Origin of the sequence: Methanospirillum stamsii (genome assembly GCF_003173335.1) — an archaeon.
Classification (GTDB): Archaea; Halobacteriota; Methanomicrobia; order Methanomicrobiales; family Methanospirillaceae; genus Methanospirillum; species Methanospirillum stamsii.
Genome location: NZ_QGMZ01000012.1, coordinates 1 through 57671, shown reverse-complemented (window position 1 = coordinate 57671; position 57671 = coordinate 1). Strand labels below are relative to the sequence as shown.

Sequence of the window (57671 nt, the reverse complement as noted above, 5' to 3'; positions counted from 1 at the left end):
CTGCTGGTAATTTTCAAGGATGGCACGCATAGCACGTGATGTGGCAATTGCAGTTGAGTTCAGGGTGTGAACATATTGCTTGGTTTCGAAATCATGCTTGTCCCTGACTTTAATATTTAGTCTGACCGCCTGGTACGCCGTACAGTTTGAACATGAAACAACTTCCCGGTAAGCATTTTCTCGCGGCATCCATGCTTCAATGTCGTATTTTTTGGCTGCGACGGTTCCAATATCACCAGTACAGATATTCACAATTCTGTATGGAAGATTTAGTTCCCGGAATACCTGCTCGGCGTTATCCCGTAATTCCTCATGAATTGTCCAGGATTCATCCGGATGACAATAGACGAATTGTTCGACTTTATGAAACTGGTGAACGCGGAACAGTCCTTTTGTGTCAAGACCGTGTGATCCTATTTCCCTCCTGAAACAGGGTGAAAGTCCTGCGAACCTGATAGGGAGATCTTTTTCTTCGAATATCTCATCCTGGTACATTGCTGCGATCGGGTGCTCACTGGTTGCAATCAGGTACGCATCATCATCTTCAATTTTATACATGACCTTTTCAAAATCATCAAGATCTGTCACCTCCTCGTATGATTTCCGGTTTATCATGTAAGGTGGAATTACCGGTAAATATCCCTTTTTCATTAAAAGATCCAGGGTAAAGCGCTGGAGTGCCAGATCAAGAAGGACAAGACTCCCTTTTAGAAAATAAAATCCGGCACCTGAAGTTTTTGTAGCCCGTTCAAAATCGGCCCAGTTATTGTCTGATGCAAGCTGACCATGATTGATGAGTTCAAAATCAAAAGAACGAGGGGTTCCATATTTGTATATTTCAACATTCTCCGTATCGTCAGCACCAACAGGAACACTCTCGTGAAGAATATTCGGAAGACGCATGAGATAATAATGGATTTTATCTGAAACCTCTTCCAGGTAAGTTTCGTTCTCTTTTATTCGTTTTGGAAGGTTTGCAGCCTCGGTAATAAGTTCTCCCGCATCCTCGCCGGCCTTTTTTGCCCGGTTGATATCATATGATATGGAGTTTCTTCTTCTCCGGAGTTCATTCGTCTGCCCGATGAGTTCACGGTGCCTGATGTCCAGTTCCAGCAGGTCATCAACCCATGCTATCTTCTCGTCAGCATTTCTTTTCCTGAGATCGGCCTTAACTATTTCAGGTTGTTCCCGGACAAATCGTATATCGAGCATTCATTACACCTGGATCCCCGTGTCAGAATATCTCTGTCGGGATTCTCATAACGTTTGGTCTTCCCTCTACATCACCATGATCCATAATCAGGTGTGTAACTTATATCAAAATCTGAATGTAACCAGGAAGGTTTACAAAAAAAAAGATTAAGCAGAGCTTTTGGGAAGTTCTACTTTGGTTTTAATGACTTCAACACGGCGCACCGGGTGAAGTTCTTTCACTTTTTTAAAGAGTTCTTTAGCAAGATCCCCATTGATGATGTTGTTGACAAAAACACCGAGTTCATTTTCGGTTCCGAATGTCAGTACATCCTGTGTCAGGATTCTGCGTATTTCGTGCTGCTGGCTCTGATCTGCCCGGATAAGAGTGAAACAGGTAACGGTTGCCCGAACCTTACACCCATCCTTACTTACAAAGTTGACCACACAGTCAATCCGTGAAGTCCGGCGTTTTACGAGTGATCTGATAAAATCACGCGCAATTTCATGACCAATGAATGAAGTGTATGCTGAATCGCCAGCAACATTGGTTACGGCGAATTTCATCTTGACATTCTGCTTGGTATAATCATTTACCAGTTCGGAGAGAGGTGCATTGATCACCCGTCCGATAAGTTTTTCCGGGACGTCTGAAACAGTGTCACCAAGGTACACTTTCCCGACATTCTCAGGGCTGTATATCTTGTACCAGGATTTTGCTTTCCATCCGTCGACTCTTCTACCTGTTGGTTTTTTCGCTGCCATTATTCACACCTTTTTTACATGAATTTATGCTGATTGAGTTTTCTTACAGAGTTCTTCTGCAACGGTGATATTAGTAATATAATCGTCCATTGAAGCAATTACCGACCGTATTCTGGTACTTGTAATATGTGTAATAACATAGCCATTTTCAGCACGGGTATCCATTTCGGAGAGGTTGTCTGTTGCCACAGATTCTGCAATGCAAAAGGCCATGTTATGCCTAGTACGAATTATTCCTTCGATTTTCATGTATTGCATACCTCCGCAATCCCTGAAACAAATGCATCCAGCCGGTCACAGGATATTGTAGCTCCAGCCCGGTACTGATGACCCCCTCCGGATCCACCACATTCCCCGGCCAGTTCATGCACCACATCACCAAGAAATGCCCCGGTCTTTTGTCTTGTTCTGATTGAACACGAACAGGTTCCGTCATCATTTCTGAATGCTACAATAACCGGAAGGTAACCAGGAATATTTCTATGGATAACATCGGCCAAATCACTTGACAATGATTTTTTACTGCAAAAAACCGGAGTGACCTCATGGGTTTGCGGTAAGGTGAAGTACTGGTTCATCTCCCTGATAAGTTCAAGGCGGTGGTTTCTGGCAGTTTCATAGGCTAGATCTATCTTTTGTGGTGAACGCAGACAAAGGGATGCTGCAACACTTCCCTCACCTGCTTTTCCACATGCATCGACAATGAATGCCAGATCATGAGCATTTTCAACGACTTCCCGTTCAAGATGCCAGACATCACCCCACAGATTATGCAAAACTTCGGGACGGCAAATTTCTGAAGCATGGATTACCAGAAGTGAACAGAGGGTATCCATTGATAGTTCTTCACCATCTGAAGCCATTGATATCAGGTTGTCAGATTCTTCTTCTGATCCTGAGATCCCTTTAAAAAAGGGTTCAGTTGAAAGCATAACCTGTTCTTTGTATGTTCTGCCAGGTAGTATCATTCCTCGCTTTTTGGTAGTTATACCGTTTGCAAGTGCTTCAAAATAGATATCCTGGTTTTTTCCGGTTACTTTTTGTCCATCTCCAATAATTCCGAGAAGGACGAGACCTGCAAGGTCGCGGTTATCTCCAAGAGCATTTGCAACAAGGTATGCTGCGCCAGCTGCCGAGAGTTCAAGGTCACCGTCTATACCATCAAGTCTTGGATTCACATGATATGGTCCTTCAAAAAAGGGTACATGATGGTCAATGACCATGGTATCTTCAGGAAGTCCGGATAGTCCTGCCCCGAGATCGCAGAGAAGCAGCGGTTTTAATGCTGGGACATTCTCTTCGGTTAATCGGTTGGTTATCCGGAGCCGGAATGGGATGCGTGCCCTGTATAGTGCTGTTGCCATGATTGTTCCTGCTGCGATACCATCTGCATCATGATGACAGAGCACCTCAACGTATTCCTGTCTTAAGAGCTCGGATGCAAGATCTTTTGCAGCAGTATCAATGGACATATCTACCGTAATTATCTGGACAGAAGAATTTCTGCGGTTTCTGGTTTGTATACCCAGCCTGCGGGGAGTTTTTTGCTCTTCACGTAATATTTTACCAGTCTGCGCACCTTTGACTCAGTCAGCATTAACTGGCGTTTGTTGTGAATATCTCTCTTATTTTCAGAGAGATGTTTACGCATACCGAGTGCTGTTTCGATAAGGTTCCGCAGGTCTTCAGGAATTTCAGTTGCAAGACTGTTTTCCCTCAGGATCTGGTTGATTTTTTTGCCCGTTGCGAGCTTTACACTGGGAACTCCAAATTTGTCCCGCATGATAAGACCTATTTCAGCGGTGGAGAGTCCTTGTTTGCGCAGGTCGATTATCTGCTTTGTGATGGTTTCTTTATCCCTGTTAGACCATTCCGGTGCTTCTGTCCGGTAGGGTCTGACTGAGCGTGAGATACCTCTTCTGCGGGCATGCATTCGTGCCATTTCTATATCCTCCTGTAAAACAGTGCAAAATCCAGAGAGAGAAAAGAGTCAGATATGATAACCTGCCAACTCTCTGCAATCCCAAAGCCCGGATTAGGGGCAGTGACATAACTATCACGTCGGATTTGCATCTGCCAGCACTATAAAAAGTGCGGTAATATGTTACAATTCGCAGATAATAAGCATGCCGTCAGTTCCCCCATTGATTGATAAGATTAATGAGAGTCCGAAAGCCGTCCAGTTCAAGTTCCAGAACTTCATCCCTGGTCATTCCCATGGATGTTTCACCATCGGCTGTAAGCATGTCAGGTCCCCGGATTATGGTTCTTACATTTCCATCGCTGGACAATATTTCTTCGGCTTCCCTGATATGGACAAAAGATCTTCCTGGGATGATTAGAGTTTCAGGCAGGTCAGAGATGGGCAACCTCTTTAAATCATCAATGATTATCAGGTCGGCTATCTCTTTTTCTACCTGTATAACCTGGTTTTCTCCACCTCTTTGATCCAGGATTTTTTTGATGAAAGGGGCTGCGATACTTCCAGTGATAACGCCCGCTCTTTTAGTTATTGTGGGAAGTTTTCCCAGGATTTCTGCCTCATTTGCCAGTATAAAGGGAGACTGAAGGTCCGGATCACAAAGCGGTGTCCCTGAAACCCGCATGGTTGTTATGTCTCTGACTTTCCTGACTATTTCAGCAAATTCTTCAACGGAATGGATCGTCTGTCCCGGGATAACCGGTGCATTATTAAGAATGAGTCCCTGATTACTTGTATTTGCAAATCTCATAAGAATGAGTCCCTTCACCCCTACAGATTCAAGCCACATGACTGTTTCTGTCAGTTTCTCTCCGTCATTGATCCCGGGTAGGATAACAAGTGCGCTGTAGACATCTATCTTACTGGCCAGGCGTGCAAGGATCTCTAAGGAGGCTTCAGGTGTCGGGTCATGCATATACTTCCTTCTTAAAGAAGGATCACTGGAAAACACGGTGAATGAGATCTCCGTCATCCCTTTCTCTACCATAAATTCGGCGATATCCGGGTTATCGAATCCTTTACCACTGGTATATCCGATGTGGAGCGGGGCTTCGAGCGATGAGAGGAGTTCTACGAGTTCCATAAATTCCGGGTAGCAACTGGGATCTCCTCCTCCTGAAATAGTGATCCTGGTTAAATCCCCGGATAGTCTCTGAAGATCTGAAAGAACATTTTCAGCAACCTCGCGGAGCGGGAGAAATCCGGAGTACTTTTCCTGAACACTTCTTGAGCAGTAATCGCAGCCCTTTGTGAACTGCAGGCAGTATTTGCATCCAAATGGAGGGAGTTCCTGGGCGTGTTTAAAATAACAGTATGAGCAAAATCCCCGGCAATCAATCCCTGGTCTGCCTCCGATATCCACTGTGAGCTGTACCATTCCTGATTGGTCTGTACCAGAAGTGGAAAAAGAAACCGATCAAACACTATCTTTATGTGTTGATAGGTTCTACATGTTTCCGCGCCTCAGTGGCTTAGCTGGCAGAGCGGTTGACTTGTAATCAACAGGTCCCGAGTTCAAATCTCGGCTGAGGCTTAAGGACACCGTGTCCAAAGCCCTAAATTTTTTTCGAGAAATACTGCGGCACACGTACAAAACCCGCATACATTTTCAGGATAATCTGTTCCATTCATAAGGGAGTTTAATTCATGAATGGCAGCGTTATGACTTTTAACATGAAGTTATTTTGGAAAAACAGCGGTCAGGAAAAAAATATAGTTCCCATTCAGATTTTTGTGCGGCGCTGTATACAAAAGAAAAGCGGTATTAGTCTTAAGTTTTTTTACGATGTATTATATACTTTCTCCTCATATCATTATATGCCTCAATCTGTGTTATATTCTCAAAAAGAGGTTCAATTTTATTACATTTCCCCTTTCTCCAGAGGTCCGGGTTTTCAAACTCCGGTAATTCGGATCGCAAGAATATAAAGGATATCAGACAACTAAGTAATGATACTTCGGAGTTACTCTCGGAGTATTCCATACCGGAAGTCATCAGGATTAACATGCTGATGTCAGAAGTATGGGTCGTTTTCATTCGGAGGACATGTAATGAACGCACGATTTGCAGTTGTCATGATGGTGCTCGTTGCACTTGCAGTCATGGCATTCCCCGCTACTGCAGCAATCAACAAGATTCCCGCCGGAGGAGAAGTCTTCCTTGGTGAGAAGAGTCTTGATGTCTCTGCAGCAACCGGTGGCGTAAGCCAGATTGCATGGTGGCAGCCAGGTACCAACACTGAGACTGAGCAGCCTGCAGATATTCAGCAGGTAACCAACGCACAGTCCTTTTATGTCTCCCCAGATATCTTCGTCGGAAAAACCGGCAACTGGTATCAGTGGAATGGCAGCGTAAAAGGTCAGCTTGCATTTAACATCAAGGAACCTTCCCTTAACCTTAAGGTCTGGGATGGATCTGTTGATGAAGACGTAACTGGCAAGGCAATTCCAGTAGGAAACTACGGTAACTTTGTCGTTGAGACCAACATGCAGAGCATTATCACCCGTCCGGGTTACCAGCCTGCAGATGCACCTTTCAAGATCAAAGTAAAGAGTGCAGATGGTGGTGTTTACACCAACCTCGTTGGAAACAATGGTAAAGAAATTGCACTGACCCAGCTTGCAGTCAACCAGCAGCTTTGGTACTGGGTATCTCCAGATAACAAGCACACTGAGCCTGCAACTAATGACGGATGGAACACTGCAGCCGAGGACAAGTATGGAAACCGCATGTACAAGGCAGGTACCTACACCGTCTGGGCTGAGTGTAATGCCAACAGCATGAAGGATCAGTACACCGCACCTGATGGTTCTGACTACACCGGTAAGACTATCTCTGCAGTAAAGAGTGTTCAGATCGCCACCGACCAGGTGAAGATCGAAGCCAACAAGGACAATGTAGTCCGTGGCAACCCCTTCTCTGTCACCATCACTGGTGTCCCAAATGCTGAGTACTATGTCTGGGTAAAGGGAACCGGCTCAATGACCGGACAGCCCGATGACCAGCCACCGATGATCCTCGACACCCAGGCTGATGTCAAGCAGGACGCAGCCGCAGGTCCGTACGAAATCGGTAAGTACCAGTATGAAGGCGGAGCAGGGAAGAGCATCAAGCAGGATGTCCCCGATGATCCCGACTATCACGGAACCAAGTTCTACGCACTTGTAAAACTCAATTCCAGTGGTACCAGAACCGTTGAGTGGAAGAGTTCCAAAGACACCAAGGACAAGAAGTACACAATCCGTGTCGAACGCAAGTCCGGCAGCCAGTACAAGTCTGATGAGGTCGATGTCAAGGTAGAGAAGGGCGATGTAACCATCGTCGCATCTGGTGACCAGAGCTACTACCTTGGTGAGGAAGTCAAGCTCTCCGGTACTAACTCCGAGACTGATCTTACCTATCTCTTCATAACCGGTCCAAACCTCCCAACCAACGGAGGAATGCTGAAATCTCCACGTAAGGAAGTCAACAACGACCAGGCAGCATCCTTTGATCAGGCTGATGTCCAGGACGATGACAACTACGAATTCAAGTGGCAGACCGCCAACCTTGAGATGGATGCAGGAACCTACACTGTATACGCAGTCAGCGCCCCGCGCGACAAGGATCACCTCAGTGACGCTCAGTATGACACTGTCTCACTCGTGATCAAGAAACCATACATCCAGGCAACCGCATCTGCAAGTGTTGTTGCAAAGGGTGACAAGCTGTACGTCCGTGGAACCGCAGAAGGCGACCCGTCCAAGGGTATCGCATTGTGGATCCTTGGAAAGAACAAAGTCCTTTACGCAACTGAGTCCGTGAACGATGACATGTCATTCGAACACGAAATCAAGAGCGCTGAGACTGCATCACTCTATGCAGGACAGTACTTTGTAGTTGTTCAGCACCCGATGTACAACAACGAGTTTGATGTCTATCCAGACAACCCGCTCGAGCCACAGAAGGTCCTTGGTGCATACCCAACCCGTGACTCTGAACTCTTCAGAATTGGTGGAGCAGGTGCACTTCAGGGAACTGATGCAGCAGAAGCACTTGTCAAGGCAATCGACTCTGCAATGGTAGACGATATCTACACCAAGATGCAGTTCCTCGTTGAGGAGCCAAAGGTCACCATCAACCCGATCGGTGAGCAGTCTGTTGGTTCCAAGTTCGAGATTGCCGGTACCACCAACCTCATGTACGATGACAACGATCTGCTTGTCGAGGTAACTTCCTCTTCATTCAAGCCGACCGACAAGTCACAGAGTGGTGAGTTCAACGGTGCAACCGGAACTATCAAGGTCCAGCAGGGCACTGATGGTCTGAACAAGTGGAGCTTTACCGTCGATGCAAGCACCTTCAAGCCGGATGAGTACATCGTCCGTGTCGCAGGTGTTACCACCGATGTCGTTGAGACCGCTCTCTTCAATGTTGTTGAAGCAGGCGCAGCACCAGTCGCAGTTGCAACCCCGGTTGTAACTGAAGTACCTGTTGCAGAAGAACCTGTTGCAGAAGAACCTGTTGCAGAAGCAGCTGAAAACGCAACTGCAGCAGAAGAACCTGTAAACGCAACTGCATAAAATAATCAGATTTAATATCTGATTTCCCTGGTTTTTCACCAGGGTTCTTTTTTTTGGAAATATTTCTCTTCAGCCGCTGCTTTATTCTTCTACCTGGATATCGGTTTTTCATACAAAGACCAAAATGGGATTCAGGCTAACATATGAGATATCATGAGCAGCCTGTTTGCTGAACGTATGGGAAAAACTCCACGGTCTTTCATTCGTGAGACGTTAAAAGTAACTGAATGCCCGGATATTATTTCATTTGCCGGAGGGCTTCCAAATCCGACAGTATTTCCAGTCAGGGAACTTGCAGAGGTTGCAAAAGATGTTATCTCTGATGAGGGTGCTGCAGCTCTTCAGTATGCAACCACTGAAGGATACCTCCCTCTTCGTGAATGGGTAGCAGACCGTTATGCACACCGGTATGGTTTGTCTGTATCCCCGGATGAAATCCTTATAACTCATGGTTCACAGCAATGCCTGGATTTATGTGGAAAAGTATTCATTGATAAAGGAACACCTGTCGCAATTGAAGAACCAGGATATCTTGGAGCTATACAGGCTTTTTCTTTATATGAAGCAGATTTTGTTCCGATAAAACTGGAGTATGATGGTCCTGTTATCGATGATGTCAGAGATTCTATGGAGAAGAAATGCCGGTTCTTTTATGGAGTTCCAAACTCACAAAATCCCTCCGGAGTCACCTGGTCTGAAACAAAAAGAAGAGAAGTTGCAGGTATTATCGGGAGCAGTGACTCGATGTTTATCGAGGATGATGCATATGGTGAGATCAGGTTTGCCGGAGATATTCCAACACCGGTAAAGAAATATATCCCTGACCAGGTTGTCATGAATGGGTCTTTTTCAAAGATTATTACCCCGGGGATGAGAATGGGTTGGGTTTGTGCTCCGAAAGAAGTTATGACCCAGCTGGTTACTGCCAAACAGGCTACTGATCTTCATTCGAGTATTCTTGCCCAGAGAATCATTTCCCGGTATTTATCTGAATATCCTATTGATTCCTATATCCGGAAGATAACTGAAACTTACCAGAAACAATGTGAATGCATGCTGAATGCTATAAAAAAAGAATTTCCTGATTCTGTTTCTTATACAATCCCTGATGGAGGGATGTTTATATGGGTAACACTGCCGGATGGTTGTTCTTCACTTGAAGTATTTAATAAGGCATTGGAGAAAAAAATTGCAGTTCTCCCAGGTATACCCTTCTACACTCATGGAGGTGGAGAAAATACCATGAGGCTGAACTTTTCAAATTCTTCATTCGATCAGATTGAAGAAGGGATACGGCGTTTGTCCGAAGTTCTGAAGACTTTTACTTCAACATAACTTTTTCATGGAGAGTAAATAACTTTCAGTCATACAATCAGTCTCCGCTCAAAAAGTCGGATCGCAAGATATGAAAAGACGGTGATTCCAATGGCTATCCATGTCATATTGAGTGCCCACATGGTATCGGTTGTTCCGGTCAGGAGAGCCCGGGTAAGGCTGACTACATGGGTTAAAGGCAGGAAGGCCAGAGCAAGATATTGAACAACCTGGGGAAGAAGGTGCAAGGGAAAAAATGTTCCGGAAAAGAGAAACATTGGTGCAATAAAGAGTGTTGCCGGGTAAGAAATGGTGTCGATAGAGGGAGATAGAGCTGAGAAGCATGCGGCAATACTTGCAAATAAAATACCGGCAATGAATGAAAGTGGAATGGCAATAAGGAGTCCCCCAGGCGATGCAAGACCAAACAGGAAGAGGATGATACTTATAGAGAGTGCAGAAATCAATCCCCTCGTAGCTCCCCACACAATTTCGCCAAGAATTACTTCTTTGAGTGTTACGGGTGTTGCCAGAATTGCATCAAATGTTTTCTGGTAATACATCCTGACGTAGGTTCCGTAAGCACATTCAAAAAATGATGCGTTCATTACCGAAGCAGCAAGAATTGCCGGAGCTATGAATCTGACATACGGGAGTCCATCAATATCTGTGATATAAGTGCCTATACCAAATCCAATGGCTCCAAGGTACAGGAGTGGTTCTATAAACGGGGGAATGAGATTGACACGGATATTTTTCCGAAACACGAGAGCATTTCTCAGCCATACCCGGAACACTCCGTTGAGACAGGCTCGAAGATGCATATGTGTCTTCATTTTAGTCCCGGATCCTCCTCCCGGTTAATAGTAAGAAGACATCTTCGAGTGAACCTGGCCGGATGATGACCCGGATAGACTGAAAGGTATCCCGTAGGGCATCTGCAATTTTTCCCGGATCTGTGGTTCTTACCTGAATCATTTCTCCACCTTTTTCATATGGGATGCCTGCTTTTTCAAGAAATAATGCTACTTCAGGTGTGTTTTCAGTCTCTACAATATCCATGCCGATATAATGGCTGACAAGGAAATCCGGAGAACCCTCAACCAGAATGGATCCCACATCCATGATGACAAGCCGGTCACAGAGGCGGGCCGCTTCATCAAGATAATGGGTGGTGAGAACTATTGTGTGCCCGTCTGCCCGTAATTTTATCAATTTCTCCCAGATATGATGCCTGGCCTGGGGATCAAGGCCGATGGTCGGTTCATCAAGGATAAGGAGTTCTGGTCGGTTAATAAGAGCACGTGCCAGAAGAAGTCTTCTTTTCATCCCCCCGGATAATTTTTCAATAATGGTATCTCTCTTGGTCTCCAGTTCGAAAAATTCTAAAAGTTCCTGCGCCCGGAAATCAGCATCCTGGGATGATATATCAAAGAAGCGTGCATACATCGAAAGATTGTCAAAAACACTCAGGTCGGGATCCAGGTTTGTCTCCTGGGGTACAACACCAATTCGCTTGCGAATTTCCCTGCCACTGGTATCAGGGTCCATACCAAAAACCCGGAGCGTTCCATCTGTCCGGGGCGAGACACACTGAACCATTTTCATGGTTGTTGTTTTACCTGCACCATTCGGACCAAGAAACCCGAATAGTTCTCCTTTTGGGACTGAAAAATGAATAGAATTCACTGCAGTCAGGTCCCGGTATCGTTTTATCAGGCCGCTGGCTTCAATGACTGGTAAGTTCATTTATCTTTCTCCTGGAAGTTGATCAGGTAAAATTCATGAGCATCCATCCGATTAGAAAACCTAGTATCGCACCACCATTTAATGGAGGAAGTCCTGCCTGTGGTTTTCCAGACTGAACTGAGCGGAGCAGAATATAAAGTCCTGCAAGTGAGCCAATAAGAGCTCCTATTGATGGAATACTGAAAATACCAAGTCCTCCTCCGGGCATAAAAACTGCCGCCGAGGTCACCAGGATTGATGGCATGATGAGGTCTCCAAGACCCATAAGATATGCAGCCCGGTCATGTTTTGGTGAATCTGTCTCTAATTTCTCATCCGGAGATATCGTTCCGCCAATCCCGTCTCTGATGAAGGAGTATCCCTGTTTTTTTGGAACAACCACCATGATAGGCATCCGTCCCTCAATAACTCCATCAGCAAGGGTGAGCATGTGTTTTGTTTTATAGACTGATATTGCATCATAGAGTGCGAGGAGAATTAACAGGAGGATAACCGGGACCGGCTCTAATGATATCCCAAACATGGAAGCGACCCCTGCAGCCAGGAGAACCCCGAGAATATCCACAACGTACCACTCCGGGTATTTCCACAGGAGCAGGGTTGCACAGGCAGCTGCGATGATACCAAAAACCAGAGCTATATCCAAATTGGTGATAAGCCCGGCAAGTCCGGAAAAAACATAGATATATGCAATAAAGAGTGATATCCGGATTATCCAGTCAAGAAACCGTTTGAATTTATATCGGATAAGGACGAGAAGAAATCCTGTAAAGACAAGGAGCATGGCGATAAACCAGATCGGATTTGATAAAGATTCAGGATCCTCAAAAACAACGTACCCTGAAGCGGTCATGGGTACTGCAAGAAGAACTGATCCAATCCCGACAGCAAGGAGCATCACCGGCATTGCTAATAGGGCAAGTAACTCCCGGAATTGTTCCTTTGATCTCATATTAAACAGTACTTAAATCATGGGAGAACCACCTATCTGAATATATGGATGATCGGATCCTTCTGGCCGGTATTGTTCCTCTCCTGATGGTTACCTCTGGGTGTATACTAATAGGAACTGCATATTCATTCCCAATTGAAGCGATAATCGGACTTCTCCTGATGACGCTTCCCATCATCTTTCTTATCTGGTATATTTTCATCAGGCTGGAAAACCTGATCCTGGGAGTAAAAGTTCAAGGAAGAGGGATACATCGTGCAATTGATGACCAGGCTGTTTCTCTGAAACAGAAATATGAAGAAACATCCAGATTGGTTCTTGATACGCAAAATGACCTGACAAGAAGGATCTACCGGTAGGCTTACCATGGGTGTTGCACTAAAAGATATTCTCACTGAATTTAAACATCCGGCAGGTCAGGATGAACTGACCGGAGTAGCAGCGGTTGATACATTCAACGCGCTATACCAGTTTCTTTCCATCATCAGACAACCTGATGGGACTCCTCTCATGGATGATGAAGGAAGAGTCACATCTCACCTCTCTGGTCTCTTCTTTCGTACCGCAAATTTTTTGCAGCAGGGAATACGTCCGGTCTTTGTGTTTGATGGAAAACCACCGGAGATGAAAAGTTCCACAATACAGGATAGAAGAGATATCCGCGATGAGTCAAAAGAGAAGTGGGATGAAGCAAAGAGAAAAGGAGACCTTACCGGAGCATTCAGGTACGCCATGTCCAGTTCAGTTGTCGATGAGCATATCATCTCTTCTGCAAGGACTCTGCTTCAGTTCATGGGACTTCCGGTTGTGAATGCCCCTTCAGAAGGAGAAGCACAGGCTGCATACATGGCACGTAAGGGTGATGTGGATTATGTTATTTCACAGGATTATGACACGCTCCTTTTTGGAACCCCGGTACTGGTCCGGAATCTCACCATCTCCGGAAAACGCCGTATCCATGGAAGACAGGTAACAATCCAGCCTGAACGGATTACTCTATCCGATGTTCTGCAAACCCTTGAGATCAGCAGAGAAGATCTGGTGGATATTGCAATCCTCACCGGAACTGATTTTAATCCGGGTATAAAAGGTATCGGGGCAAAAACCGGACTAAAAAAGGTAAAGAATGGAGAGTTTGATGGTATTATCCGGGATAAATCACCAGGGTTTGACCCTGAACCTGTTCGCCTGTTTTTTCAGAAACCACCAGTAACTGATTCGTATAATCTGGAAACTTCTCCGGTTGACAGGGATGGAGTTTTCTCCTTTCTTTGTGATGAATACAGCTTTTCTCCAGACCGGGTAAACCCGGTTCTTGACAAAATTGCGAAAAAGGAGAAACAGAAAACTCTGGAGAGCTGGTTTTAACCTCTTTTTCATGACTTATTTTATAGTTTAATCACCATACGGTACCTGATTATAACTCGTTTACAGGAGTTTTTGTGTGATGCAGAGAAGCGGTCATGTTCTTATTGGAATTATCGTATTGTTCATGCTGGCTCTATTTAGCGTTTCATCTGTCTGTCTGGCAGAATCAGATGAGGATGAAACAAATCTTACGAATAATACCACCAACCTCTCTGCAGAATGGGTCGTTGACTTTACTGCATCTCCTTTTGAAGGATATCCTCCCCTTTGTGTACAATTCACCGTCTCCGGACCAAAAGGTGAATATTCTTGGGATTTTGGTGACGGGGCAACATCAAATGTTATGAATCCAGTTCATTGTTACCGTCAGAAAGGAATCTACTGGGTAAAACTCAAATATTATTATGGAACAATAGCCGGAGAAGTATCCAAGCCTGACTGCATAAAAGTGCTTGATCCTGAATTATTTGTGGATTTTAGTGCCAGTCCTACCAATGGTTCAGCACCTCTGACAACACAGTTTTCCATTACCGGTAATCCGACAAATATTATATGGCATTTTGGAGACGGGAGTGATGATGTCACTGAAATGAACCCTCGTCACCAGTTTGTCTACCCTGGTAACTATAGTCCCACCCTTACCTATTGCCTTGCTGGTTCATGTGACAAGATATCAAAATTCAACTATATTGAAGTTGAGCAGGGGAATGATATTGATTTCATTGCTGAAAGGACGAATGGAACTGCTCCGGTATGTACAAGGTTCGTAGTGACGGGAGAAGCAGACGATTTTAAATGGGATTTTGGTGACGGGGGAGAATCATACGAAGAGAGTCCGGTCCATTGTTATGCGGATTCCGGAGCATATACCGTCTCCATGACATATACCCGGGACGGGGCTCCTTATACTATAACAAAGAACAGGTATCTTGTATATACTCCGAAAATAATCCCTGAATTTTCAGTAACTCCTCTTGAAGGCATCGCTCCGCTCTGTGTTACGTATGGTATTACAAATCCCACACAGTCATGGACGTTTAATTTTGGAGATAATAGTACGGGAACCGGTGCATCCGCTACCCATTGTTTTGGGACCAGTGGGACGTATTTTCCTTCTCTTACCTACTGTTCAAACGATTTTTGTGACACCATTGAATATCCCTCTCCTGTCATGGTGCATCAGCCCAGAATCCTGGTTGCAGCAGGCAGTACACCGAATGAGTATTCATTTTCCACGGACGCTCCGGAAGGTCTGAAATACAGCTGGGTTTTTGGTGATGGAAGTGGAGCGGAAGGTGCTGCGGTAAAACATACATACAGTTCAGAAGGCACATACCAGGTTTCGCTTGTGGTGAACGGGGTATGCGGATGTAATGCTATAACGGTTAAGGAAATAACGGTAAAACCGAAGAAAAAACTTGATTTTACTGCAACACCACTTTCAGGGTGTGCACCTCACTGTGTACAGTTCAATGAACAGTCTCCTGAAATCCCTCTCTCAAGGTTATGGGAGTTTGGTGACGGGGATACCAGTGAAGACAAGAATCCGTTCCACTGTTACCAGTTCCCGGGGCCTTATACGGTTACTTTGACAGATGTTTTTACAAACCAGACTGAAGAGGTGGTGAAAGAGAATTATATCACCGCTCATGCTGTCCCAAAACCATCATTCACTGCTTACCCTCCAAGCGGATATGCACCACTTACGGTTCATTTCACTGATACCACTCTTGATTATACCGAGAAACGGTACTGGAATTTTGGTGATACGGTTACTGATACGGAAAAAATCGTAGATCATCGTTTTGACGAACCTGGTGAGTACAATGTGACCTTTACGGTCTGGGGGGCCGGGGACTGTCGGGGTACAAAGTCACAGGTTATTGAAGTTTTAAAACAAGAAGATATTTCGTACGATTTCTCAGGACTTCCAGTACGGGGAGTTGCCCCTCTTTATACTTCCTATAAACTAACCGGAAACATGCAGCAGTCTGAACTTGATTTCGGTGATGGTCAGAAGACGGTCGAGCGAAACCCTTTCCACTGTTATGATACGGCTGGTATCTATTCTCCTTCCCTTCATGCCTGTGAGTCTGATACCGGATGCGAAGATATCAAAAAGCCGGCATATGTTGTTGCGGTATCCCCGAATTATCTGAATATGACTCTGATTCCCGGGTGGAATCTCGTATCAGTTCCGGTTACCCTTGAACAGGGATATGATATCATGGAAATCCTGTCTGGTGTGAATACCGCCGGGCATTCGGTTTTTACCTGGAACAGCACGTCGGGATCATGGGCCCGGGTGGGCAGGGATTATCCTCTCTCACCCCTTTCTGCATTTTTCATGTATGTCCCTGAAATGGTCACCGTGCCACTTGTAATCTCTCAGGAAGGTCCTCAGCAAAACCTTACCCGGACTCTGGATACCGGATGGAACCTGGTCAGTTTCGCTGATGTAATGACCGTTTCAGCGGATGAAGCATTCCGATCAGTTGAAGAATTCTGGAGTTATGCAATCGGGTATGATGCAGTAAAACAGCGGTATCTGGCACCGGTGACAAAAGGAGTTGATAGCGTTGGATCAGAAATGGATCCGACGAAGGGGTACTGGCTCTTTATGAATGCCAGTGTGCAGATGATTGGAAAGAAATTATGAAAACCCTTTTAGGGTTCAGAGTTGTTTCCAGACATGCATAAACCGCTGTGCGGCGGTAATGTGTCCAAATACTCCAAAAATGAATAATACCCATGCAAAAAGGGATAATCCAAGTATCAGAATAGATGATATGAGTGACAGTATTCCTGCACCTATGAGCAGGATAAGCCGGTCAGCCCTTCCGAGAAATCCTCCATAAAATCTTCCTATCCCGACTGCCTGGGCTTGTGTCCCAAGGTATGATGCCATAAGGACGCCGGTCATGCCGAATACTCCGATCTGCCAGGGACAGAGCGGTCCGGCGAATATTCCACAGATCATGAAGATGTCAGCATACCTGTCCACGGTGTGGTCAAGGAAATCACCTCTGAGACTTTGTATTGACATAGCCCGGGCGATGGATCCGTCAAGTGCATCAAAAATTGCATTGAGAAGAATACAGAGCGTCCCTATCCCGATTTCATAAAAATAAAAACCAATCCCTGCTCCAGCAGCAGCAATGAGGGAGAGGACAGTACAGGTATCCGGAGTTATTCCTAGCCGCAGACATCCGGACACCACCGGGTCAATTATTGGTTTTACATGGTCACGATAAGAATCAAGCGTCATAGCATATCTCCACAGGCAATGAGCCAGTCAACGGTTCCTGATGCAGGTGTTGCGGTTCCCGTGATTACTTCTAAAACTTTTCTTGTAACAGATGTCATATCGTCTTTGGTTGTGTCAATTTCATAGATCTTTTCAGGCCCATGGATATCGACAGCTTCTGCAAGGATAACGTCAAGAAGTTCTGCCTCGACGTTCTCTCTGACTTTGTCTTCAGAATATCCTCTCCTTTCTAGCCGTTCTTTTAAAATATCAGGCCTGCATCTCAGTATGATTATCCGATCCGCACGAAGGAGATGTGAGAGATGTCCTTCCACGACCCCGTCTATGGGACGAAATTCTTTAGCCCACTGTTCATCATCGATGATATCGGTATCCCGGTCAGGATCAGCGCCCAGGCGATATGGATCAACAGTTTCAGTGGCTCTGATTACCGTGATCCCATTTTGAAGCAGCATATCAGCAACAGAACTTTTTCCGGTACCTGGAGTTCCGGATAAGGCGATCATCATAATGCGCGGAGTACCTCAAGGAAGCGTGAATTCTCCCATTCTTCTCCGGCACAAACCCTGATATAATGATCTGAAAGTCCGGGAAAACTTTTACATGAACGGACAAGAACTCCGTTCTTTGCGAAAAACTCTGATGCCTGGTCTCCGGTCAGAGGGGCAGTATCTATCATCAGAAAATTTGCGCCGCTTGGAAATACCGGTTTAGGGGATTCTCTCATCACTTTTTCACGCCAATCCCGGGTATATTGAATCGTTTTTATAATATATTCCTGGTCATGAAGGGCGCCGGTTGCAGCCGCTGCTGAAATGGTATTAAGGGTAAAAGGGGTTGCTGCTTTATCATATACCGGTTTAAACCAGTCCGGAACAAACGCATAACCAACCCTGCAGCCTGCAAGACCGAACACTTTTGACATGGTTCTGCCGATGAGAAGGTTATCATATTTTTTTAACAAGTATCTGTATTCTTCGTCTGAAAATTCAACATAGGCGTTGTCAAGAAAGAGCATCCCGGTTATATTCTGAAGGATTATTTCAATATCTCCGGCTGAAGTTACGGTTCCTGACGGATTATTCGGTGAACAAAGAAATGAGATCTTTGCATCCCTTGCTCCGGCGATAAATCCCTGTATGTCCACTGTGAAATCATCTGAGCGGGGTATATTTCTGATTTCTGCTCCCTGCGCCGCTGCAGCCAGCCCATAAAATGAGAATGTCGGGGTGGATATTGCAACAATATCTCCCGGGTTTATCAGTACTCTGATACAGGTTTCTATCACCCCGTCCATTCCGACTCCGGTAACAAAATCAAAGTCACCGTGATAGTCTTTGAGAGCCCTGATAAGTGATGCATGGACAGTGTCTGGGTACTGGTGCATTGATGAAAGGGCTGATGCAGCCTCTTCTAATGCTTTTTTCGAAGGGCCAAAGGGGTTTTCATTACTTGCAAGTCTGGCAACTTTTTCAAACCCGTATTCCTTTGCAATATCCCCTGGTTTTTTGGCAAAAACATAGGATGTACCCTGGCGGTACATGTCCCGGATTAATTTAGCAGGCTGTTTTGATTGCTGCATCAATGACTCCGCATCCCTTCTCTATCTCCTCTTCACGAATTACCAGGGGAGGGATAAGCCGGAGATTTCCATGAGCAGCACAGTTCACCAGAACTCCCTGCTCTTTGCAGTACTGTTGGACTGCCGGACATGCATCCCCGAGAGTTATTCCTGTCATCAGGCCCATTGACCGCGGGTTGTATGCTGAAAGTAAGCGCTTCAGATGTTCTCCTTTTCGTGAAATGGTGGGCAGGATTTCATCAATGACATCCAGAGTGGCGATTGCTGCCGCACAGGCGATGGGCCCTCCGGCAAAGGTGCTTCCATGTTCTGACCGGGAAAATTCAAGGCCCTCACGTGCTACGATAGCTCCCATCGGAAAACCACTTGCAATTCCTTTTGCAATGCTTACAATATCAGGCAGAATACCTTCGTGCTGGTATGCAAACCATTTCCCTGTTCGCCCCATTCCTGTCTGAACCTCATCAAGGATCATGAGGACATCTTTTTCGTCACAGATCTCACGGATCTCTTTAAGGTACCCCTTCGGAGGAATGATAACCCCTGCTTCTCCCTGGATTGGTTCTACAATGACTCCTGCGGTGTCCTTTGTTATTGCCTTTTTGATGGCCTCTGCATCTCCATACGGAACGAAAGAACACCGGGGGTTTAAGGGAAGAAATGGTTCCCTGATTGCGGGTTTGTGGGTACATGAGAGGGATGCCATGGTACGGCCATGAAACCCGTCTTCACAGGCGACAAACTCAGTTTTTCCTGTCCGGACCCGGGCCAGTTTGATTGCACCCTCATTTGCTTCTGCGCCGGAGTTAGAAAAAAAGGCCTTTTTAAGTCCGCTATACTCAACAAGACGTTTTGCCAGTGTTGCCTGGTGAGGAACATAATACAGGTTTGAGCAGTGGATGAGTTCTGCTGCCTGATCCTGTATGGCTTTTACTACCTTCGGGTGACAGTGTCCGGTGCTGCACACAGCAATTCCTGCAACAAAGTCCAGGTATGTTTTTCCATCCGCATCCGTAACAGTAGATCCTGATCCTTTGACCAGCATCATGTCCCGGCCGAAAGCGGGCATGTAGTATGATGAATCAAGTTCGCGATAATCTTTTTCGTAATTCACAATATCAACTCAAATTTTGTTTATTCGTATTCTATCGTTGCAGGAGGTTTGGGAGTGATGTCGTATACCACCCGGGCAACACTGGGTATAGTGGAAGTAATCCTGGACTCTATCTCCTGAAGGTCGGCAAATGCAATCTCAATAGGATCTGCGGTCATGCCGTCACGGGAGTTTACTGCCCGGACTGATACTATCCAGCCAAAAAGCCTGTTATCCCCTTTCACCCCTGTCCCACGTCCGACAAGGGCACCAAGACATTGCCATGGCCGGTACTTCTCTACGAGGACATCCTCGATGATGGCATTTGCCTCTCTGACTACCTCAATGGATTCACGGGTAACCTTTCCGACAACCCTGACCGAAAGTCCCGGACCGGGAAATGGCATCCGGTGGGCAATCTCCTTTGGGAGATCCAGAGCCTCTGCAACTTCCCTTACTTCGTCTTTATAGAGTTCCCGGAGTGGTTCAATTACCTTTTGAAACTCCATCGAAAGGGGAAGACCGCCGACATTGTGGTGACTTTTTATTCCTCCCTCACTTTCAATACAGTCCGGGTAAATTGTTCCCTGGAGAAGATATTTTGCACCGGTTGCTTTAGCTTCCCGTTCAAAGACACGAATGAATCGTTCCCCTACAATCTTTCGTTTCTTCTCCGGGTCCTCTTCTCCCTCAAGGGCATCGAGAAACTCGTCTGCTGCATGTACCACTTTTAATCCGAGGTGGCCGAATATCTCTGATATCCGTGCAGTTTCCCCTTTTCTCATAAGGCCTGTATCCACGTAGATGGGGATAAGGCGGTCACCAATGGCGCGGGAGGCAAGCTCAGCACATACTGAACTATCTACTCCCCCTGATAATGCGATGACTACTTTCTCATCTCCGGATTCAGCCTGAATCCTGCGAATTGCTTCAGCAATAAATTTCTCTGTTTTTACCATTATTCTCCCTTCCCTCTGTTTTTCATACATGCCTCAACAAATCCGAGGAATGGTGGAGACGGACGGGTTGGCCGTGACCTGAACTCCGGATGAAACTGTGTTGCAAAGAAGAACGGGTGATCCACTATCTCTGCTATTTCCATTCTGTTCTTATTTGTTCCTGAAAAAACCAGACCTGCCTCTTCAAGCTGGCTGATAAATGAAGGATCAACCTCATACCGGTGTCGGTGCCTTTCGGTTATTTCAGGTTTTTTATAGAGTTCAAAGGCACGGGTTCCTGGCTTTATTGTGACCTGCCAGTCACCAAGTCTCATGGTGCCACCAAGGTTTTCGACACCTTCCTGCTCTGGCAGTATGGTAATAACCGCAGTTCCATCTCCACATTCGCTGCTGCAGGCATCGGCGATTCCAAGGACATGTCGTGTGAACTCTACAACTGATAACTGGAATCCAAGACAGAGCCCCAGAAGTGGAATCTTTTCTTCACGACAGAGTTGTATTGCACTGATTTTTCCTTCAATTCCCCTGATTCCAAATCCGCCTGGGATAAGTATTCCATCACATTCCCGAAGATCAGCAGCGTCTACCCGCTCTGCATCCATCCACCTGATTGAGACTTCGGTTGAAAGTGCCCTTCCTGCGTGTTTGAGTGCTTCTTTAATGGAGAGATAAACATCTTCCTTTCCATATTTACTTACTATTCCAACGGTAATCCGGTGAGTATATTCCCTTGTAACCACCCGGTACCATTCACGGTCAGCCACTTCATTTACGAGCTGGAGCAGCTGGCAAAGCACGGTAGCAAGCCCTTCCTTCTCAAGTTCCATCGGACACTGATAAATATCAGACAGGGTGGCTGCACTAATTATTCCGTTTTGTGGAATATCACAAAGAGAAGCAAGTTTTTTCTTGGTATGAGTATTTAATGGCCGTTCACTTCTGCCGACGATGATATCCGTGAAGAGACCAAGTTCACGAAGTGCTTTTACGGAGTGCTGGGTGGGTTTTGTCTTGAGATCACCCATTGAATCCGAAGGCATCAGGGTAACATGAACAAGGGCCCGGTCCGATATCACAAGTTCACTTCTCATCTGCCTGACTGCTTCGAGAAATGGCATACTCTCTATATCTCCGACGGTTCCACCAACTTCAACAATACAGATATCCGCTGGTTTTCCATTAAAGACCGGTTCTTCTGCTGCCGACCTGATGCATTCCTTAATCTGGTCGGTGATATGCGGGATAATCTGGACTGTCTGACCTAAAAAGTCACCTTTCCGTTCCTTGTTGATGACAAGCCGATACACTTTGCCTGTTGTGATATTATGGGAAGAGTTGAGTTCTATGTCCAGGAACCGTTCATAGTTACCAAGGTCAAGATCCACTTCTCCTCCATCATGGAGGACAAATACTTCTCCATGCTGGGCCGGGTTCATTGTTCCTGCATCAATATTCAGGTACGGGTCAATTTTCACCGCTGTAACCTGATATCCCCGGTTTTTTAGTAAACGTCCGATGGATGCAGCGGTAATACCTTTTCCAAGCCCGCTCATCACACCCCCGGTAACAAATATATACTTCACTATGCTCCTCCCAAAACCTGCTCAAATGTTGATTGTAATACCACTTCTATTATGTGCCCGGGGAGGTCCGTACTATAAAAGATGCATAGCACCTTGCGAGGAGACTTTCATCCTTCGCATTGGTTATTGAAGCTTCCGCATAGATCATCTGTCTGCCTTTTCTGATAACTATCCCATCTGCGTGGATGGTTCCGTTCTGAATCCCCCTGATAAAATTTGTCGTACATGACACGGTCGCGATGGTCTCTCCCTCGGAAAGTAATGTGTAAATGGCAAGAGCGATTGCTTCATCCCCGATGGCGGTGAATATTCCGCCCTGGAGCCACCCTTCTCCGTTTTTCATGTCATCGCGGACATCCATGGCAAGCCGTGCCTTTCCCTCTCCAAATTCTATCGGTTTTATCCCCATAAGACAGAAAAATGGATTGGCCTCCTGTCCTCTTCCACGAATTTCATCAAGATAATTCATACCTATTATTTCACGTTAAGCAGGATTGATGATACCGTTCATAATGGGGAACACATATGAGGATATCCACTGAAACAGTTAAGGTAACGTATTAATTTGAAAACCATCAATGACAGAGCCATCTTTTAGCATCGTTATCCCTGCATATAATGAAGAAACCCGGATCTCACCCCTTCTTGAAGGATTGACCAATCCGGAAATTGAATATATTTTTATCTGCGATGGAGATGACAATACAGATTTTATAATCCGGAACTATGCCGAAACACACGATGAATTAAATATCCAATGTTACTCTTTTCCTCACCGGCTTGGAAAAGGAGGAGGGGTGTATACTGGTTTTAAAAAGGCATCAGCACCTCTGATTGGCTTTATGGATGCAGATAATTCCACGTCAGTTTCAGAATTAATAAGGCTATGCAGTCTCATCGGCCATCATGACGGCATCATCGGTTCACGTCATCTCCCCGGTCAGGTGATTCACCGGAAACAGCCACTATACAGGAGAATTCAGAGTCGGGCATTTAATGGCCTTATCCGCCTGATGTTCGGTCTTCCTTTCCACGATACCCAATGCGGGGCAAAATTATTCCGAAAAGAGGCAATTTATACAGTTCTTCCCCATCTCCACTGCAGAGGCTTCGAGTTTGATGTGGAACTGTTATGGCAGTTAAAAAAACGGGGATATTCACTCATTGAAGTTCCGGTTATATGGAATGACACGCTGGATTCACGGCTCAGACTATCTGATACCATCGCAATGTTGGCAACACTCCTACGGATAAGGACTCATACCCTGCCACATGATTCCTGAACAGATACACAAAAAAGCACTTGGTCTGTTTGAAAAGGGACATTATACTGAATGTCTTGGTTTTATTCATGGTCTTTCTCCAGGAGAGAGAGATGTTCCGATAAGGATTCTTGAAGCAGTCTCTCTTATCGAGACCGGATCCATTGATGATGCGGAGGTCTGCCTTCGTGATCTCCGGGTTACGGTTCCTGATTCTGCTGAAGTCTGTATCTATCTTGGCCGGATACTAAAAGAACGGGGTGACGATGAGGCGCGGGCAGTATTTTCAGATGCGGTCTGTCTTGACCCGGATAACCGGGACGGACTCTTATGGTATGCTGAATATGTAATGTCACAGGAAGATTATTCTGCAGCAATACCAGTTTTAAACCGGCTGTATACTCTTTCTGAAAACTCACGCGATCTATGCAGGTTAATGGATGCCCATCTTCGCAATGAAAACCCTGAAGAGGCTATCCAATTATATTTGCATAACAACCGTCCTTCCTGCTGCCGTCCTGAATACCTGCGGGCATTATCTGAAGCAGGAAGAGTTGAAGAGATCTTTTCTGAAATCAATCCGGAAAAAAATCCCTCTGATGATGAATTTGTTCTTCTCGTCAGAGCCATTACAGGCCTTTCACCGGAGAAGGCTGATTCTGTTATCCTTCCCCGGATTGCCAGGACCGGCACAATACCGGTTATTGTAGAGTATGTCCGGTTGTTACAGGTGCAAAAGCGGGATAGAGAAGCAGCAGGGGTCTGTTCAACATACCTGTCAGGGATAACTGATCCTGGTGTCCGGACTCTTATCTGCTCTTCACTGTTGAGGCTTGGTGAATTACCCCGTGCGGAAGAGATCTATAAGTCAGTGCTCTTTCCGGATCCTCCTGTAGCATCCGCAGATGACATTATGAGGTGGCTGAATGAATATTTAGAAATTGTCAGGTTAAATCATCAGTCAGAAGAGGATCTGATGGAAAAAGCCGGGCAGGTTCTTCATCCCTCCTATGCAGCCTTTGCAGGTCTTTGCGCAGAAAGAACAGGCAGGCATGATCTTGCCCATCAGTATTTTCAGAAAGCATTCCGGTCAGACATAGTAAAGGGAGGTCTATTATATGCTGCGTACCTGGAAAGGACGGGGAACATGCGTGAATGGGAAAAAATAATCACCTATATCCTGAAAAATACCGGAAAGGTACGAGACCTTGAGTTTGTCGCTGCATCTGCTCTTGAAAACATCTCTGAAAATGTAAATCTGCTCCATTTTCTCCATGATAAATTTCAGAAATGTCTTCCCGTCTCTTCAACCCGCGGAAAAAGAATCTTTTGCCAGGTTGCTGGTCTTCTTGCATCAGAGGAGTTGAAAAATGGACGATACGGAGAAGGAATGATTCTGTGCCTGAAAGCCCTTGCACATGTGCCTGCTCAGGAGAAGAAAATGGCTGATCACCTGTTCTCTCTCCTGATGTCCTGTAAAACACCCGGACTTCCGGTCAGATATACCTTCGATAATCCGGAGCAGGAGAAGAGTAATTTCAGCAGAAGTCTCACAATTCCCGGTCTTACATCTGCTGAAGAAGCGGTGCTCCAGTATATGAGACGACATCTGGTGTGTTCTGAATTAGAGCTCCGTACTGTTTGTGGGACAAAGCGGATAGCAGGTCTGATGAACCGCCTGATGCGAAAAACCTCTGCAGGCGGGTGGCAGATACTTATGAAAGAAGGCATAACTGAATCAGGAGAGGTATATCGGTATGCAGGTCCCTGAACCGGTAGAGCCGGTTGTGCTGGAAAGTATCGGGATAATCAATGCCTTACGAAGAGGCACCGTCCCTGCACAGGGCCTTTCAAGATTTGCTGTTGGTCTGGAATCAGAAGAGCAGGCAATTCGTGATCAACTCAGACTGGTTGCACGATCCGGGGCTGATATTAAGGCAGTCCGTGGTGAATACGGCTCCGGAAAAACATTTCTGATATCCAGAGCTCTTGAAATTGCCCGGGAAGAAGGGTTTGTAACCGCACGTGTTCCGCTATCACCTACAAACCCCCTGTATAAGTTGAGTACGATATACACCCGGATGATGACCTCTCTTGTTGCGGGAGGTGAGGAAAATGCCCTTCGCTCTTTAATTGACGGCTGGTTATTTGCAATAGAAGAACGGGTCCGGAACCGGGATGCTGGTTCTTTGAATGATCAGGGTTTAATCGACAGTCTTGTTTTAAAAGAGGTGGAACATGCCCTTTCTGATATCAGTGAAATCCATTCCTCTCTTGCAGCAATGATCCGGACATATTACCAGGCATCAGATGCAGGTGATTTCAAGACCGCACAGGCGGCAATCGGGTGGCTGGCCGGAGAATCCCAGGTTGGGCGGGGGGTAAAACAGCAGGCAGGTATCAGGGGCGGGGTTGATGATGGTTCGGTTCTATCGTTCATGCAGGTTGTATCCCTTGTCGCACGGGGTGCCGGATACCTTGGATGTGCCCTTGCTCTTGATGAACTTGAAATTACCCAGAGTCTTCCCCGGAACCTTCGTGACCGGGGATATCGAAACCTGGTTCAGATTATTGATGCACTTGACGGTGGCCTTCTTCCGCACTGGTTCATTATAATCGGAGGAACACCGCTTCTATATGACGGGGCACGGGGTATGAAATCAGTCCCCCCGCTGTATGAACGGATAGGTATGGTCCCGGAACATGCAGGATTTCCCAACCCGAGACAGACACAGATAGTACTGAAATCTTTTGACGCCAGAAAACTGGAGGAGGTCGCTCTCCGGGTGACGGGTGTCTATGCTTCTGCATATGGCGAAGTTGACAGAAACAGGATATCCCACCGGTTTATCCGGACCATGGTCGAACGTATCTGCAGCCATTTCGGTGGAAGAATTGATGTTATGCCCAGGATATTCCTTCGTGAATTTGTGGATATCCTGGATAAGTGCGATCTCTATCCAGATTTTGATCCCATGGCCGGGTATGATATCAGTCCGGAATCACTCGGGCCGGTACTTACGGAAGAAGAAAAAGCGGTAATCCGGATCAGTTGGTAGGTTTTTTTCTCCGGATCCGGATCGAGTCAGCATGGGCAGTCAGTCCCTCAGCATCTGCAATGGTTTCAACAATATCTCCAATCTCTTCAAGTCCCTGTTTTTCAATCATCTGGATGGTTGATGTTTTGGTGAAATGTGCCACATTCAGACCTGAATAATACCGGGCATTTCCTGCGGTCGGGAGGACATGGTTTGTTCCTGATGCATAGTCCCCACAGGCAACTGCTGCATATGGCCCGACAAAGATAGATCCTGCATTTTTTATTCTTCCCATGAGTGACAACGGATCGGTGACCTGAATTGCGAGGTGTTCAGGCGCTATGATATTGGATGCATCCGCTGCTTCCATAGGATCTTTCACGATAAGATATCCTGACCTTGAGAGGGACTGCCTGATTATCTCTTTCCGGTCTGCTTCTCCGGCAAGTTTCTTTACATATCTTCCCACTTCACCAGCCAGTTTTTCACTGGTGGTTATGAGAATTGATGCAGATAAGGGATCATGTTCTGACTGGGCGATGATATCCGCTGCGATGAAATCAGGTTTTGCACTTTCATCAGCAATGATGGCTATCTCTGATGGTCCGGCAGGAAAGTCTATCTCCACCTGTTCTCTGACCATCATCTTTGCAGCGGTAACATACCTGTTTCCTGGTCCTACTATCTTCTCCACCGGCTGAATGCTCTCAGTTCCGTAGGTCATTGCAGCAATTGCCTGTGCACCACCGGTAAGATAGATGTCATCAACATCAGCGATATCGCAGGCAACAACCGTCAGTGGATTTACCGGTGGCGGAGTGCAGCAGATAACCTTCTCAACACCGGCTACCTTTGCCGGAACTGCACACATCAGAACGGTTGACGGGTAAGAAGCACGCCCTCCGGGAACATATATCCCGACCCGGGAAAGCGGAGTGGTTTTTACTCCAAGGGTGATGCCGGGTTCGGTTGAGACCAGCCAGAGATCATCACGACGCTGGAGTTCGTGAAACCGGCTAATTCTTGCATATGCTTCAGAAAGAGCTTCAGCAACATCCGGCGAAACAACTTCGTATGCAGCATCTCTGTCAGCATTACTCATTTTGACGGCATCAGGTCTTACCCCGTCAAATTTTTCAGCATAATCCAGTAGTGCTGCGTCCCCGCGAGTCCTTACCTCATTTATTATCGTCTCAACAGAACCTCTGACTTCATCAAGGGTGCTTTTCTGTCGTATCAGCCAGTCCTCCAGTTCTACCGGACTCCAGTTCATGGGTAGTACATAGGCATGGCTTTAAAAAAATGGGTTGTCAGACTGACTGGACACCTGACCGGATATCAGACTGTTTTTGTTTTATCTGTGGAATCCCATCTCCAGATATAAAAATCCGGAGATGGCCGCGCAATTCTGCCCCGCAATAAGTCAGTAAGCATCTTATAGAGGTTCAGGTATAAAAGAAGAATTTCTTCCTCGTTCTCATCGGTCACAATTTTCAGGCGGATTAATCCTTTTACGTATTCTTCCATCCCTTCGCAGGCTGAAATATCTGCAGGCATGATATCTCCGGGTAGAACGGTCCGGACATTGAATACGTCATCAACCGAAACAGCCATCTCATGTTCACTCACTGATCCCTTATGAACAATGAGCGTTCGTTGTTTGCTCGATTCATCCCGTTCCATCCCGAGAAGTGGAGCGATATTTATGACCGGGATCATCTCATCACCCCATTTTGCCATCCCTTCAATATAGGGAGGAGCATCATACACTGACATTGTTTTTAGTGGTCTGACAAACTTATCGATCATATCACCATCAATAAGATAACGGTCTCTTCCTAATAGTATCTCAATAAGCGTCAGATGGTCCTGCATGATAATCCGGTCTTTTGTTGATGTTATCTTCAGAGTTCCCCCTATTCAAATTCTTCGATCATCGCCCGCATATGATGCAAAATCCTATCTCTTATACTGTTCATACGATAAATGCAAGAGTCAGACCGTTCCCGGCTGATTCGTCTGTATTATCCTTTGGAGAATGGAACTGATGCCTGCAGATAAGGAAATCATTCACCGGTTATTATTATTTGCATTGGGAGAAGGACTGTATGGGGCCCAGGTTTCTTATATCCGTGAAATTGTTCAGGACCAGGTAAAAATTCCTCTCCCCGGGGCACCGGATTTTATTCCCGGAATCATTCACATCAGGGAAGAAGTTGTCAAGGTTATTGATATCCGGAAGATTATCCCTCTGGCTAAAGAAGGGTTAAAAAAGAAAATAATCGTATTCGTTCCTGAAAATCAGAGTGCAACAAGGTTCGGGATGCTGGTGGATGATGTCTATGGCATCATGGAAGTTCCGGATTCTGTCGTGAATCTTCTGGACCGGTCTGATACAAAGATTCAGAATAATTTCATGCTTGGCTTTTTGAAATGTTCTCTTGATACCTTTTTGCACCAGAACGGGAGACAGTATGCTGCAGGTAATGATGATCTTGTCTGGATAGATTTTGAAGATCTTATCCGGACTATTACTGATGACGGACAGTCTGACACGATAACATTCCGACTGACTGCATTGTTTAATCCGGAGTACCTGCTTTCGGATGAATACAGGAAAAATGCGAAAAAATAAAATTGTATCTTATATTATGACTTTCAGTTTGGAATCCTTACCCTTCAGGATTCCTGTTTTTTTCAGGTCATCAAGAACTCCTCCGATGAAATCTTGTGAAAGGTGCAGGCCAATACCCATCATTTCGTCATGAATCGGGAATTCATAGTGTATAAATTCTACGATCAACTGCTCCCGGGTATTTTTCCCTGTCTTTTGAATCATGCTGATTATCTCAGCCACCAATACCTGTTTTACCTGTAAGTTGACGAAGAAAGACAAGTTTTCAGGATCATATTCAATTCGTTCAAAGAAATTTTCCAGTTCGGTCAGGTCTTCGAGGAATACAATATCCGGGCTGGTTGTTACAATGTATGAGAGGATATCTTTTGATTCAAGACTTCTCTGAATATTCCATTTCTGGAGGGCTTCTTCCCTCAATGGGGGTATCTCATCTTCAAATATCACCATCTGTGCGTCATCCGGGGAGATGGTTCTGGCAAGAGTCATCCCTTCTTCATTGATATCTATTAAATTGTTGAGCTCTAAAACCCGGATGAGGACGGCTTCATGAAAAAAAGCAACCATTGACTCTTCATCTTCCGGCATTTTTCCTTCTTTGATGAAGAAGTCATAGACGGTTGTTCCGATGTGGTCCCCCGGTGATTTTTCTGTAAATGTCTTTTCCATCAGGTCATGAATAGTTTTCAGATAATCGCACATTTCCTGATATGATTCGGTGAGTTCTTCCACATCATCGTCTTCTGCACTTCGTATCCTCTCAATTTCCTCTTCTATTATTCCTTTTAATGCAGAATAGGGTGCTTTATATTGAACCATGTTTTCAAGCTCTACCTTTGTTCTGATATGGGCTGAAATATTCATCTTTCTAAAGATACGGGAACATTCCTGTGCCTCTCCTTCTGATGAAAACCAGATCTCTTCTTCCAGTACCATGGATAGCACATACCTCAGCCTGATACCTGATATGTTTGCTGGGTGAAAAGAGTAGTCACCCGGGTTTTGACGAATCCGGGTGGAAATCTGTTTGAAATTAAAAGAATCCGCTTAATGAACCAAAGAGAATTCCAAAGGCTATCAGAAAAACTCCTGCAAAAACAGCCGGGTTCCATGCGAGAATTTTTGCACCGTCAAGGGGGCCGATAGGCAGAAGATTGAATGCAGCAATCATTGCGTTTATTTTTATTCCCACAACTCCGATGATGGCAAGAAGGTACAGTCCCGGAGTATGCCCTAAAAATGCCAACGCTGCGAATGGTATTATGAGAAGTAGGTTACTAACCGGGCCTGCAAGAGAAATTTTCCCGTTCTCTTCACGGGAGATCTGGTTCCCATAAATCATTGTTGCCCCAGGAGCTGCAAATACAATACCTGCAAGTGCGGCCATGGCAACTGCGACAACCAGCATCATACTATTCATCTGGAACTCTGCCCAGTATCCGTACTTCATTGCAGTGAATTTGTGCGCCATTTCATGAATGATGAACGCAATTCCGGCGGTTACAAGAGAAATAACAAAGAACTGGCCGATAATAAGCGGGTCTAATCGTTGTCCCCAGACCATTGCCAGGGTAAATGCCGCAGAAAGGGCCAGCCATGCGACAAGTAGATCTCTTCTTTCACGAAGGGGTATTTGATCCCATATTTGCATGGGTAAGATATTTGTTCCAATTATACAATGGTTTGACGGATGGAACGTATGATCCTCTCTTCTTGAGTCTTTTGATCAGAGGTTTTTTAAAAAAGCGCAATTAGACTAACTTTTGAAACTCATATCATCAATTGTCCGGAATATGGAGTTTGCTTCAAGACCCCTCTATTTCCAGTCGAATTCGTCTAGATCTTGCCAAAAACCTCAAAATTGTGGCATTTATCGCTAATTAGATGGTTATTGGAATGTTCAGTAGATGCAAAGGATCACCCTTTGGTATTTGTCAATGAATTATTACCGAGCACAGGAGTAAGTTTAAGGCTCTACAGAATAAGTATCAGTATTAACTAAGAGGATCATCATGGCAACTTATAGTGTTGAGGCCCAGGCAACAATTGAAGACGAAAGTTCTGTTGTTCAGTCGCCGGTTCATATAGCGTCAAGGATAAGGACGAAAGGGGCTGGTACCATCCAGGTTGTTGAATTTGTCTTAGGGAATGAACTTTTTGCAATAGATCTCTTTGATACCCGTGAAGTAATTACCCAGACAGAGGTAACTCCACTTCCCAGTACTCCCTCATATCTTAAGGGAATCATTGATCTTCGGGGTATGATTACAACTATCATTGATCTTAAAGATCTGATGCATATTACAACCGAAGCATCCGGAAAGAAAAAATCAAGAATAATTGTATTAGATCGATCAATTACCGAAAAACCCATTGGTATTCTGGTTGACGATGTGTTTTCAGTTACGACATACAGCCAGGAAGATATTGATAAAGATAATTCGGCCTCACAAAAATCTCACCGGGATATTCTCGGTGTCATCAGAAAGAAAACAAAAGTTGCCGGAGAAAAGGATAAAAGTGGTCTAATCGTCTGGCTTGATATCAGGACGATGATCACAAAAATCGAATCAGATCTCTGAATCTGATGAGAAAGGTTTGTAATTGAAGGTTTCTGTTCCGGGGAAATTTTCCGAATAACAAGTCTGGATTTTCCTGGATAACTCCTATAATTCTCTTCTAAAAAATTTCCATTCTTTGTTTTTTATTTTTTTATGCATAGCATTACTGCTTTGCATTTCTGATTGGCATATTTATATACTCTAATTAAATTAACTCTCAATTACCTCAAGATTTAAAAAATGTGAAAACAATTCCGCATTCATTTTGTGGTACTTTATGGACAAGAGATTCGTAAAAGGGATGTATGTTGTTTTCACAAAAACCTTTGACTGCCGGAGAACCGGGGTTTATGGGAATTACATGGTATTATTGTGTGTGTTAAGCGTCTTGGGGTAATATCTCCCGGATTCGTTTATCTAGGAAATGATTACAATGGGAACAGAGGGAAAGACTACATACGAACGAATATCTGACATTATTAATCCGGTACCCGGGTCAGTCTTTTATATGGCCTGTGAATGCCAGATGAACGGGGAATTTGATAATGCCCTCCGGTTATACCAGAAAATTGTTGAAAAAGAACCGAATAATACTAAGGCTCTTCAGGGTATTGCAGATGTCTTTTCATGTATGGGGAATCATGAAGAGGCACTGCTCTGGTATGGCAAAGCTTTGGATTACGATCCATATAATGCAGAGATCTGGTATAATAAGGGGTTGACCCTTTGTAAGACCGGATATAATGATGAAGGATATTCCTGTATCAGAAAGGGTATTTCTCTGGCAATGAGTACATCCCTGTCTCGCAGGAGGATATGATTTTCTGATGTATACTGTCTCCCTTTTTATGTAAACCTGTATCTTTTCCTCTCTATTTTCCAGAATCGCTGGATTCATAATTTCCGGATGCTTCAAAGAGAGCCATGGTCGAGGGAAATCGTTGTATTATTTTTGATAAAGATACCGGGGTCGATTATTTAAAACTTGGAACCACCATTTCTTGCTTTAAATCCGAGTATTTTTTCATATAGTGCGTTTTTTCTTAATTGGGGGACAAAAAGGCGAATTCCAGACGCCTTTGTGGTGGGACGGTATTGCCGGATCTCATACTCAGTGAGGGTAGGATAACCCCCTTTAAATAGGTCCAATAGCGTGAGGCTATAAGAGGGCATTCTGTGCGATTTCCATCATTTAGGCTTTATTTTTCCCTTATTTTGAGGGGCCATATTTTCAGACATATATTTTTGGAAAAAACCCCCGAATTGAGGATATTTCATGACCGGTTCGTGATTCAATGGTATGCAGAGGGATCAATTCTTCCCTTTTTTGCATTTTCTCCAATATATCCTCCCATAATGCTCATTACCGGGATCATCAGGTATCGCAGTCCTATCTGGCTGAAATATGTGGCCGGGTCCATGCCGTTTAGCGGAAGGAGGATAACAGCATCCAAAAACCAGTTTATAATCAGCCATATCCCCCCGATTATCCAGCCTGTTTGGATAAATTTCTCCTGGATATCGGAAAAAAGCCTGATGAGGAGATATGCCCCGACAATGGATCCGGTTACAATCATGATACTTTTAAAAAGCTGATCACTTACCTGTATTGTTCCATCCGGCGAATAGAAGGGTATTGCAACAAGGAAAGGGATTAGCCATACAATAATTCCGTAAAGGATAATTCTGATATTCCTGTTCATTCTTATCAGATTAGGTTTTAACAATCAAAAAAAGATGAGAGTCTGCTTCGTGGAAGAGTTTGAAATGGAGTTGGTATAGCAACGTTAACTTTGGATATCAACCATGGACAAAGTAAATGATCCAGAATATATCCAACATTTTGGTATATCCATTCCTCCTATTACTCACAAACACCAATGATACTGAAGATGTCACTTGACCAACTTCGTCACTCCATTGAAGAAAAAGACCTTGCCATAATCAGTCTCATAGCGGAAAGAATGAAAATAGTCCGGGACATAGCCAGGGAAAAAGAAAGGCAGGGACTTCCGGTCAGGGTTCCTGACCAGGCTCACGTGGTACTTGAACGGGCTGCATTGGAATCTTCACGTCTTGGTCTGGATCCTGCATCAGTGCAGGAGATATTTCAGTTACTGGTCCGGATGAGTGAGGACTTCCAGGAGGAATCACGTGAAAAAAAGGTTGATTGAATTCAGAATAATTCAAGCAGGATTATTGCAGCAAAGAAGAACATCACACATCCGATTATAATCCTGATAACTCTTCTTTGTTCAACTCTGAATTCGTTTACCCGTTCCGGTGGTAATCCCCATGCAACCAGGCCAATGATAACAAGAAGTGGGATAATAAACGCCAGGTTGTAAATAAGGAGGTATCCAAGACCGGAACCAATATCCATCCGGAGAGAGATCATCGAGAGAATAGCCAGGTAAATCCCTCCGGTGCATGGGAGTTCAAACATTCCGACAAGGATACCTAATATGAATGCGGACGGAATGGATGATTTTTCAATATATCTGCTTATTGTTCCTTTTCTGGCCTCCGGAATAGCAAGTGACGGCCCTTTCCCCGGATAGAACGCATCCTTAATCATGAGTATGCCGGCAATAATCGCGAATACCGCAGCAAGAAATGAAAAGGCTTTTACAAGTCCGGTTGTCTGGATAATGGTAAACAGGCCCACTCCGGAGAGGAAATAAAAGAAAAACACTGCGGATGAGTAGACAATTCCGGCCAGGATCATCTGTTTCCTGCTGCCAAGACTCATCAGGTAAATCAGAAGAATTACCAAAACCGCAAATGCGCAGGGATTAATGCCATCAAGCAGCCCAGCTCCAACAATGAGAGGGATACTGATCCCCTCATGTCCGGATGATACAGGTGAAATGACTGCCTGAGGCGTTGGACTTGAAAACCCGGGTGAGTTTTTTCCTGCATATCCGGAAACCAGCGGCTCAAAGTTTGTCCTGATTGCACCAGCCCCCTCAAGAACAGCATTCCCCATGAAAATAATCGGGACCGAGGCATATTGCCGGTTGTATTCCTTTTTTATCCCTTCAAACAGTTCCCTGTTTTCCGTACTGTTAAAAAGGTCATAATATGAGATAACAACCCCTGGATTTAGTTCCTGGTAATCATCAAGATAGGACATCGCAGTGTGGCAGGCCCCACAATGGGTGTTATAAAAGAACGTAATGGAAAAATTTTCAGAAGTGGTATTTTGATCCTGTAAAATTGTGATATAGGCATTATCTTCTGTGATTTCAGTTCCGTTTTTCAGGTACACTGAACCACTCACTGCTGCGGTTATAAAAAAGAAAAAAACGGTTATAATGCAGGCAAAAGAAATTTTTCCGATCAATCTGTAGTTACACCTCGTCATCCCGGTCGGTTATCATTGTTCCCACACCTTCTGATGTGAAGAGTTCCATAATCAGATTATGAGCAAGGTTGCCGTTAATAATATGTGCGTACGGGACTCCTCCCTGAAGGGCACGAAGGACTGCAAGCACTTTTGGAATCATTCCCTCTGAAACCACTCCCGATGCAATAAGATTCTCTGCATCCTGGGGAGTCATCCGGTGGAAGACCTTTGTCCGTTCACGGTCCATGATCCCGTCAACGTCAGTCATACTGATAAGTTTGTATGCACCAAGGGCAATGGCAAGTTCCCCGGCTGCGGTATCTGCATTAATGTTCAGGTCATTGCCATTCCGGTCGATAGCAAGTGGTGAGATTACTGGTATAAACTGGTTATCCAGAAGGGTGTGAAGGACAGCCGGGCGAATCTCTTCTATCTCACCGACATGTCCAAGGTCTACCTCTTCTTCATGGTTGTCAATCCTGACCTTCTGTCGTTCCATCTTCTTAGCGATGATAAGGTTTGCATCATTTCCGGATATCCCGACAGCTCTTCCGCCTGCCCGGGAGACAAGTGAGACGATCTTGGAGTTTATCTTACCGACAAGTACCATCTGGGCAACTTCAAGGGTATCATCATCGGTAATCCGAAGCCCGGATACAAAGCGTGGCTTTTTTCCCATCGCTTTCATCTTCTCGGTGATCTCCGGACCCCCCCCATGAACAATGACACATTTGATCCCGACCAGCTGGAGAAGGACCACGTCCCTGATCACGGTATCCATGATATCAGTGTCAACCATGGCATGACCACCAAGCTTGATGACCATACTCCTGCCATGGAATTTCTGGATGTAGGGCAGAGCCTGCATCAGGACATCTTCACGTTTCATGTGGTGTACTTCCCGTTAATTTCCACGTATTTTTCCGTGAGATCGCAGCCCCATGCCGTTGCCTGTTCTTTTCCCATGGCAAGGTCCAGTTCTATTCTTACTTCACTACCTGAAAGTGCAGCTTTTGCCTGTGTGAGGTCGGCTGAAATGGTGCCACGGTCGCATACCTGTGCCCTGATATTCCGGTTTGCAATCCAGCAGGAGACGATCTCGGGATCAATATCAGCACCTGATCTTCCTGCTGCCGCAACGATACGTCCCCAGTTTGGATCTTCTCCGTATACTGCGGTCTTAACAAGAGGCGACCCCACAATCGTCCGGGCAACAAGTTCAGCATCATCCTCGGTCCGGGCATTTCTGACAACCACCTCTATCATCTTTGTTGCTCCCTCACCATCCTTTGCGATCTGTTTTCCAAGGATCGTGCAGCACTCCTCCAGCGCTTTTGCAAACTCATCTTTTGGAACTTTTCCTGCTGCTCCGGTAGCGGTGAGAAATACTACATCATTGGTGCTGGTGTCACCATCAACAACAACCCGGTTGAAACTCCGCCGGACAGCGGATTTCAGTGCCTCCTGAAGATCGGGCTGGCTTATCTCTGCATCGGTATACACATACCCGAGCATGGTACCCATATTCGGGGCTATCATTCCTGAACCTTTACAGATTCCCCCGATAACAAACCCATCTTTTTCAACCAGAGCATGTTTCTCGGTCAGGTCGGTAGTCATAATTGCTCGGGCAGCAGCAATTTCTGCATCCGCACTATGGGTAAGTGCCGGGGCAATGCGTGAGCACTGATCCCGGATAAGGGGCAGGTTCAGGAACCGGCTGATGACCCCGGTACTTGCAACACCAACAGTCTCCGGCTCAACACCAAGATATTCTCCGGTTATTGCAGCCATCTCCATGGCATCTGATATTCCCTGTTTTCCGGTAAGGGCATTTGCACAGCCACTGTTTGTTATCGTAGCGGTCAGGTACCCTTTTTTTATCCGTTCACGCATGAGGATGATGGGGGCTGCGCTCGCCTTATTCATGGTAAATGCAGCTGCAGCGGTTCCCTCCGCCTGGATAAGTGCAAGGCCGTATTTGCCTTCTTTGATCCCTGCAGCTTTTACTCCCTCTATTGCACAAATTGATTGCATCTTACATACCCTTCTCGCCCGCCAGAGACCAGACAATGTCCTCACGGGTGATTATGCCAATAAGTTTGTTATTTTCTGTAACACAGAGACGGTCAATCTTCTTCTCAAGCATCCTCTGTGCTGCAGTCTCGATGTCATCATCTGGAGAGATGGTGATCACCGGTTTACTCATAATGTCTGCTATCTTCTTCTGTCTGATATCGGTCAGGGCTTTTTTCGTATGTTCCCAGTTGATGAATTCCCTGACCGGGAGTTCGATGATCTCAAGGGGGGACGGGAGCCAGAGATCATCAGAAGGTCCTTTTGTCATAAGGAGCTGAATGATATCGGTTTCGGTAACAATCCCGATGAGTGTATCTCCCTCAAGGATGGGGATTCCGCCTATCTTTCTGCTTCGCATTACTCCGGCAACATCGGCAATTTTGTCGCCTGCCTGGCAGGTCACCGGGTCTTTTGTCATTGCATTACGAACAATCATATTTTCTCCGTCAGGGAAGCATCCCCGGGGTCATGAGCCCGGTTGTCTCGTCCCATCCACACATAAGATTCATATTCTGTATTGCCTGACCACTTGCTCCCTTTACCAGGTTATCAATAACCGACACTGCTACAACCCGGTTTTCTGAGGCTTCAACCATCAGGTCGCAGAAGTTGGATCCTCTGACTGAATTGAGGGACGGTCGCTGGTACCTGACAAATGGTTCGTTTTTATAATAGTCCTGGTATAATTTCTCAACCTCTTTCTGCTCGATTGGTTCATCAAGCAGGATATGGGCTGTGGTGAGAATTCCCCGATTTACCGGAAGGAGATGGGGGGTGAAGTAGCACCGGGCCGGTGATCCAAGGTGGACCAGTTCCTGTCTCATCTCGGCAAGGTGGCGGTGACTGGTCAGTTTATATGCTGTGAAATTATCCCCCACATTTGGGAAATGGGTTGTTGCTGACGGACTGTCACCAGCACCGGACACTCCGGTTTTGGAGTCATAGATGACAGTATGTGCTTTTTCAGCCAGGGGCGCTGCTGCAAGGGTAGCACCGGTCGGAAAGCAGCCGGGGTTTGAGACAAATGGTGCATTTTTACAAGCATCCCGATGTAATTCACAAAGCCCGTAGGGAATATCCTTCCATGCGGTATGTGGTGTCCCGTATACTTCTTCAAAGACTGCCTTTGGGAGACGGTAATCTGCAGAGAGGTCTATTATTTTTATTCCCTGTTCGAGCAGGTCCGGAACATATGCCATTGCAGCGGTATGTGGTACTGCGAGGAACGCAATATCTGTATCAAGTGCAGATATATCCGGATTTTCAAAGGTAAGATTACAAAAACCCTTGAGATGGGGATGTTGGGACGTCACTGGCCTGCCTGCCAGCTGCCTGGATGTTGCAACATCAATGGTCACATGAGGGTGTGATTGCATCAGTCGGATCAGTTCTCCACCGGTGTATCCGGAAGCGCCGATGATTGCAGCTTTCATAGAAGAGTTTCTGGTCTTTAGAGGTTTAATACTATCATTATTCCTGCTGAATTGCGTTTGATTCTTAAATCATCCTGAAAAGGGCGGGGTTTCAGAACGATGAGGTTACCATTTTGGTCTTTCTTTCCTAATGTGTACCAGTCATGAGTGATCCGGCAGCCCAGAAAGAAACCGGGCAAAAGGGAAGTACAGAAAAACCGGGGAAAATAACGCCGGCAATGCAACAATTCTACGATGCTAAAAAGCAGTATCCAGATTGTGTCATCTTCTTTCGGATGGGTGATTTTTATGAGACATTCTGCGATGATGCCCGGATTTGCGCCCGGGTTCTGGATATCACCCTGACCTCACGGGGTCGGATGCCGGATGGTCAGGAGATCCCGCTCGCCGGGGTCCCGTACCATGCCTTGGATACCTACCTGTCCCGCATGATCAGCAAAGGGTACAAGGTTGCCATCTGTGAACAGGTCGAGGATCCGAAAAAAGCGAAAGGGATTGTGAAGAGGGCGGTCGTCAGAGTCGTCACACCCGGAACCGTCATCGATGCTGCTCTTCTCTCAACTGAAAAGGCACGATACCTGATGGCAGTTTATCCTGACCTGAAAAAGAAACGGGTCGGATTATCTTTCATCGACATCTCAATCGGAGACTTTCAGTTTACCGAGATTCCATCACAGGATATGAATGATGGTATCCGTTCTGAAGCAGCACGATATCATCCATCAGAATGTATTGTTCCTGAAGGGACAGGTGAGGATCTTATCAGGTTTTTGCATCTTGCCCTATCGCTTGTATCATCCCAGAATCCCACACTCTTTACACAGGAGTCAGCGGAGGAGGCTCTTTGCAGACAGTTTGGTATCAAAGAGCCGGAGGATCTACCCTGTGCCGGCTATCCTGCAGGAACCATAGCAGCAGGAGCTGCACTGTTGTATGCCCAGAAGACCCAGTTTGATTCATTATCTCATATCAGGTCAGTCCATCGGTCAGATATTGGATCACAGCTTGTCCTTGATGCCGTTACCCTGCGGAACCTCGAGGTACTACAGAATATCCGGGACCGGACCGAAGAAGGAACCCTTGTTGCTACCATTGACATGACCCTGACCCCGATGGGTCGCCGTCTCTTGCGACGAAGAATTGCTGCACCACTTCTGGACCCGGGAGCAATTAACCGCCGGCTTGATGCCGTATCGTATTGTATTGACCGGTCAGCAGTCAGGGATGAGGTCCGGACCCGTATCCACCGGTTTCCTGATCTTGAACGGATTGCGGGCAGGGTAAGCTATGGAAATGCAAGTCCGCGTGATCTGGTAACCCTTGCTTCAGCAAATGAATCAGTGAAGAACCTTAAGTTAGTCTTTTCAACCGAGCATGATATTCCTGAAGAACTGTCCGATGCAATCGCCGGGATAAGGGACATCACCCCTCTGGCTGATATTATTACCAAAGCAATTGTCGAGGACCCACCCGCCCTGGTCCGAAAAGGAGGGGTGATACAGGATGGGTATCATGAGGAGCTTGATCATCTCCGGACCATCTCACGAAACGGGAAACAATGGATCGCAGACCTTGAGCAGCAGGAGAAGGAACGGACCGGGATAAAATCCCTGAAAATAAAATACAACGCAGTATTTGGATATTACATCGAGATAACAAAGGCAAATCTCGCAAGTGTTCCTGATGATTATGAACGCCGCCAGACGACAGCCAATGGTGAACGGTATACGGTTCCAGCACTCCGCGAGATGGAGTCCCAGATAGCAACGGCAGATGAGCGGCTGCTGAGTCTTGAAGAGGAGATATTTAAGGAAATTCTTGAACTGGCCAGCAAGGAGGTTCCGGCTCTTCAGGAGATCGCCCATGCGATTGGAAAGATTGACCTCTATGCAGGACTTGCTGAAGCAGCACTCAAACACCAGTATGTCAGACCTGAACTTGTTGATGAACCAACCCTTCTGATTCGGGAAGGACGTCATCCGGTTGTTGAAAGTAGTATTGGGGGAGGTTTTGTCCCCAACGATGCAGAACTCTCTGCAGGATCAGACCAGATTCTGATCATCACCGGGGCAAACATGGCTGGAAAGTCCACCTACATGCGTAGTGTGGCCCTTTCCATCATTCTTGCCCAGATGGGGAGTTATGTTCCAGCTACTTATGCCAGAGTCGGTGTTGTTGACCGGATATTTACCAGGGTCGGGGCGTTTGATGATCTTGCCTCCGGGCAGAGTACCTTTATGGTTGAGATGATTGAACTTGCAACCATTCTCAATCATGCAACGGAGAGGAGCCTCGTTGTCCTTGATGAGATTGGTAGAGGGACCAGCACCCTTGACGGCTATTGTATTGCAAAAGCTGTCCTCGAGCACCTTCACGGTAAGAGGTCTAAAGGGCCGCGATGTCTTTTTGCAACCCATTTCCATGAGATTGTCGGGATAGAAGCAGACCTGAAACGTGTCAGGAATTGTCATTTTGCGGTAAAAGAGACAGACAAGGACGTCATATTTCTTCGGAAACTGGTGCCCGGTGCAACTGACCGGAGTTATGGTATCCATGTGGCTCAGCTTGCCGGAGTCCCGGCTTCGGTTGTCACCCGGTCTGAAGAACTGATGAAACGGATCATGAGCGGTGAGGATTTGATGGGCGGAAGTGTCAAGCGGTACACCCAGATGATCCTTCTTGATGCCGGTAATGATCCAGTCAGGGAGTCCAGGCCTGATCCCCTGCGGGAAGAACTCCGTTCCCTTCAGGTCAATGAGATCACACCGATGCAGGCACTCACTATCCTTTCCGGTCTGCAGGAGAAGGCACGACATCCATGAGAGAATCTGCCCCGGTCATCCAGGTCCTTGATGAATCCACCGTCCATCTGATTGCTGCCGGAGAGGTGGTGGACCGTCCGGTTTCCATCGTTAAAGAACTGGTCGAGAATGCTATAGACGCGGCATCATCACGGATTACGGTGGAACTCTCTACCGCACATGGGATGATTACCCGCATCAGGATCACCGATGACGGGGTTGGCATTCCTTCTTCAGAGGTCAGTATTGCCTTTCTTGCCCATGCCACAAGCAAGATAAGGACCGGCGATGATCTGCTTTCCTGCCGGACTCTTGGATTTCGGGGGGAGGCACTTGCGAGTATTGCGGCTGTCTCCTACGTGACGATGGTCACAAAGCCGAAAGAATCGGAGACAGCAATCCGGTTTCGGATCACGGGGGGAGAGGTCGTCGAATGTACCGAGACCGGGGCACCGAACGGGACCTCGATAACTGTTGAGGAGGTGTTTTTTAACACACCTGCACGTCGGAAGTTCCTGAAAAGCCTGCAGACAGAGGTTGCCCACATCACGTCACTTCTTGAGTCATTTGCATGCCTGTATCCGGACATCACCTTCAGGTACCTCGTAAATGGTATTGAGAAGTTCTCCACCCATGGAGGATCTGATCTTTCTGATATCTTCAGGGCACTCTACCCGTCTGATGCAGGAATGATGATCCCCATCAGAGGCGAGGATGGTAATACCCTCGTGACCGGCCTTGTATCGCTCCCGAAACTGGTTAAACAGAATCGCCAGCGGTTTCTTATTGCCGTGAACGGTCGCCTTGTTCAGGCCCCTGCGATGATATCTGCTGTAAAACGGGCATATGGTTCCCTGATACCCGGCAATGTCTGGCCGGTTGCGGTTCTGATGCTTGAAATCCCTCCGGCAGAGGTGGATGCGAATATCCATCCGACCAAGCGTGAGGTCAGGTTCTCCGCAGAACGAAAGATCCTTGACCTGCTTGTCCGGACGGTCAGAAGGGCACTTGACGATGCAGATTTGCTAGACCTCCCGGCCGGGATGGATGAAGATGCCCAGATCTCTCTCTCTGATATTCCTTCTCCGGCACCAGCTCCCGTCCGGTATGGAACGATAACAGCGGCTCCGGTTGCACGACAGGTATGTGAAGCAACCCTTGCCGGGTACCGGACCACATCACGCCAGCTCCTGCAGTCGAGGTTACAGGAGAGTGCGGATGCTGCTGCGGTCAGGGATGAACGATTCCCCGAGCTCTTCTGGATTGGGCAGGTCGGTGGGACATATATTGTTGCAAGTGATAAGACCGGGGCATTATTCCTGATTGATCAGCATGCAGCCCATGAACGGGTCAGGTATGATCAGTTAAAACAGCAGGAGTCTTTGCACCTGAAAACCCAGGAACTGATTGCCCCGGTAGTGCTCACCCTCAGCCCTTCCGAGGCCGGGTTTATTCCCTCTGTTCTTCCGGTTCTCACCGATGAAGGATTTATTATTGAACCCTTTGGTCAGGATACCTGGTGTGTGCGGGGTGTTCCGGTGGTCCTAGGGAGGTATGAGGATCCTGAAACGGTCAGGGAGCTCATTGGAACGATCCTTTCAGAGGACGAGGGACCAGTCAGGTTAAAAGAACGGGTTCTCCGGCTTGTTTCATGCAGAAGTGCGGTTAAGGCAGGAGCGGTGCTCACCCCGGAACAGGGAATGGATATAATCACCCAGTTGTCACAGACTGCTGATCCCTGGACCTGTCCGCATGGCAGGCCGACGATAATCTCGTTCTCAAGTCAGGAATTAGGAAAAATGTTTAAAAGGGTATAGTTTCATTAAACTCTGAAACGTGGTGTTTTTCAATACAAGGATGAAAATTATTATAGATTCTGTCATCAGAGCTTGTTATATTCGGTTTGATGAATCACCAATTGTGGGTTCTGAAGAGGTTAAATCAGGAGTTATTCTGGATTATGCCAAAGATAACAGAATTGTTGGGATTGAACTTCTCCATATGAATCCAGAGATTATGAGTAATCTTATGAGAAATTTCTCATTAGAGACAAAGTAATGTCTAATAAAATGAGCAATATCGGAAAAGAGGAGGAATACTCCGTCATCCGACAACCTAATTATCCCAATAAATCCTCAATTTCGTCATCGGTGAACCCCAGTTGCCGAAGAACAATCAGCATATAATGAGAAGACAACTCATCTTTTGCCATAACCACCGGTGCATGGTATTTTATTCCTCCGGATATTCTCTCAAATATTGCGTGACTCGTTCCGCGCTGACGAATTAACCGTGCATTGCCTTTAGTCAACAGGGCCACAAATTTTCTGCTTGGCATCGGGGGTAATTTATGCGGCACAGGGATCGGAGATTGTTATTTTTTTTGAAAACAAACGACCATTCGAATTAGAGGACATCTCGTCTCCAATAAGAAACTCTCTGAGCAGATCCAACGAGACCGGCTTTATCTCATCTTCGATACCTTCTTCTTTGACAAAAGAAAGGTACTCCTTACATGCTTCCTGAAGCATCGTGGTTGCGTCCTCAATACTATCTCCCTGACTGGCGACATTGAGTTCAAGACAAAGACCAATGTAAAAATCTCCAGATCTTTTTATAATTCCCGTGTATGCACAAGTCATAAGTCCTCATCTCATGATGAACTTACATATCTGTGATTATTAAGAGCATGTAATATTTCCGGATAAAAAATCTGTGGCATCTGGTGTAAATTATGATCCAGCCTGAACGCATTACTTCATTCAATAATCAGGAATCGAAGGGTTCGTACATCCTCTATTGGATGCAATCAGCGGTCAGGACCAGATATAATCATGCCCTTGAATATGCAATTGAAAGATCGAACGAACTAAAAAAACCTCTCATCGTCGTCTTTTGCCTTGCCCAATCCTATCCTGAGGCAACACCAGTTCATTACCGGTTTTTATGGGAGGGTCTTCAGGACGTGAATCGTTCTTTCTCCAAGCGGGGAATCGGATTTCAGATCCTGTCCGGGAGTCCGGTTGATATCATTCCCCGGATTGTAGACGATGCATGCATGATGGTGACCGATCAGGGCTGGATCCGGCTTCAGCGGGAATGGAGGCAAAAGGTCATTGATACCGTTCCCTGTAAGGTAGTGATTGTAGAGACCAACCTGATCGTGCCGGTTCAGGTTGCTTCACCAAAAGAAGAATGGTCGGCAGGAACATTCAGGCCAAAAATTACCCGGCAACTACCCACTTTTCTGCACACCCTCACCAGTCGGCATGTGCAGGTGGAATCCCAGGACTATCAGCCATTCACGGGGATCCCGGTCGGAGCAGAGCAGCAGTTCACACAGGAACGAATCAAAGACGATACTTCTTCTCACTTTCTTCCCGGAGGAGAGACAGCTGCAGACAATTATCTCTCTGCATTCCTCTCTGGCACCATTGACCGGTATGAGACCACCCACAATGATCCGACAGCCCGTGCGACATCATATTTGAGCGCATACTTACATTTCGGTCATATATCACCGCTTTATATCGCCCTCCGGGTGATGGAACATCCCGGACCGGGAACAAATACATTCCTGGAACAACTCATCGTTCGTCGGGAGTTATCACACAATTTTGTCTGGTATAATCCCCGGTATGATGACTATGAAGGACTTCCGGAATGGACAAAAAAGACCCTTGAAAAACACCGGATCGATACACGGGAATATTCATACACGCTGGCAGATTTTGAGCAGTGCAGGACTCATGATACGGCATGGAATACCATGCAACTCTCGATGATTCGGACCGGATACCTGCATGGGTACCTTCGTATGTATTGGGGAAAGAAGATCCTTGAATGGACCGAAACACCTGAAGAGGCGTATAACATTGCGCTTTCTCTCAATAACCGGTATGAACTGGATGGGCGTGACCCGAATGGTTACTGTGGGGTTGCCTGGTGTTTTGGCAAACATGATCGCCCATGGAAGGAGCGCCCGATATTCGGAACCATCCGGTACATGAATGAGGCAGGACTCCGGCGTAAGTTCAGGCTGGACGGATGGGTGGGTCGGATGCTCGAGCTGTATTCCTGATCCTGATCCTGGTTTCCGGTTCAATCACTCAAGGCCCCTGATAAGGCCTCACTAAACAGATCCCAAGGTGAACATGGATAAGTATTATAATCCTGCTGACTCTGATGCCATTTCGCAGTTTAATGCTTACCTGGCGGAATTTTATGAAAAAAATAAGCGCCCGATGCCATGGCGGGATGACATCACCCCGTTCCGGGTGGTGGTATCGGAGATAATGCTTCAGCAGACACAGGTGCCAAGGGTGATGGATAAATTTCCGCAGTTTATCCAGACGTTTCCGGATTTTAATGCACTTGCCGGAGCATCCCTCGAAGATGTCATGAGAGCCTGGCAGGGTCTTGGCTATAACCGGCGGGCGAAATATCTCCTGGAGATTTCCCGGGCGATTGTAGAAAAATGGAATGGAATAGTGCCGGATGATCCGGAAATTCTAAAAACTCTGCCTGGGATTGGAACTGCTACTGCCGGGTCTATTGTCGCTTTTTCATATAATCGTCCGGTTGTTTTTATTGAAACTAATATCCGGCGGGTATTTATTCACCATTTCTTTCAAGATCAAGCGGATGTTTCTGACAAGGAGATCATTCCGGTTATCAGCCGTGCGCTAAATAAAAATAATCCACGCGAGTGGTATTACAGCCTGATGGATTATGGAACATTTCTTGCCGGAAAGATAAAGAATCCAAACCGGAGGAGCAGGCATTATGCGGTGCAGTCACCCTTCGCTGGTTCAGACCGGGAGATACGGGGGCAGGTCATAAAAATCCTCCTTGAGAACGGGCCGACACAGTATAATCAACTGGTTGGAATAGTGGGGGATCAACATTCAAGAACTGAAAAGATTATTTCCCAAATGATAATTGAAGGGCTCATTGTAAAAGATCATACCACCATCCATTTCTCCTGATATTTTACGCGTTCCGAGGTACAGGGGGTGCGTGCCTAAACAAAGATTTGGTATGGTAATCCTGAAAAAAATGCCTAATTAGAATGTAATAAAAGGGATATTTTTCAGAGTTCCGCACTCCATTTGAGAGAGTCAAGAATCTCTTTTTGTCTTGAGGACAGCCCTGTCACGATGACTCTTTCATTTCCAAGTCCAATCAAGCGGATTTTCATCAGTTCCAGAAGTATTCTCTCTGATGTATATATTGACAGAAGTCCTGATTTTGTATATTGCTCATGTACCCATCGTTCAATAACGAGAGCGATGAAAGCAATAAGAAAAGCCCCGTTCTTCATTACATCACTGTCAACAGTAAGTGGGAAAACCTGGAAATTCTTAAGAAAAGTAGTAATGAAATCTTCAGCTTCTGCACGTTCTTCAAGCCACTCAAGACAGGTATCCCACTGATATTCGGGATCTCCGGTGATAATTACCGATATTCCACTATTTTTCAGGTATTTTCCGAGTGCCTTTCTTTTTACGTCAACAAACATCCGGTTATCTTCAACTTTCCATTGGAGGAACTGGTTGTATATTCCGGCAACATCCGCAACTGCCTCAGCAGGGTTTACCCAGCGGTATATTGGCTTTTCATTGAGATTTTCGAGAATGAGATCGATATCTTCGGCGTACCGTTCCCTTATTTCCTCTTCCTGCCGGGGACTATAAATGATATATCCCTTCAGATGATGGGTTTCCAGCGTGAGGTTTACTGGAATTACAAATAATGTCTCTCCACGGAAAATTTTCAGATTTTTAGGGTGCATTAATTCAGAGCGGTGCTGTTTGATCTCATCTTTGATAAGATCATGTTCCGGATCCAGGGGAAAAATGAGGGGTATTTCACTATATATGGCCCCATACAGATTCATTGAGGATTCAAAATTTTTACCTGAAATTATTGTTGCCTTTTTCCCAGAGAAGAGGCTCATCCCTGCGCTTATCGCTTTCACAAGGTCTGAGGTGATGAGATATCTCGCTGATGAGAGGTATCCTACAGGTATGTTCTCAATATTGTCATAAAAAAGGACAATTGGTTCAATACTCTGATGAGTGACTCCCTTATTCCAGGTAGTCGGTTTGGACATCGGTAGATCAATACTGAACACACGCATGTTCCCGCTATCCGGAATCTGGGAGAGTGCTCTGCATATACTGAGGTGAATTGAGCCCTCACCAAGTTTTTTCAGGAGCCTGGTGATGCTCTGGGTTGTTATTTTCAGACCTGAAAATACCCGGGGGAGGACAGTAGATTCATACCAGGACGCTGGTGAGTGTAATGCATCCGGATGATGAATTCCTGCAAAAAGAAGTGCCAGGAATAATCTGACTTCATGGTCTGTGAGGTGTGATCCCAGAATCTCCTGAATACGGAGGTTTTTCACGGCCTGCAGGTACGGAATGAACTCTCCATAGGCGTAGACTCGTTCAGGTGTTTTTGCTTTTTCTCTGACCCTGACTGGTTGCCCGTCTACATTTTTACCGAGATATCTGCTTTTTTGCCTGGTTCTTCTAGACTCTTTATCATAATAGTAGGTGATCTCATACAGGTATTCATGCCCGTTGATCTTTTTGACCCGGGTTGTCGTTTTCACATATCTTTATAGGCATGCTGTATATTTTATAATTTTGTTTTTTATTAGGTAATGATTAGAAATATGATGACAAAATCGGTTGCCTAATTTAAATCTTAAAAATAAAAATCAAATCACGTATTCATGAGGTCACTGGGGCTAAATTTAATATATCTCAAAAATAACCTATAATTACCTCTCTGCATTAGAACCTGCATGGAGACACCCCCCCATCCGAATAACACCTGACGCATACATGTGAAATGCCTCATTTCACACCCCCCATCAAATGTGTGTATCAATTCATGAGGTTCTTGTAGGAGGAGAATGTTCGATGAAGACCCCATTGGTCTCTGTGATACCCGATATCACTGGTTGACTGCCCCAAGGGTGCAGAGACCAATCCCCTTTTCCACTATTGTTTTTCAGGATTTTTCAGTATTTGTAACAAATAGGATGTAAATATTCCCCTCAGGAACCGGAGGGTTTTGAGCAGTGCCTTCGTGTATTTTTTCATCCGGATATCCAAGATTTTCACAGATAATTATTCGTGCGGGAATGGAGAGTCTTGAAAGACTGCTGGCCAGGGTATTTACAGGAAACCGGGGGTCGGCAATGATACACGATTTTCTTCCCTTTACATGCATTTCACAGCAATCATCGATTGCTTTTTCATGGTCCCTTCCATGGGCGGTGATGATGAACAGGTTTGTGAGGGAAATTCCTGTTCGTGCAGCTCCTAATTGTATCGAGGATATTCCTGGTGTTATCTCTCCGCCAAGATACCCAAGTCCCGAAACCATGGGATCTCCGGTTGAGAGAACAATTGCATCATTCGGGAGTTGCCGCAGTGATGAATAATCTTCAATGATCCTGACCTCGGCATTCCTGGATATGTGGGATTTTACAAGATTGATTGCCCTCTCCGATCCCACAATAAGACGAGCGGATCGTATCACTGTTATTGCCGATTCAGTGAGCATTCCCGGACCACAACCTACACCGACGATTTTCATTCCGAATCTCCGATTATTTCTCCTTCACGGTTCACAATAACGATCCTGATATCCGGGTGCTGTGTTTTATACATCTCAAATGCGGCATGCATTGCCGGTATAAAAAATTCAGAACCTGTCATCTCTTCAACCGTAGGATATCCGGTATTTTCCAGGAACCGGGGATTCACATACTTTAGAACCAGTGCCGGAAGACCGCAGATGATTATCCTTCCGGTAAGATGAGGAATAATGGTCCCAAGTCGAGAACCTGCCAGGATAACTTCATGGTCCGGAAAAAGCATTCTAGCATACCGCATGCCTATCCTTCCGGTTGTGAGGACAACCCGTTCTGCGCCTGCTGCCCGTTCACAGACGGTCTGTTCAAGATGATCATCCCAGGGTTCGACAAACCCTGTTGTACCAAGAACTGATATCCCTTCGACAACTCCTACCTTGCGGTTCAGTGTTTTTTCTGCAACCTCAACTCCGTTGGGGGCGTATATCATCACTGAAATTTCTGAAATGCCGATCTCTGCGATTGCTTCATTAATCGCAGTTCTGATTTCATCCATAACCTGAAATGATACTGCCGGTTCACCTTTTTTATACCGGGGAATATCCCTATCCCATATTCCGATTCCTGGGCCAAATGTCAATTTTGTTTCACTGGAAGATACAGACGGGGATGCCTGTGCAACAAACTCAAGCCCTGCGGTTACATCTCCCGGATAATCTCCGGAGTATTTTTTGCACCTCCCGGTTCCGTTCTCTGCAAATACCGGGATGTGGATGCGGATATTTGATGGTGTCAGGATAGTGACCTCCCTGATATCATCTCCAGCCAGGGAAAGCACTGCTGCTTTAGCGGCGGCTGCGGCAGTTGTTCCGGTGGTAAACCCCCGTTTTCTTACTTCCCCATCTGCGGTAAGAATTGCAAGTCCCTTATCTACTAACTCCAATAAACCTGGGTTATTACAGCGTTCCACCCAGGATACAGGATAATCAAATCCACTGACGGGATCCTGCATAGTATCAGAGTGTGCTGTTTTCTTCTGCAAACATGGTGATTATCTCATTCATTGCAGCAACCGCTACCGGAGTGCCCCCTCGTGTTCCTTCGTTTGATATGGAAGGGATATCCAGGGTGCGAAGAAGTTCCTTTGACTCCGCAGCATTTACGAACCCGACTGGTATCCCGATCACAAGAGCAGGGAGGGTTCCTTTTTGTATGAGATCACAAAGAGCCAGAAGTGCAGATGGCGCATTTCCTATCACTATGATTGAACCGTTTAACTGCTCTCCAAGAGCCATGAGTGCAATAGAAGTCCGGGTCTTTCCGGTTGAATCAGGAGTGCAGGGGGTATCGAGGATACATTTTACTTCACTAAAATGGCCTTTCTTCTGGATACCGGTCTGCACCATTCTGATATCTGTGTAAATGGTGGCTCTGTTTTTCAGTGCAGAAAGTCCGGTCATCACCGGGTCGCCGTGAAATCTCATGAGGTCAGCCATGGCAAAGTCACCCACCGCGATGGAACAGCGCTGGCGTATCCGGTCAAGAGGGCCGTTATTCCCAATTTTTTTTCTGGCTAAATCTCGTGACTTGCTTGATATGGCATATCCTTCAGCGGTATCGGCACCGATGTCAGTATAATCAGTATTCATATTTTCTGTGGTATCCACGGGGGGTGAACATTCCTCTGGCATTGTTATATCTCCTGAGCATGCGTGTTTCTTCTCCGCCAATAAAAACGACGGTGTGCATATCAACGCTGTCTTCAACATCCATTACTTCGCGGAGTGTTGTAACGATTATCCTCTGGTCCGGTCTGTATGCATCTTTTACAATGCCCACCGGAGTGTCATCTGAAAGGTGTTCCCGGGCAATAACTATGACATCTTCAAATAAGCTCGTACGGGTTCTGCTTTTCGGATTGTAGAGAACCATCGGAATTGCAGCAGAACAGAGTGCCCGGATTCTTTTTTCGATGATTTCCCGTGGTGTGAGTAGATCTGAAAGACTGATTACTGCAAAGTCATTGGTGAGAGGAGCTCCAAGGAGGGCAGCTCCCGCGCTAGCTGCCGTAATGCCCGGGATTACCTCTACTGCAAGGTCAGGAGAGGTTTGTTCAGTCATCTCAAGGATAAGTCCGGCCATTCCATATACACCTGGGTCTCCTCCTGAAACCATGACCACATGTTTTTCCTGTGCAAGACTGATTGCCTGTTTTGCCCGGTCAACTTCCTTTCCCATTCTGCTTTTAATGACTTCCTGTTCTTTAAGCAGGTGGGGGATCTGGTCGATATAAAAATCATTTCCAATGACAATATCTGCCTGGCCTATTGCCAGTTCCGCAGCCCTGGTGAGCATTTCAGGGCTTCCCGGACCGATCCCGACAACCGTCAGGGAACCGGATTTATTCTGCGATGGCGATGGTGACATTTCCAAATACCTGTTTCTGCATGATTAACTGGTGACGGACGGATACCGCTAGAGCTGCAGGTTCTGCAACTCCCGGAAGCCCGAATCGCGATGCCGCTGATTTTGAAAGAGTTTCTGTTTCACTGAGGTCGGAGGGTTGTAAGAAGATGATGTTAGCACCTAGTGCTCGTATTGCATCAAGAAGGCCTGGTTCATGAGCCTTGAGGGCCACTGATGCAAATATGGCCACATCCTCCTTTGATATTCCTGCATTTTCAAATGCGGTGTTTATCGCGGAGATTATCTCATCTGCCGGTGTTCCAAGGCGACATCCTATCCCGACTGAGAATCTGCCCTCTGCAACAAGGAAGGAAACTCCCGGACTCGCGATGACCATGCCTGGTTCACTGACCCGGTAGACACCTGCTGTGCCGGTAAGAATTGCCGCGTTTGCCTGCCTGGTAGAAGATGTGTTTACAATCCGGAGGTTTTCGCTTTTCGCAATAACTTCAACTGCATCTTTACCCGTTGCTTCGGTTGCAGTAGTAATGACCGGAATAAGGTTACAGCGCTCCTGCAGGAGATATGCAAGGTCATTTCCCCCATGATGCCCGCCCAAAATGGGGATGGCATATCTCATATCCGGGCTGATGACCACGACTGCAGGATCTCTCCATTTATCGGTCATAAGAGGTGCAAGACTTCTTATCACAATGCCTGCTGCCATGATTGCAATGATTTGCTCTGCTGAATGGTAGAGTTCAGTAAAAATGCCAGCTTCGTAGGGTATAAACCGGGCACCAACTGCCGTCGCAATCTGCTCTCCCTTCTCCCTGAAATAGGGAAGTGCTGTAACAACCGTCTGGTTCATGAGTATAAAACTGACCTTATGTGCCCTTTTGGATTCTCGGAAAAAACTTCTCCAACCAGAAGGAGTGCTGATTTGGTTATTCCAGCATCAGCCGCTTTTTTTGCAATGTCCTGAACAGTTCCCCTGACAATCTTCTGGTCCGGCCAGGTGGCATGGTAAACTACCACAGCGGTTGTATCCGGGGGACAGGAAAGGCGCCGGGTGATATCTTCCAGTTTGTCAGTACCTAAAAACACTGCCATGGTCTCCCCTGATTGTGAGAGTTCCTCTATCTTATCTTTTTCAAGAGTAGCGCCAGCGGGTCTTGTGATGATGACCGACTCTGATACTCCCCGGAGTGTAAGTTGTGATGACAGGGCTGCGGCAGCTCCGAAAAGTGATGAGACACCAGGAACTACTTCTACGGTAATCCCCTGTTCTTTCAGAAGGGAAATCTGCTCAATAATCGCTCCGTAAAGTGCCGGGTCCCCGGAATGAAGTCTTACTACCTGTTTCCCGGAATTAACTCCGGAAATCATGATAGGGATCATCTCTTCAAGGCTCATTCCATTGCTGTCATATTTCTCTATAGCCGGAGAACTGGCAACAAGGTCCGGGTTTACCAGGGATCCGGCATAGATGAGGATATCAGCACTATCGAGAATTTTTCGTCCCTTTACTGTTATCAGTTCTGGATCTCCTGGTCCTGCTCCAATAAACCAGATTTTATTCATACATCACGCTCTGCATAAAGGAGGGAAAAGTAACTGCTTTCTTCTGGAATTTCATCCCCATGGAGGACCTGCATACCTTCCATGTACATCCGCTCAACCAGTGCAAACCTGGAGTACCCATCTTCCCGGAGGGATTCTGCAATCTCTCTGGGCTTTCTTACTTTCATCCGGATCTGTGATCGTATTCCGCTGCCATCAGTCACACAGAACCCGCCGGTTATCGGAAGACCGGTTTCAGACATCAGTGCCGTTATCGAAGAAATGCCTGGGATAGTTCTGATGGTTATCTCCGGGTGGTTTTCCTGCATGATAACTGCAAGGCGGGAAAATGTTGAGAAGATATTTGGATCTCCGATGATACCGAAAACGACATCTCTCTCGCGTGCATCTTTGGCAATGATCTCGGCGTTTTGAATTATCTGATTCCTGATCATCTCTTCATCATGACTCATCGGAAAGGAGAGTTCGATTGGATCACAATATGGCTCAACAAGTCTACGCGCAAGACCCCCTGGAATGTAAACGCAGTCTGCTTCCTGTAAAAGTCGGACCGCTTTTAGCGTTAAAAGTTCAGGGTCTCCCGGTCCAAGACCAAGACCGGTAATCATTCTTTCCTCCCTCCAATAATCAAATATACCGGATCTATTGGTTTGAGCATAATTCCTCCTGCCAGAGGCATGCTTTTTGATACCTGTATGTGGATTACTTCATGAAACATCTCATACTCCTGTAATGTTTTTATTGCACTATTCAGGGTCTCCAGGAGAACTGCAGAGATAACAACAGTTCTGACCCTGAGCCTGGCCAAATGAAAAAGAACATCCGTCAGATTTCTTGAACCACCTACAAAAGCTGTATCGAGTTTTTCTAGGGAAGAGAGAACCTCTACTGCATCTTTGTGATGGATTGTCACATTCCTGATATTAAGTCGTATAATTTCTTGTTCTGTCCATCTGGATGCTTCTTCCCTGACATCGATTGCATGAATTTCGGAGACAAGGGGGGAGGTAGTAATGGTTACCTTTCCTGTGCCGCATCCAATATCTGCAAAGATATCATCAGGATGTAACCCAAGTTTCTGCAGAGCAATTGCGAGAATTTCATCCTTTGTCGGACCTCCTGTTGGGGGTTTTTCCAGTGGACACATTGTCATATGCTCCGTATCCATTTGCTTTAATTTCCACAAAAGTGATTGGGTTTCATTTCAGCTAAAAAATCAGGGTTATCCGGTAGGATCTTCTGATATTATTTTCTGAACCGGGATTGAACGATTGTTAGTCTGATTAAAGTGCGTTACCCGTTCAATTACCCTGCTCACCATCCCTGCGGTTGTTAAAATTAGGCTTGATTTTCCATTCATTGCCTGAAGTATACATTTATCGATGACCGCATAGGAGATATCCGGGTTGATTCCCCATTGTCTAGCGCATATCTTTGCCCTGCTGCCCATAACTCCGATGGTATCATGGTGCATTTTTTTAACAAGGGCGTTTACTTTTTCCCCCGATTGGAGGTCGACATCTCCGACATGGATTATCCCATATCCGTTTTCTGAAAGTCGGATAGTTCCGTGATGCTCATTTTCGATAATCCGGATGATATCCAGAACAGTGGTGGGAAGTCTTCCCCCGTTTTTTATTCCGCGGGCAGCCAGTTCCTGGCAGAGTTCAAGCAAAATGGGGGTTTTCAGCCTGGCCCTTTTTACAAGTTCCTTATCTGAAAAGGCATTCTCCGGTGTGCCTGATGCTATTATGCCTCCATTTTCCATGAGGATAATTCTGTCAGCCCAGGGATACGCGAGCTCAACATCATGGGTTGAGATGATTATGGTTTTTCCCTGATGGTTGAGTTCATCAAGGAGATCCATAATGTCTTCACTTCCGGCTGGATCTAGCATACTGGTCGGCTCATCAAGGATGAGAACCTCCGGGTCCATTGCAAGGACTCCGGCTATTGCTACCCGTTTTTTCTCCCCTCCTGATAGGTGATAAGGCGGGCGTTTATCAAATCCTTCAAGACCCACTTTGCGCAGCGCTTCCTGAACAACCTCTCTGATTTTATCTTCCGGGTAATCCAGATTTGTCGGGCCAAATGCTACATCCTGCCATACTGTCGGAGCGACAATCTGGACATCCGGATCCTGAAAAACAAATCCGATTTTTTGTCTTATTATTCGCAGTGCTCGTCTGTCATATGAGATTGGAGTGCCTTGAAAAGAGATATGTCCCTTTTTCGGTTCTAGCATTCCATTCAGGGTAAGAAGGAGGGTTGATTTTCCTGCTCCGTTTGATCCGACCAGAGCTATTTTTTCACCGCTTTGTATTGAGAGGTTTATTTTATGAATCGCAGGTGAATTTTGAGAGTAACAGTAAGAAATATTTTGAATTTCAATGAGTGATTTCATAAATCATCCTATAATGAATAACTGTTTGTTACAACGATAAGCGCAGTAATTCCAAGAAGAAAGAGAAAAACATAGCCAAATGATGATTTCTCTATTGGGTTATAATCAAGATATTTTGCGAATTTTCCATTGTAACAACGACAATCCATAGCATTAATGAAATGCTCTCCGGCATCCCAGGACGTGATAAATATACTGCCAAAGAGCATGCTGTAGGAGCGTAGTGCCTCTTTTGGTTTGGAGTATCCAAGTCTCATCAATTGTGCATGGTGAATCTGATGGGCTTTTCCCATAAAAATAAAGATAAAACGATAAATAATCATTGATAGGTCAATAAAGAGATCCGGGATTTTGAATTTTTTCATGACTCCAAACAGATCTGTCATGGGTGTTGTCAGAGAAATAAAAAATAATGCACACATTCCAGCCATCACTCTGAAAAATACCAGTAATCCTTTTTGAATACTTTCTGAAGTAATTGAGAGAGGTAAGATTGAAAAAAGATTATATGACCATATTTTTTCTTCTCCTCCTGAAATTAAAACAATAACCATTACGCTTAAAATCGCAAAACTTAATGGTATGGTCAGCAATCTCAAATAAAAAAGCGGATTTATCTTTGCCAGGTAAATTATGATTAAGCTTAAAGAAATTGTCAGAATGAGCGGACTAATGAAATTTGGAGAAAAGAGTGTGAGAATGATAGATCCTAAACCAAGCAGAAGCTTGGTGAAGGGATTTATCATGAGCAGAGCATTTTTCTGAGCTGCTTCCTCAAGGAAATCATGAACAAACATTACTGCTCAATTTTTCGTTGCCCTAACAGATAACCAAATCCAAGTCCAAGGATTATGCCACCAAAAGCAGCCTGTAATGCAAACAAGCCTGATTCAATCTCGCCACTTGGTGGTGCCCATTGAGGAATTAACGGCCGTATTTCATCTTCCGGAATCCCGGTCATCTCGGAGACCACTGCAGAACCAACACCGTCTGATCCTCCATATTCCGCATCCGGGTTAATAGATGCTGTGTAAAGAAACACGCTGATGAATAAGACGATAATAACTCCAACTATTAATTCAAACTGATATTTCATTCCTTACACCTCCCTGGCTGCATTTATTTTTTCTTCAGAGAAAATTTTTAACTTGATGAGTATTTCGGGTTTAATATTCACAATATACTTGAATACGAGTGCAAGAACAGCTCCTTCAAGTATGGCAAGGGGTACCTGAGTGACTGCGAAAATACCCAGAAATGTTATAAATGAACCAATGAAACCAGTCGCTTCTGCAGGATATGCAAGTGCTAATTCTAATGCGGTGATCACATACGTGAAAAGATCAGCAAGAGCAACAGCGATGAACACGGTGATATAGATGTTCACTTTTGTGTCCTTCAAAGCTCGATATACATAATATCCAAGAAACGGCCCGCAAATTGCCATTGAAAATGTGTTTGCACCGAGAGTGGAAAGTCCACCATGTGCAAGGAAGAGAGATTGGAATAGAAGAACGATGAATCCGATGATTGCTGTAATAAATGGGCCGAAAATAATCGCTGAAAGACCCGTTCCTGTCGGATGAGAACAACTGCCGGTTACTGATGGAAGTTTAAGTGCTGAAAGGATAAAGATAAGGGCACCACATATTCCAAGAAGCGGTAACACATCTCTGTTGTCATTAATGATTTTCTTCAGCTGAATAAATCCATAGATAATAAAGGGGAGAGCAATAATCCACCAAATTGCCGCCCATAGGGGGGGGAGAAAACCTTCCATTACGTGCATGTTAAGAACTCCAAAACAAATTTTGTTTTATTGCTAATAATATTGATCAAATATTGGTGAGTAAGATAAACTTTTTTTACTGTTGTGGTATGCGTAATACCTAATTTTCTTCAATCCGCGCCAATAGATTTTTTGCGTGTATTTTTGAAAATAGGGAAAAATTATTGACTGATATGATAGAGGGGTTCAAGAGGGTCTGATCCGGCAATTAATTCCATGAATGATTGTTTGTATTTTTCAGGATCAAATCGAAGTCTATATATGTTGATCAATGCAACTTTGTTATCCCACACGCTTCCTGAAATATCAGGAGCCAGCGGCCGGGGTTAGTTGTTTCGAGGGGAACA

The 57671-nt window shown here is 45.7% G+C and carries 58 protein-coding genes and 1 tRNA gene (1 of these 59 running past the window's edge); 18 read left to right on the top strand and 41 right to left on the bottom strand.

Features of this window, described 5'->3' with window-relative positions:
• The 6 genes from serS to mmp10 form a co-directional block, all read right to left on the bottom strand.
• Positions 1–1212: the 5' portion of a serine--tRNA ligase gene (gene serS / locus DLD82_RS06275; RefSeq protein WP_109940261.1), read on the bottom strand. It extends 66 nt beyond the left edge of the window; only the first 1212 of its 1278 coding nucleotides appear in the window; the start codon lies at positions 1210–1212; its stop codon lies off the left edge, out of view.
• Between the two features lie 147 nt (positions 1213–1359).
• A complete protein-coding gene (locus DLD82_RS06270) occupies positions 1360–1956 on the bottom strand; it encodes a 30S ribosomal protein S3ae (protein WP_109940260.1) in 597 nt (198 codons plus the stop codon).
• 24 nt (positions 1957–1980) lie between these two features.
• Positions 1981–2205, bottom strand: a complete 225-nt coding sequence (locus tag DLD82_RS06265) for a KEOPS complex subunit Pcc1 (RefSeq protein WP_109940259.1) — start codon at positions 2203–2205, stop codon at positions 1981–1983.
• Positions 2202–3428 (bottom strand): DHHA1 domain-containing protein, encoded by a 1227-nt coding sequence (locus DLD82_RS06260; RefSeq protein WP_109940258.1) that lies wholly within the window; start codon positions 3426–3428, stop codon positions 2202–2204. Before DLD82_RS06260 ends, DLD82_RS06265 begins: the two co-directional genes overlap by 4 nt.
• Positions 3429–3439: 11 nt before the next feature.
• Positions 3440–3898 (bottom strand): 30S ribosomal protein S15, encoded by a 459-nt coding sequence (locus DLD82_RS06255; RefSeq protein WP_109940257.1) that lies wholly within the window; start codon positions 3896–3898, stop codon positions 3440–3442.
• Between the two features lie 190 nt (positions 3899–4088).
• The gene (gene mmp10, locus DLD82_RS06250) at positions 4089–5315 is read right to left on the bottom strand and encodes a methyl coenzyme M reductase-arginine methyltransferase Mmp10 (protein WP_109940256.1); all 1227 of its coding nucleotides are present in this window, start codon (positions 5313–5315) and stop codon (positions 4089–4091) included.
• An 83-nt stretch (positions 5316–5398) separates the two neighbouring features.
• On the opposite strand from mmp10, the gene DLD82_RS06245 reads away from it, so the two are divergent.
• The 3 genes from DLD82_RS06245 to DLD82_RS06230 all read left to right on the top strand — a co-directional run bounded on the left by DLD82_RS06245 (position 5399) and on the right by DLD82_RS06230 (position 9835).
• Positions 5399–5471, top strand: a tRNA-Thr gene (locus DLD82_RS06245).
• 518 nt (positions 5472–5989) lie between these two features.
• Positions 5990–8500 (top strand): MEMAR_RS02690 family S-layer glycoprotein, encoded by a 2511-nt coding sequence (locus DLD82_RS06235; RefSeq protein ID WP_109940254.1) that lies wholly within the window; start codon positions 5990–5992, stop codon positions 8498–8500.
• A gap of 153 nt (positions 8501–8653) precedes the next feature.
• Positions 8654–9835, top strand: coding sequence for an aminotransferase-like domain-containing protein (locus DLD82_RS06230; RefSeq protein WP_109940253.1), 1182 nt, complete (start codon positions 8654–8656; stop codon positions 9833–9835).
• A 29-nt stretch (positions 9836–9864) separates the two neighbouring features.
• On the opposite strand, the gene DLD82_RS06225 is transcribed toward DLD82_RS06230, so the two are convergent.
• The 3 genes from DLD82_RS06225 to DLD82_RS06215 are packed head-to-tail and all read right to left on the bottom strand — an operon-like array spanning position 9865 to position 12515.
• Complete coding sequence (locus DLD82_RS06225) at positions 9865–10650, bottom strand: ABC transporter permease (RefSeq protein WP_109940252.1); 786 nt, start codon at positions 10648–10650, stop codon at positions 9865–9867.
• Position 10651: 1 nt separating this feature from the next.
• Positions 10652–11563, bottom strand: a complete 912-nt coding sequence (locus DLD82_RS06220) for an ABC transporter ATP-binding protein (protein ID WP_109940251.1) — start codon at positions 11561–11563, stop codon at positions 10652–10654.
• A gap of 22 nt (positions 11564–11585) precedes the next feature.
• The gene (locus DLD82_RS06215; RefSeq protein WP_109940250.1) at positions 11586–12515 is read right to left on the bottom strand and encodes a presenilin family intramembrane aspartyl protease PSH; all 930 of its coding nucleotides are present in this window, start codon (positions 12513–12515) and stop codon (positions 11586–11588) included.
• 44 nt (positions 12516–12559) lie between these two features.
• On the opposite strand from DLD82_RS06215, the gene DLD82_RS06210 reads away from it, so the two are divergent.
• The 3 genes from DLD82_RS06210 to DLD82_RS19305 all read left to right on the top strand — a co-directional run bounded on the left by DLD82_RS06210 (position 12560) and on the right by DLD82_RS19305 (position 16542).
• A complete protein-coding gene (locus DLD82_RS06210; RefSeq protein ID WP_109940249.1) occupies positions 12560–12874 on the top strand; it encodes a hypothetical protein in 315 nt (104 codons plus the stop codon).
• A 7-nt stretch (positions 12875–12881) separates the two neighbouring features.
• Positions 12882–13883, top strand: coding sequence for a flap endonuclease-1 (gene fen, locus DLD82_RS06205; RefSeq protein WP_109940248.1), 1002 nt, complete (start codon positions 12882–12884; stop codon positions 13881–13883).
• Positions 13884–13962: 79 nt separating this feature from the next.
• Positions 13963–16542: a PKD domain-containing protein gene (locus tag DLD82_RS19305; RefSeq protein ID WP_109940247.1), complete on the top strand. Its 2580-nt coding sequence runs from the start codon at positions 13963–13965 to the stop codon at positions 16540–16542.
• Positions 16543–16557: 15 nt separating this feature from the next.
• Here the strand turns inward: DLD82_RS19305 and DLD82_RS06195 are convergent, their stop codons facing one another.
• The 7 genes from DLD82_RS06195 to DLD82_RS06165 form a co-directional block, all read right to left on the bottom strand.
• Positions 16558–17151: a CDP-alcohol phosphatidyltransferase family protein gene (locus DLD82_RS06195; RefSeq protein WP_109940246.1), complete on the bottom strand. Its 594-nt coding sequence runs from the start codon at positions 17149–17151 to the stop codon at positions 16558–16560.
• Positions 17148–17660 carry an adenylate kinase family protein gene (locus DLD82_RS06190; RefSeq protein ID WP_109940245.1) on the bottom strand — a complete coding sequence of 171 codons (513 nt, stop codon included), beginning with the start codon at positions 17658–17660 and terminating at the stop codon, positions 17148–17150. The genes DLD82_RS06195 and DLD82_RS06190 overlap by 4 nt, the downstream gene beginning before the upstream one ends.
• A complete protein-coding gene (locus DLD82_RS06185; protein WP_109940244.1) occupies positions 17657–18733 on the bottom strand; it encodes a pyridoxal phosphate-dependent aminotransferase in 1077 nt (358 codons plus the stop codon). The genes DLD82_RS06190 and DLD82_RS06185 overlap by 4 nt, the downstream gene beginning before the upstream one ends.
• Positions 18708–19802: an aspartate aminotransferase family protein gene (locus tag DLD82_RS06180; RefSeq protein ID WP_109940243.1), complete on the bottom strand. Its 1095-nt coding sequence runs from the start codon at positions 19800–19802 to the stop codon at positions 18708–18710. The genes DLD82_RS06185 and DLD82_RS06180 overlap by 26 nt, the downstream gene beginning before the upstream one ends.
• Positions 19803–19867: 65 nt before the next feature.
• The gene (gene guaA, locus DLD82_RS06175; protein WP_109940242.1) at positions 19868–20785 is read right to left on the bottom strand and encodes a glutamine-hydrolyzing GMP synthase; all 918 of its coding nucleotides are present in this window, start codon (positions 20783–20785) and stop codon (positions 19868–19870) included.
• Positions 20785–22368, bottom strand: a complete 1584-nt coding sequence (locus tag DLD82_RS06170; protein ID WP_109940241.1) for a CTP synthase — start codon at positions 22366–22368, stop codon at positions 20785–20787. Before DLD82_RS06170 ends, guaA begins: the two co-directional genes overlap by 1 nt.
• 49 nt (positions 22369–22417) lie before the next feature.
• Positions 22418–22837 carry a PaaI family thioesterase gene (locus tag DLD82_RS06165; protein ID WP_109940240.1) on the bottom strand — a complete coding sequence of 140 codons (420 nt, stop codon included), beginning with the start codon at positions 22835–22837 and terminating at the stop codon, positions 22418–22420.
• 109 nt (positions 22838–22946) lie between these two features.
• On the opposite strand from DLD82_RS06165, the gene DLD82_RS06160 reads away from it, so the two are divergent.
• From DLD82_RS06160 to brxD, 3 genes are read left to right on the top strand one after another with little or no spacing between them, the layout of a single operon-like run.
• Entirely contained in the window at positions 22947–23651 is a 705-nt protein-coding gene (locus DLD82_RS06160; RefSeq protein WP_109940239.1) for a dolichyl-phosphate beta-glucosyltransferase, read from the top strand.
• Positions 23641–25401, top strand: coding sequence for a tetratricopeptide repeat protein (locus DLD82_RS06155; protein ID WP_109940238.1), 1761 nt, complete (start codon positions 23641–23643; stop codon positions 25399–25401). Before DLD82_RS06160 ends, DLD82_RS06155 begins: the two co-directional genes overlap by 11 nt.
• Positions 25388–26689, top strand: a complete 1302-nt coding sequence (gene brxD, locus DLD82_RS06150) for a BREX system ATP-binding protein BrxD (RefSeq protein ID WP_245920384.1) — start codon at positions 25388–25390, stop codon at positions 26687–26689. The genes DLD82_RS06155 and brxD overlap by 14 nt, the downstream gene beginning before the upstream one ends.
• Here the strand turns inward: brxD and hisD are convergent.
• Both hisD and DLD82_RS06140 read right to left on the bottom strand, forming a co-directional pair.
• Positions 26679–27941: a histidinol dehydrogenase gene (hisD, locus tag DLD82_RS06145; RefSeq protein WP_109940236.1), complete on the bottom strand. Its 1263-nt coding sequence runs from the start codon at positions 27939–27941 to the stop codon at positions 26679–26681. The genes brxD and hisD overlap by 11 nt on opposite strands.
• A gap of 65 nt (positions 27942–28006) precedes the next feature.
• Positions 28007–28543 (bottom strand): chemotaxis protein CheW, encoded by a 537-nt coding sequence (locus DLD82_RS06140; protein WP_109940235.1) that lies wholly within the window; start codon positions 28541–28543, stop codon positions 28007–28009.
• Positions 28544–28715: 172 nt separating this feature from the next.
• Here DLD82_RS06140 and DLD82_RS06135 point away from each other — a divergent pair, with 172 nt between their 5' ends.
• Positions 28716–29303: a chemotaxis protein CheW gene (locus tag DLD82_RS06135; protein ID WP_181391285.1), complete on the top strand. Its 588-nt coding sequence runs from the start codon at positions 28716–28718 to the stop codon at positions 29301–29303.
• 9 nt (positions 29304–29312) lie between these two features.
• Here the strand turns inward: DLD82_RS06135 and DLD82_RS06130 are convergent, their stop codons facing one another.
• Both DLD82_RS06130 and DLD82_RS06125 read right to left on the bottom strand, forming a co-directional pair.
• Positions 29313–30239 (bottom strand): hypothetical protein, encoded by a 927-nt coding sequence (locus DLD82_RS06130; protein WP_109940233.1) that lies wholly within the window; start codon positions 30237–30239, stop codon positions 29313–29315.
• A 97-nt stretch (positions 30240–30336) separates the two neighbouring features.
• Positions 30337–30954, bottom strand: a complete 618-nt coding sequence (locus tag DLD82_RS06125) for a zinc metalloprotease (protein WP_181391284.1) — start codon at positions 30952–30954, stop codon at positions 30337–30339.
• Positions 30955–31315: 361 nt separating this feature from the next.
• On the opposite strand from DLD82_RS06125, the gene DLD82_RS06120 reads away from it, so the two are divergent.
• A complete protein-coding gene (locus tag DLD82_RS06120) occupies positions 31316–31885 on the top strand; it encodes a chemotaxis protein CheW (protein ID WP_109940231.1) in 570 nt (189 codons plus the stop codon).
• 412 nt (positions 31886–32297) lie between these two features.
• Positions 32298–32684 (top strand): tetratricopeptide repeat protein, encoded by a 387-nt coding sequence (locus DLD82_RS06115; RefSeq protein WP_219968305.1) that lies wholly within the window; start codon positions 32298–32300, stop codon positions 32682–32684.
• A gap of 472 nt (positions 32685–33156) precedes the next feature.
• Here the strand turns inward: DLD82_RS06115 and DLD82_RS06110 are convergent, their stop codons facing one another.
• Positions 33157–33567 (bottom strand): hypothetical protein, encoded by a 411-nt coding sequence (locus tag DLD82_RS06110; protein ID WP_109940229.1) that lies wholly within the window; start codon positions 33565–33567, stop codon positions 33157–33159.
• A gap of 177 nt (positions 33568–33744) precedes the next feature.
• Between DLD82_RS06110 and DLD82_RS06105 the strand changes: the two genes are divergently transcribed.
• Positions 33745–34038 carry a chorismate mutase gene (locus DLD82_RS06105; protein ID WP_109940228.1) on the top strand — a complete coding sequence of 98 codons (294 nt, stop codon included), beginning with the start codon at positions 33745–33747 and terminating at the stop codon, positions 34036–34038.
• Between the two features lie 2 nt (positions 34039–34040).
• Here DLD82_RS06105 and DLD82_RS06100 read toward each other — a convergent pair whose 3' ends face one another.
• Genes DLD82_RS06100 through argC form a run of 5 tightly spaced genes read right to left on the bottom strand, consistent with a single transcriptional unit; the run spans position 34041 to position 38725 of the window.
• On the bottom strand, positions 34041–35210 hold the full coding sequence (locus DLD82_RS06100) for a cytochrome c biogenesis CcdA family protein (RefSeq protein ID WP_181391283.1): 1170 nt from the start codon (positions 35208–35210) through the stop codon (positions 34041–34043).
• A 7-nt stretch (positions 35211–35217) separates the two neighbouring features.
• On the bottom strand, positions 35218–36102 hold the full coding sequence (gene argB, locus DLD82_RS06095) for an acetylglutamate kinase (protein ID WP_109940226.1): 885 nt from the start codon (positions 36100–36102) through the stop codon (positions 35218–35220).
• Positions 36099–37250, bottom strand: coding sequence for a bifunctional glutamate N-acetyltransferase/amino-acid acetyltransferase ArgJ (argJ, locus tag DLD82_RS06090; protein ID WP_109940225.1), 1152 nt, complete (start codon positions 37248–37250; stop codon positions 36099–36101). Before argJ ends, argB begins: the two co-directional genes overlap by 4 nt.
• Position 37251: 1 nt before the next feature.
• On the bottom strand, positions 37252–37728 hold the full coding sequence (locus tag DLD82_RS06085) for a CBS domain-containing protein (protein ID WP_109940224.1): 477 nt from the start codon (positions 37726–37728) through the stop codon (positions 37252–37254).
• A gap of 10 nt (positions 37729–37738) precedes the next feature.
• Positions 37739–38725 carry an N-acetyl-gamma-glutamyl-phosphate reductase gene (argC, locus tag DLD82_RS06080; RefSeq protein WP_109940223.1) on the bottom strand — a complete coding sequence of 329 codons (987 nt, stop codon included), beginning with the start codon at positions 38723–38725 and terminating at the stop codon, positions 37739–37741.
• Positions 38726–38868: 143 nt separating this feature from the next.
• On the opposite strand from argC, the gene mutS reads away from it, so the two are divergent.
• Genes mutS through DLD82_RS06065 form a run of 3 tightly spaced genes read left to right on the top strand, consistent with a single transcriptional unit; the run spans position 38869 to position 43584 of the window.
• Positions 38869–41547: a DNA mismatch repair protein MutS gene (gene mutS, locus DLD82_RS06075; protein WP_109940222.1), complete on the top strand. Its 2679-nt coding sequence runs from the start codon at positions 38869–38871 to the stop codon at positions 41545–41547.
• Complete coding sequence (gene mutL / locus DLD82_RS06070; RefSeq protein WP_109940221.1) at positions 41544–43343, top strand: DNA mismatch repair endonuclease MutL; 1800 nt, start codon at positions 41544–41546, stop codon at positions 43341–43343. The genes mutS and mutL overlap by 4 nt, the downstream gene beginning before the upstream one ends.
• Before the next feature lie 40 nt (positions 43344–43383).
• Positions 43384–43584 (top strand): DUF2283 domain-containing protein, encoded by a 201-nt coding sequence (locus tag DLD82_RS06065; protein ID WP_109940220.1) that lies wholly within the window; start codon positions 43384–43386, stop codon positions 43582–43584.
• Between the two features lie 61 nt (positions 43585–43645).
• Here the strand turns inward: DLD82_RS06065 and DLD82_RS06060 are convergent, their stop codons facing one another.
• The gene (locus tag DLD82_RS06060; RefSeq protein WP_109940219.1) at positions 43646–43864 is read right to left on the bottom strand and encodes a hypothetical protein; all 219 of its coding nucleotides are present in this window, start codon (positions 43862–43864) and stop codon (positions 43646–43648) included.
• A 10-nt stretch (positions 43865–43874) separates the two neighbouring features.
• Positions 43875–44168: a type II toxin-antitoxin system HicB family antitoxin gene (locus tag DLD82_RS06055; protein ID WP_109940218.1), complete on the bottom strand. Its 294-nt coding sequence runs from the start codon at positions 44166–44168 to the stop codon at positions 43875–43877.
• Between the two features lie 92 nt (positions 44169–44260).
• Here DLD82_RS06055 and DLD82_RS06050 point away from each other — a divergent pair, with 92 nt between their 5' ends.
• On the top strand, positions 44261–45607 hold the full coding sequence (locus tag DLD82_RS06050; RefSeq protein WP_109940217.1) for a deoxyribodipyrimidine photo-lyase: 1347 nt from the start codon (positions 44261–44263) through the stop codon (positions 45605–45607).
• Between the two features lie 73 nt (positions 45608–45680).
• On the top strand, positions 45681–46514 hold the full coding sequence (locus tag DLD82_RS06045) for an HhH-GPD family protein (protein ID WP_109940216.1): 834 nt from the start codon (positions 45681–45683) through the stop codon (positions 46512–46514).
• Between the two features lie 104 nt (positions 46515–46618).
• Here the strand turns inward: DLD82_RS06045 and DLD82_RS06040 are convergent, their stop codons facing one another.
• From DLD82_RS06040 to DLD82_RS05980, 13 genes are all read right to left on the bottom strand, one after another.
• A complete protein-coding gene (locus tag DLD82_RS06040) occupies positions 46619–48148 on the bottom strand; it encodes a hypothetical protein (protein WP_109940215.1) in 1530 nt (509 codons plus the stop codon).
• 404 nt (positions 48149–48552) lie between these two features.
• Positions 48553–49143, bottom strand: coding sequence for a cobalt-precorrin-7 (C(5))-methyltransferase (locus DLD82_RS06035; protein ID WP_109940214.1), 591 nt, complete (start codon positions 49141–49143; stop codon positions 48553–48555).
• Entirely contained in the window at positions 49140–50153 is a 1014-nt protein-coding gene (locus DLD82_RS06030) for a cobalt-precorrin-5B (C(1))-methyltransferase (RefSeq protein WP_109940213.1), read from the bottom strand. Before DLD82_RS06030 ends, DLD82_RS06035 begins: the two co-directional genes overlap by 4 nt.
• Before the next feature lie 4 nt (positions 50154–50157).
• Positions 50158–50832, bottom strand: coding sequence for a precorrin-8X methylmutase (locus DLD82_RS06025; RefSeq protein WP_181391282.1), 675 nt, complete (start codon positions 50830–50832; stop codon positions 50158–50160).
• Positions 50780–51568, bottom strand: a complete 789-nt coding sequence (gene cobJ, locus DLD82_RS06020; protein WP_109940212.1) for a precorrin-3B C(17)-methyltransferase — start codon at positions 51566–51568, stop codon at positions 50780–50782. Before cobJ ends, DLD82_RS06025 begins: the two co-directional genes overlap by 53 nt.
• On the bottom strand, positions 51543–52418 hold the full coding sequence (cbiG, locus tag DLD82_RS06015) for a cobalt-precorrin 5A hydrolase (protein ID WP_109940211.1): 876 nt from the start codon (positions 52416–52418) through the stop codon (positions 51543–51545). Before cbiG ends, cobJ begins: the two co-directional genes overlap by 26 nt.
• Positions 52415–53131, bottom strand: coding sequence for a precorrin-4 C(11)-methyltransferase (gene cobM / locus DLD82_RS06010; RefSeq protein ID WP_109940210.1), 717 nt, complete (start codon positions 53129–53131; stop codon positions 52415–52417). The genes cbiG and cobM overlap by 4 nt, the downstream gene beginning before the upstream one ends.
• Entirely contained in the window at positions 53128–53739 is a 612-nt protein-coding gene (locus tag DLD82_RS06005; protein WP_109940209.1) for a cobalt-factor II C(20)-methyltransferase, read from the bottom strand. The genes cobM and DLD82_RS06005 overlap by 4 nt, the downstream gene beginning before the upstream one ends.
• Entirely contained in the window at positions 53736–54284 is a 549-nt protein-coding gene (gene cbiT / locus DLD82_RS06000; protein WP_181391281.1) for a precorrin-6Y C5,15-methyltransferase (decarboxylating) subunit CbiT, read from the bottom strand. Before cbiT ends, DLD82_RS06005 begins: the two co-directional genes overlap by 4 nt.
• A 69-nt stretch (positions 54285–54353) precedes the next feature.
• A complete protein-coding gene (locus tag DLD82_RS05995; RefSeq protein WP_109940207.1) occupies positions 54354–55535 on the bottom strand; it encodes an energy-coupling factor ABC transporter ATP-binding protein in 1182 nt (393 codons plus the stop codon).
• A gap of 8 nt (positions 55536–55543) precedes the next feature.
• Positions 55544–56332 carry a cobalt ECF transporter T component CbiQ gene (gene cbiQ, locus DLD82_RS05990; RefSeq protein WP_109940206.1) on the bottom strand — a complete coding sequence of 263 codons (789 nt, stop codon included), beginning with the start codon at positions 56330–56332 and terminating at the stop codon, positions 55544–55546.
• Complete coding sequence (locus DLD82_RS05985; protein ID WP_109940205.1) at positions 56332–56631, bottom strand: energy-coupling factor ABC transporter substrate-binding protein; 300 nt, start codon at positions 56629–56631, stop codon at positions 56332–56334. Before DLD82_RS05985 ends, cbiQ begins: the two co-directional genes overlap by 1 nt.
• Before the next feature lie 3 nt (positions 56632–56634).
• Complete coding sequence (locus tag DLD82_RS05980; RefSeq protein WP_109940204.1) at positions 56635–57324, bottom strand: energy-coupling factor ABC transporter permease; 690 nt, start codon at positions 57322–57324, stop codon at positions 56635–56637.
• Positions 57325–57671: the final 347 nt, after the last annotated feature.

Coding starts and splice junctions, on each gene's coding strand:
- DLD82_RS06270 (WP_109940260.1), bottom strand. CDS start 1,956: ATGGCAGCGAAAAAACCAACAGGTAGAAGAGTCGACGGATGGAAAGCA.
- DLD82_RS06265 (WP_109940259.1), bottom strand. CDS start 2,205: ATGAAAATCGAAGGAATAATTCGTACTAGGCATAACATGGCCTTTTGC.
- DLD82_RS06260 (WP_109940258.1), bottom strand. CDS start 3,428: ATGTCCATTGATACTGCTGCAAAAGATCTTGCATCCGAGCTCTTAAGA.
- DLD82_RS06255 (WP_109940257.1), bottom strand. CDS start 3,898: ATGGCACGAATGCATGCCCGCAGAAGAGGTATCTCACGCTCAGTCAGA.
- mmp10 (WP_109940256.1), bottom strand. CDS start 5,315: ATGGTACAGCTCACAGTGGATATCGGAGGCAGACCAGGGATTGATTGC.
- DLD82_RS06235 (WP_109940254.1), top strand. CDS start 5,990: ATGAACGCACGATTTGCAGTTGTCATGATGGTGCTCGTTGCACTTGCA.
- DLD82_RS06230 (WP_109940253.1), top strand. CDS start 8,654: ATGAGCAGCCTGTTTGCTGAACGTATGGGAAAAACTCCACGGTCTTTC.
- DLD82_RS06225 (WP_109940252.1), bottom strand. CDS start 10,650: ATGAAGACACATATGCATCTTCGAGCCTGTCTCAACGGAGTGTTCCGG.
- DLD82_RS06220 (WP_109940251.1), bottom strand. CDS start 11,563: ATGAACTTACCAGTCATTGAAGCCAGCGGCCTGATAAAACGATACCGG.
- DLD82_RS06215 (WP_109940250.1), bottom strand. CDS start 12,515: ATGAGATCAAAGGAACAATTCCGGGAGTTACTTGCCCTATTAGCAATG.
- DLD82_RS06210 (WP_109940249.1), top strand. CDS start 12,560: ATGGATGATCGGATCCTTCTGGCCGGTATTGTTCCTCTCCTGATGGTT.
- fen (WP_109940248.1), top strand. CDS start 12,882: ATGGGTGTTGCACTAAAAGATATTCTCACTGAATTTAAACATCCGGCA.
- DLD82_RS19305 (WP_109940247.1), top strand. CDS start 13,963: ATGCAGAGAAGCGGTCATGTTCTTATTGGAATTATCGTATTGTTCATG.
- DLD82_RS06195 (WP_109940246.1), bottom strand. CDS start 17,151: ATGACGCTTGATTCTTATCGTGACCATGTAAAACCAATAATTGACCCG.
- DLD82_RS06190 (WP_109940245.1), bottom strand. CDS start 17,660: ATGATGATCGCCTTATCCGGAACTCCAGGTACCGGAAAAAGTTCTGTT.
- DLD82_RS06185 (WP_109940244.1), bottom strand. CDS start 18,733: ATGCAGCAATCAAAACAGCCTGCTAAATTAATCCGGGACATGTACCGC.
- DLD82_RS06180 (WP_109940243.1), bottom strand. CDS start 19,802: ATGCCCGCTTTCGGCCGGGACATGATGCTGGTCAAAGGATCAGGATCT.
- guaA (WP_109940242.1), bottom strand. CDS start 20,785: ATGGTAAAAACAGAGAAATTTATTGCTGAAGCAATTCGCAGGATTCAG.
- DLD82_RS06165 (WP_109940240.1), bottom strand. CDS start 22,837: ATGAATTATCTTGATGAAATTCGTGGAAGAGGACAGGAGGCCAATCCA.
- DLD82_RS06160 (WP_109940239.1), top strand. CDS start 22,947: ATGACAGAGCCATCTTTTAGCATCGTTATCCCTGCATATAATGAAGAA.
- DLD82_RS06155 (WP_109940238.1), top strand. CDS start 23,641: ATGATTCCTGAACAGATACACAAAAAAGCACTTGGTCTGTTTGAAAAG.
- brxD (WP_245920384.1), top strand. CDS start 25,388: ATGCAGGTCCCTGAACCGGTAGAGCCGGTTGTGCTGGAAAGTATCGGG.
- hisD (WP_109940236.1), bottom strand. CDS start 27,941: ATGAACTGGAGTCCGGTAGAACTGGAGGACTGGCTGATACGACAGAAA.
- DLD82_RS06140 (WP_109940235.1), bottom strand. CDS start 28,543: ATGCAGGACCATCTGACGCTTATTGAGATACTATTAGGAAGAGACCGT.
- DLD82_RS06135 (WP_181391285.1), top strand. CDS start 28,716: ATGCCTGCAGATAAGGAAATCATTCACCGGTTATTATTATTTGCATTG.
- DLD82_RS06130 (WP_109940233.1), bottom strand. CDS start 30,239: ATGGTACTGGAAGAAGAGATCTGGTTTTCATCAGAAGGAGAGGCACAG.
- DLD82_RS06125 (WP_181391284.1), bottom strand. CDS start 30,954: ATGCAAATATGGGATCAAATACCCCTTCGTGAAAGAAGAGATCTACTT.
- DLD82_RS06120 (WP_109940231.1), top strand. CDS start 31,316: ATGGCAACTTATAGTGTTGAGGCCCAGGCAACAATTGAAGACGAAAGT.
- DLD82_RS06115 (WP_219968305.1), top strand. CDS start 32,298: ATGGGAACAGAGGGAAAGACTACATACGAACGAATATCTGACATTATT.
- DLD82_RS06110 (WP_109940229.1), bottom strand. CDS start 33,567: ATGAACAGGAATATCAGAATTATCCTTTACGGAATTATTGTATGGCTA.
- DLD82_RS06105 (WP_109940228.1), top strand. CDS start 33,745: ATGATACTGAAGATGTCACTTGACCAACTTCGTCACTCCATTGAAGAA.
- argB (WP_109940226.1), bottom strand. CDS start 36,102: ATGAAACGTGAAGATGTCCTGATGCAGGCTCTGCCCTACATCCAGAAA.
- argJ (WP_109940225.1), bottom strand. CDS start 37,250: ATGCAATCAATTTGTGCAATAGAGGGAGTAAAAGCTGCAGGGATCAAA.
- DLD82_RS06085 (WP_109940224.1), bottom strand. CDS start 37,728: ATGATTGTTCGTAATGCAATGACAAAAGACCCGGTGACCTGCCAGGCA.
- argC (WP_109940223.1), bottom strand. CDS start 38,725: ATGAAAGCTGCAATCATCGGCGCTTCCGGATACACCGGTGGAGAACTG.
- mutS (WP_109940222.1), top strand. CDS start 38,869: ATGAGTGATCCGGCAGCCCAGAAAGAAACCGGGCAAAAGGGAAGTACA.
- mutL (WP_109940221.1), top strand. CDS start 41,544: ATGAGAGAATCTGCCCCGGTCATCCAGGTCCTTGATGAATCCACCGTC.
- DLD82_RS06065 (WP_109940220.1), top strand. CDS start 43,384: ATGAAAATTATTATAGATTCTGTCATCAGAGCTTGTTATATTCGGTTT.
- DLD82_RS06060 (WP_109940219.1), bottom strand. CDS start 43,864: ATGCCAAGCAGAAAATTTGTGGCCCTGTTGACTAAAGGCAATGCACGG.
- DLD82_RS06055 (WP_109940218.1), bottom strand. CDS start 44,168: ATGACTTGTGCATACACGGGAATTATAAAAAGATCTGGAGATTTTTAC.
- DLD82_RS06050 (WP_109940217.1), top strand. CDS start 44,261: ATGATCCAGCCTGAACGCATTACTTCATTCAATAATCAGGAATCGAAG.
- DLD82_RS06045 (WP_109940216.1), top strand. CDS start 45,681: ATGGATAAGTATTATAATCCTGCTGACTCTGATGCCATTTCGCAGTTT.
- DLD82_RS06035 (WP_109940214.1), bottom strand. CDS start 49,143: ATGAAAATCGTCGGTGTAGGTTGTGGTCCGGGAATGCTCACTGAATCG.
- DLD82_RS06030 (WP_109940213.1), bottom strand. CDS start 50,153: ATGCAGGATCCCGTCAGTGGATTTGATTATCCTGTATCCTGGGTGGAA.
- DLD82_RS06025 (WP_181391282.1), bottom strand. CDS start 50,832: ATGCCAGAGGAATGTTCACCCCCCGTGGATACCACAGAAAATATGAAT.
- cobJ (WP_109940212.1), bottom strand. CDS start 51,568: ATGTCACCATCGCCATCGCAGAATAAATCCGGTTCCCTGACGGTTGTC.
- cbiG (WP_109940211.1), bottom strand. CDS start 52,418: ATGAACCAGACGGTTGTTACAGCACTTCCCTATTTCAGGGAGAAGGGA.
- cobM (WP_109940210.1), bottom strand. CDS start 53,131: ATGAATAAAATCTGGTTTATTGGAGCAGGACCAGGAGATCCAGAACTG.
- DLD82_RS06005 (WP_109940209.1), bottom strand. CDS start 53,739: ATGATTACCGGTCTTGGTCTTGGACCGGGAGACCCTGAACTTTTAACG.
- cbiT (WP_181391281.1), bottom strand. CDS start 54,284: ATGACAATGTGTCCACTGGAAAAACCCCCAACAGGAGGTCCGACAAAG.
- DLD82_RS05995 (WP_109940207.1), bottom strand. CDS start 55,535: ATGAAATCACTCATTGAAATTCAAAATATTTCTTACTGTTACTCTCAA.
- cbiQ (WP_109940206.1), bottom strand. CDS start 56,332: ATGTTTGTTCATGATTTCCTTGAGGAAGCAGCTCAGAAAAATGCTCTG.
- DLD82_RS05985 (WP_109940205.1), bottom strand. CDS start 56,631: ATGAAATATCAGTTTGAATTAATAGTTGGAGTTATTATCGTCTTATTC.
- DLD82_RS05980 (WP_109940204.1), bottom strand. CDS start 57,324: ATGCACGTAATGGAAGGTTTTCTCCCCCCCCTATGGGCGGCAATTTGG.